At 36.6% G+C, this 54,739-nt stretch carries 73 protein-coding genes and 1 tRNA gene (1 of these 74 cut by a window edge); 65 read left to right on the top strand and 9 right to left on the bottom strand.

The window, feature by feature from the left end:
* Positions 1-197: the 3' portion of a hypothetical protein gene (locus tag QZV03_RS04180; protein ID WP_296874447.1), read on the top strand. 133 nt of this gene lie to the left of the window's left edge; the window shows 197 of its 330 coding nt (coding positions 134-330); the start codon falls outside the window, past its left edge; its stop codon occupies positions 195-197.
* Positions 194-1,342, top strand: a complete 1,149-nt coding sequence (locus QZV03_RS04175) for a TIGR03576 family pyridoxal phosphate-dependent enzyme (protein ID WP_296874446.1) — start codon at positions 194-196, stop codon at positions 1,340-1,342. Before QZV03_RS04180 ends, QZV03_RS04175 begins: the two co-directional genes overlap by 4 nt.
* Here QZV03_RS04175 and QZV03_RS04170 read toward each other — a convergent pair.
* On the bottom strand, positions 1,332-2,243 hold the full coding sequence (locus QZV03_RS04170; RefSeq protein WP_296874445.1) for a biotin--[acetyl-CoA-carboxylase] ligase: 912 nt from the start codon (positions 2,241-2,243) through the stop codon (positions 1,332-1,334). The genes QZV03_RS04175 and QZV03_RS04170 overlap by 11 nt on opposite strands.
* Before the next feature lie 4 nt (positions 2,244-2,247).
* The gene (locus tag QZV03_RS04165; RefSeq protein WP_296874444.1) at positions 2,248-3,741 is read right to left on the bottom strand and encodes an acetyl-CoA carboxylase biotin carboxylase subunit; all 1,494 of its coding nucleotides are present in this window, start codon (positions 3,739-3,741) and stop codon (positions 2,248-2,250) included.
* A 75-nt stretch (positions 3,742-3,816) separates the two neighbouring features.
* Between QZV03_RS04165 and QZV03_RS04160 the strand changes: the two genes are divergently transcribed.
* The 33 genes from QZV03_RS04160 (at position 3,817) to QZV03_RS04000 (ending at position 22,462) form a co-directional block, all read left to right on the top strand.
* Positions 3,817-4,449 (top strand): METTL5 family protein, encoded by a 633-nt coding sequence (locus tag QZV03_RS04160; RefSeq protein ID WP_296874443.1) that lies wholly within the window; start codon positions 3,817-3,819, stop codon positions 4,447-4,449.
* A 232-nt stretch (positions 4,450-4,681) separates the two neighbouring features.
* Positions 4,682-5,509, top strand: a complete 828-nt coding sequence (locus QZV03_RS04155) for a putative RNA uridine N3 methyltransferase (protein ID WP_296874442.1) — start codon at positions 4,682-4,684, stop codon at positions 5,507-5,509.
* A gap of 329 nt (positions 5,510-5,838) precedes the next feature.
* Positions 5,839-6,849, top strand: coding sequence for a 50S ribosomal protein L3 (gene rpl3p, locus QZV03_RS04150; protein ID WP_296874441.1), 1,011 nt, complete (start codon positions 5,839-5,841; stop codon positions 6,847-6,849).
* 2 nt (positions 6,850-6,851) lie between these two features.
* Positions 6,852-7,616, top strand: a complete 765-nt coding sequence (gene rpl4p / locus QZV03_RS04145) for a 50S ribosomal protein L4 (RefSeq protein ID WP_296874440.1) — start codon at positions 6,852-6,854, stop codon at positions 7,614-7,616.
* Positions 7,617-7,639: 23 nt separating this feature from the next.
* Entirely contained in the window at positions 7,640-7,900 is a 261-nt protein-coding gene (locus tag QZV03_RS04140; RefSeq protein WP_296874439.1) for a 50S ribosomal protein L23, read from the top strand.
* Between the two features lie 13 nt (positions 7,901-7,913).
* Positions 7,914-8,639 carry a 50S ribosomal protein L2 gene (locus tag QZV03_RS04135; RefSeq protein WP_296874438.1) on the top strand — a complete coding sequence of 242 codons (726 nt, stop codon included), beginning with the start codon at positions 7,914-7,916 and terminating at the stop codon, positions 8,637-8,639.
* A gap of 15 nt (positions 8,640-8,654) precedes the next feature.
* The gene (rpsS, locus tag QZV03_RS04130; protein ID WP_296874437.1) at positions 8,655-9,065 is read left to right on the top strand and encodes a 30S ribosomal protein S19; all 411 of its coding nucleotides are present in this window, start codon (positions 8,655-8,657) and stop codon (positions 9,063-9,065) included.
* A gap of 12 nt (positions 9,066-9,077) precedes the next feature.
* Positions 9,078-9,542, top strand: a complete 465-nt coding sequence (locus QZV03_RS04125) for a 50S ribosomal protein L22 (protein ID WP_296872747.1) — start codon at positions 9,078-9,080, stop codon at positions 9,540-9,542.
* Positions 9,542-10,297, top strand: coding sequence for a 30S ribosomal protein S3 (locus QZV03_RS04120; RefSeq protein ID WP_296874436.1), 756 nt, complete (start codon positions 9,542-9,544; stop codon positions 10,295-10,297). Before QZV03_RS04125 ends, QZV03_RS04120 begins: the two co-directional genes overlap by 1 nt.
* 35 nt (positions 10,298-10,332) lie before the next feature.
* Complete coding sequence (gene rpmC / locus QZV03_RS04115) at positions 10,333-10,539, top strand: 50S ribosomal protein L29 (protein WP_116591334.1); 207 nt, start codon at positions 10,333-10,335, stop codon at positions 10,537-10,539.
* Complete coding sequence (gene yciH / locus QZV03_RS04110) at positions 10,540-10,878, top strand: stress response translation initiation inhibitor YciH (RefSeq protein WP_296874435.1); 339 nt, start codon at positions 10,540-10,542, stop codon at positions 10,876-10,878.
* Positions 10,879-10,959: 81 nt separating this feature from the next.
* A complete protein-coding gene (locus QZV03_RS04105; RefSeq protein WP_296874434.1) occupies positions 10,960-11,238 on the top strand; it encodes a ribonuclease P protein subunit in 279 nt (92 codons plus the stop codon).
* An 11-nt stretch (positions 11,239-11,249) separates the two neighbouring features.
* Positions 11,250-11,567, top strand: coding sequence for a 30S ribosomal protein S17 (locus tag QZV03_RS04100; RefSeq protein WP_296874433.1), 318 nt, complete (start codon positions 11,250-11,252; stop codon positions 11,565-11,567).
* 5 nt (positions 11,568-11,572) lie between these two features.
* Positions 11,573-11,971, top strand: a complete 399-nt coding sequence (locus QZV03_RS04095; RefSeq protein ID WP_116591330.1) for a 50S ribosomal protein L14 — start codon at positions 11,573-11,575, stop codon at positions 11,969-11,971.
* Positions 11,972-11,979: 8 nt separating this feature from the next.
* Positions 11,980-12,330: a 50S ribosomal protein L24 gene (gene rplX, locus QZV03_RS04090; RefSeq protein ID WP_296874432.1), complete on the top strand. Its 351-nt coding sequence runs from the start codon at positions 11,980-11,982 to the stop codon at positions 12,328-12,330.
* 1 nt (position 12,331) lies between these two features.
* The gene (locus QZV03_RS04085; protein WP_296874431.1) at positions 12,332-13,060 is read left to right on the top strand and encodes a 30S ribosomal protein S4e; all 729 of its coding nucleotides are present in this window, start codon (positions 12,332-12,334) and stop codon (positions 13,058-13,060) included.
* Entirely contained in the window at positions 13,057-13,569 is a 513-nt protein-coding gene (locus QZV03_RS04080; RefSeq protein ID WP_296874430.1) for a 50S ribosomal protein L5, read from the top strand. The genes QZV03_RS04085 and QZV03_RS04080 overlap by 4 nt, the downstream gene beginning before the upstream one ends.
* Before the next feature lie 2 nt (positions 13,570-13,571).
* Entirely contained in the window at positions 13,572-13,724 is a 153-nt protein-coding gene (locus QZV03_RS04075; protein ID WP_296874429.1) for a 30S ribosomal protein S14, read from the top strand.
* Positions 13,725-13,735: 11 nt separating this feature from the next.
* Positions 13,736-14,128: a 30S ribosomal protein S8 gene (locus QZV03_RS04070; RefSeq protein ID WP_296874428.1), complete on the top strand. Its 393-nt coding sequence runs from the start codon at positions 13,736-13,738 to the stop codon at positions 14,126-14,128.
* A gap of 8 nt (positions 14,129-14,136) precedes the next feature.
* Positions 14,137-14,673 carry a 50S ribosomal protein L6 gene (locus QZV03_RS04065; protein ID WP_296874427.1) on the top strand — a complete coding sequence of 179 codons (537 nt, stop codon included), beginning with the start codon at positions 14,137-14,139 and terminating at the stop codon, positions 14,671-14,673.
* A gap of 13 nt (positions 14,674-14,686) precedes the next feature.
* Complete coding sequence (locus QZV03_RS04060) at positions 14,687-15,016, top strand: 50S ribosomal protein L32e (protein WP_296874426.1); 330 nt, start codon at positions 14,687-14,689, stop codon at positions 15,014-15,016.
* Positions 15,017-15,124: 108 nt separating this feature from the next.
* A complete protein-coding gene (locus QZV03_RS04055) occupies positions 15,125-15,580 on the top strand; it encodes a 50S ribosomal protein L19e (RefSeq protein WP_296874425.1) in 456 nt (151 codons plus the stop codon).
* Between the two features lie 2 nt (positions 15,581-15,582).
* Positions 15,583-16,161, top strand: a complete 579-nt coding sequence (locus QZV03_RS04050) for a 50S ribosomal protein L18 (protein WP_296874424.1) — start codon at positions 15,583-15,585, stop codon at positions 16,159-16,161.
* Positions 16,162-16,163: 2 nt separating this feature from the next.
* Entirely contained in the window at positions 16,164-16,805 is a 642-nt protein-coding gene (gene rpsE, locus QZV03_RS04045; RefSeq protein ID WP_296874423.1) for a 30S ribosomal protein S5, read from the top strand.
* Positions 16,806-16,817: 12 nt separating this feature from the next.
* On the top strand, positions 16,818-17,276 hold the full coding sequence (locus tag QZV03_RS04040) for a 50S ribosomal protein L30 (protein WP_296874422.1): 459 nt from the start codon (positions 16,818-16,820) through the stop codon (positions 17,274-17,276).
* Positions 17,277-17,291: 15 nt separating this feature from the next.
* Positions 17,292-17,729, top strand: coding sequence for an uL15m family ribosomal protein (locus QZV03_RS04035; protein ID WP_296874421.1), 438 nt, complete (start codon positions 17,292-17,294; stop codon positions 17,727-17,729).
* A gap of 28 nt (positions 17,730-17,757) precedes the next feature.
* Positions 17,758-19,119: a preprotein translocase subunit SecY gene (gene secY / locus QZV03_RS04030; protein WP_296874420.1), complete on the top strand. Its 1,362-nt coding sequence runs from the start codon at positions 17,758-17,760 to the stop codon at positions 19,117-19,119.
* Positions 19,120-19,155: 36 nt separating this feature from the next.
* The gene (locus QZV03_RS04025) at positions 19,156-19,716 is read left to right on the top strand and encodes an adenylate kinase (protein ID WP_296874419.1); all 561 of its coding nucleotides are present in this window, start codon (positions 19,156-19,158) and stop codon (positions 19,714-19,716) included.
* Positions 19,717-19,726: 10 nt separating this feature from the next.
* The gene (locus QZV03_RS04020) at positions 19,727-20,305 is read left to right on the top strand and encodes a DUF106 domain-containing protein (RefSeq protein WP_296874418.1); all 579 of its coding nucleotides are present in this window, start codon (positions 19,727-19,729) and stop codon (positions 20,303-20,305) included.
* A 112-nt stretch (positions 20,306-20,417) separates the two neighbouring features.
* Positions 20,418-20,684: a 50S ribosomal protein L34e gene (locus QZV03_RS04015; protein WP_296874417.1), complete on the top strand. Its 267-nt coding sequence runs from the start codon at positions 20,418-20,420 to the stop codon at positions 20,682-20,684.
* Positions 20,684-21,205 (top strand): (d)CMP kinase, encoded by a 522-nt coding sequence (gene cmk / locus QZV03_RS04010; protein ID WP_296874416.1) that lies wholly within the window; start codon positions 20,684-20,686, stop codon positions 21,203-21,205. The genes QZV03_RS04015 and cmk overlap by 1 nt, the downstream gene beginning before the upstream one ends.
* Positions 21,206-21,427 carry a 50S ribosomal protein L14e gene (locus QZV03_RS04005; protein WP_292608596.1) on the top strand — a complete coding sequence of 74 codons (222 nt, stop codon included), beginning with the start codon at positions 21,206-21,208 and terminating at the stop codon, positions 21,425-21,427.
* A gap of 69 nt (positions 21,428-21,496) precedes the next feature.
* Entirely contained in the window at positions 21,497-22,462 is a 966-nt protein-coding gene (locus tag QZV03_RS04000) for an RNA-guided pseudouridylation complex pseudouridine synthase subunit Cbf5 (RefSeq protein ID WP_296874415.1), read from the top strand.
* Between the two features lie 170 nt (positions 22,463-22,632).
* Here QZV03_RS04000 and QZV03_RS03995 read toward each other — a convergent pair whose 3' ends face one another.
* On the bottom strand, positions 22,633-24,405 hold the full coding sequence (locus QZV03_RS03995) for a DUF2207 domain-containing protein (RefSeq protein WP_296874414.1): 1,773 nt from the start codon (positions 24,403-24,405) through the stop codon (positions 22,633-22,635).
* Between the two features lie 9 nt (positions 24,406-24,414).
* On the bottom strand, positions 24,415-24,975 hold the full coding sequence (locus QZV03_RS03990) for a LemA family protein (protein WP_296874413.1): 561 nt from the start codon (positions 24,973-24,975) through the stop codon (positions 24,415-24,417).
* A gap of 314 nt (positions 24,976-25,289) precedes the next feature.
* Here QZV03_RS03990 and QZV03_RS03985 point away from each other — a divergent pair.
* From QZV03_RS03985 to QZV03_RS03885, 21 genes are all read left to right on the top strand, one after another.
* Positions 25,290-25,374: transfer RNA gene (locus tag QZV03_RS03985), tRNA-Ser, on the top strand.
* Positions 25,375-25,555: 181 nt separating this feature from the next.
* Positions 25,556-26,005, top strand: a complete 450-nt coding sequence (locus tag QZV03_RS03980; protein ID WP_296874412.1) for a 30S ribosomal protein S13 — start codon at positions 25,556-25,558, stop codon at positions 26,003-26,005.
* A gap of 59 nt (positions 26,006-26,064) precedes the next feature.
* Positions 26,065-26,604 (top strand): 30S ribosomal protein S4, encoded by a 540-nt coding sequence (locus QZV03_RS03975; RefSeq protein ID WP_296874411.1) that lies wholly within the window; start codon positions 26,065-26,067, stop codon positions 26,602-26,604.
* 11 nt (positions 26,605-26,615) lie between these two features.
* Positions 26,616-27,008, top strand: a complete 393-nt coding sequence (locus QZV03_RS03970) for a 30S ribosomal protein S11 (protein WP_069574667.1) — start codon at positions 26,616-26,618, stop codon at positions 27,006-27,008.
* Between the two features lie 15 nt (positions 27,009-27,023).
* Complete coding sequence (locus QZV03_RS03965) at positions 27,024-27,854, top strand: DNA-directed RNA polymerase subunit D (RefSeq protein ID WP_296874410.1); 831 nt, start codon at positions 27,024-27,026, stop codon at positions 27,852-27,854.
* Positions 27,854-28,219: a 50S ribosomal protein L18e gene (locus QZV03_RS03960; RefSeq protein WP_296874409.1), complete on the top strand. Its 366-nt coding sequence runs from the start codon at positions 27,854-27,856 to the stop codon at positions 28,217-28,219. Before QZV03_RS03965 ends, QZV03_RS03960 begins: the two co-directional genes overlap by 1 nt.
* A 15-nt stretch (positions 28,220-28,234) precedes the next feature.
* Positions 28,235-28,657 (top strand): 50S ribosomal protein L13, encoded by a 423-nt coding sequence (locus QZV03_RS03955; RefSeq protein ID WP_296874449.1) that lies wholly within the window; start codon positions 28,235-28,237, stop codon positions 28,655-28,657.
* Between the two features lie 17 nt (positions 28,658-28,674).
* The gene (locus QZV03_RS03950) at positions 28,675-29,076 is read left to right on the top strand and encodes a 30S ribosomal protein S9 (protein ID WP_296874408.1); all 402 of its coding nucleotides are present in this window, start codon (positions 28,675-28,677) and stop codon (positions 29,074-29,076) included.
* Positions 29,077-29,120: 44 nt separating this feature from the next.
* A complete protein-coding gene (locus QZV03_RS03945; protein WP_296874407.1) occupies positions 29,121-29,291 on the top strand; it encodes a DNA-directed RNA polymerase subunit N in 171 nt (56 codons plus the stop codon).
* Between the two features lie 55 nt (positions 29,292-29,346).
* Positions 29,347-29,544, top strand: a complete 198-nt coding sequence (locus tag QZV03_RS03940) for a DNA-directed RNA polymerase subunit K (protein ID WP_296874406.1) — start codon at positions 29,347-29,349, stop codon at positions 29,542-29,544.
* A gap of 129 nt (positions 29,545-29,673) precedes the next feature.
* A complete protein-coding gene (eno, locus tag QZV03_RS03935) occupies positions 29,674-30,918 on the top strand; it encodes a phosphopyruvate hydratase (RefSeq protein WP_296874405.1) in 1,245 nt (414 codons plus the stop codon).
* 17 nt (positions 30,919-30,935) lie between these two features.
* Entirely contained in the window at positions 30,936-31,130 is a 195-nt protein-coding gene (locus QZV03_RS03930; protein WP_295599626.1) for a 4Fe-4S dicluster domain-containing protein, read from the top strand.
* 15 nt (positions 31,131-31,145) lie between these two features.
* A complete protein-coding gene (gene rpsB, locus QZV03_RS03925) occupies positions 31,146-31,748 on the top strand; it encodes a 30S ribosomal protein S2 (RefSeq protein WP_296874404.1) in 603 nt (200 codons plus the stop codon).
* A gap of 9 nt (positions 31,749-31,757) precedes the next feature.
* Positions 31,758-32,606: an AmmeMemoRadiSam system protein B gene (gene amrB, locus QZV03_RS03920; protein WP_296874403.1), complete on the top strand. Its 849-nt coding sequence runs from the start codon at positions 31,758-31,760 to the stop codon at positions 32,604-32,606.
* A 9-nt stretch (positions 32,607-32,615) separates the two neighbouring features.
* A complete protein-coding gene (mvk, locus tag QZV03_RS03915; protein WP_296874402.1) occupies positions 32,616-33,578 on the top strand; it encodes a mevalonate kinase in 963 nt (320 codons plus the stop codon).
* 4 nt (positions 33,579-33,582) lie between these two features.
* A complete protein-coding gene (locus QZV03_RS03910; protein ID WP_296874401.1) occupies positions 33,583-34,383 on the top strand; it encodes an isopentenyl phosphate kinase in 801 nt (266 codons plus the stop codon).
* Positions 34,384-34,386: 3 nt separating this feature from the next.
* The gene (gene fni, locus QZV03_RS03905) at positions 34,387-35,433 is read left to right on the top strand and encodes a type 2 isopentenyl-diphosphate Delta-isomerase (protein ID WP_296874400.1); all 1,047 of its coding nucleotides are present in this window, start codon (positions 34,387-34,389) and stop codon (positions 35,431-35,433) included.
* A gap of 3 nt (positions 35,434-35,436) precedes the next feature.
* Positions 35,437-36,780, top strand: a complete 1,344-nt coding sequence (locus QZV03_RS03900) for an RNase J family beta-CASP ribonuclease (protein WP_296874399.1) — start codon at positions 35,437-35,439, stop codon at positions 36,778-36,780.
* A gap of 11 nt (positions 36,781-36,791) precedes the next feature.
* Positions 36,792-37,772, top strand: a complete 981-nt coding sequence (idsA, locus tag QZV03_RS03895; RefSeq protein ID WP_296874398.1) for a short chain isoprenyl diphosphate synthase IdsA — start codon at positions 36,792-36,794, stop codon at positions 37,770-37,772.
* Positions 37,773-38,129: 357 nt separating this feature from the next.
* On the top strand, positions 38,130-38,927 hold the full coding sequence (locus QZV03_RS03890) for an ADP-ribosylglycohydrolase family protein (RefSeq protein WP_296874397.1): 798 nt from the start codon (positions 38,130-38,132) through the stop codon (positions 38,925-38,927).
* A gap of 84 nt (positions 38,928-39,011) precedes the next feature.
* Positions 39,012-40,487: an Ig-like domain repeat protein gene (locus QZV03_RS03885; RefSeq protein WP_296874396.1), complete on the top strand. Its 1,476-nt coding sequence runs from the start codon at positions 39,012-39,014 to the stop codon at positions 40,485-40,487.
* Here the strand turns inward: QZV03_RS03885 and QZV03_RS03880 are convergent.
* A complete protein-coding gene (locus QZV03_RS03880; protein ID WP_296874395.1) occupies positions 40,484-41,260 on the bottom strand; it encodes a TrmB family transcriptional regulator in 777 nt (258 codons plus the stop codon). The genes QZV03_RS03885 and QZV03_RS03880 overlap by 4 nt on opposite strands.
* A gap of 118 nt (positions 41,261-41,378) precedes the next feature.
* Between QZV03_RS03880 and hcp the strand changes: the two genes are divergently transcribed.
* The gene (hcp, locus tag QZV03_RS03875; protein WP_296874394.1) at positions 41,379-42,686 is read left to right on the top strand and encodes a hydroxylamine reductase; all 1,308 of its coding nucleotides are present in this window, start codon (positions 41,379-41,381) and stop codon (positions 42,684-42,686) included.
* A 3-nt stretch (positions 42,687-42,689) separates the two neighbouring features.
* The gene (locus QZV03_RS03870) at positions 42,690-43,019 is read left to right on the top strand and encodes a cupin domain-containing protein (RefSeq protein WP_296874393.1); all 330 of its coding nucleotides are present in this window, start codon (positions 42,690-42,692) and stop codon (positions 43,017-43,019) included.
* A 31-nt stretch (positions 43,020-43,050) separates the two neighbouring features.
* Here the strand turns inward: QZV03_RS03870 and QZV03_RS03865 are convergent, their stop codons facing one another.
* Genes QZV03_RS03865 through QZV03_RS03855 form a run of 3 tightly spaced genes read right to left on the bottom strand, consistent with a single transcriptional unit; the run spans position 43,051 to position 45,321 of the window.
* Positions 43,051-43,863, bottom strand: coding sequence for a class I SAM-dependent methyltransferase (locus QZV03_RS03865; protein WP_296874392.1), 813 nt, complete (start codon positions 43,861-43,863; stop codon positions 43,051-43,053).
* 4 nt (positions 43,864-43,867) lie between these two features.
* Positions 43,868-44,317, bottom strand: a complete 450-nt coding sequence (locus QZV03_RS03860) for a GNAT family N-acetyltransferase (RefSeq protein ID WP_296874391.1) — start codon at positions 44,315-44,317, stop codon at positions 43,868-43,870.
* Positions 44,314-45,321: an aldo/keto reductase gene (locus QZV03_RS03855; RefSeq protein WP_296874390.1), complete on the bottom strand. Its 1,008-nt coding sequence runs from the start codon at positions 45,319-45,321 to the stop codon at positions 44,314-44,316. The genes QZV03_RS03860 and QZV03_RS03855 overlap by 4 nt, the downstream gene beginning before the upstream one ends.
* A gap of 96 nt (positions 45,322-45,417) precedes the next feature.
* Between QZV03_RS03855 and QZV03_RS03850 the strand changes: the two genes are divergently transcribed.
* Both QZV03_RS03850 and QZV03_RS03845 read left to right on the top strand, forming a co-directional pair.
* Complete coding sequence (locus tag QZV03_RS03850) at positions 45,418-47,088, top strand: glutamate--tRNA ligase (RefSeq protein ID WP_296874389.1); 1,671 nt, start codon at positions 45,418-45,420, stop codon at positions 47,086-47,088.
* 8 nt (positions 47,089-47,096) lie between these two features.
* The gene (locus QZV03_RS03845) at positions 47,097-47,561 is read left to right on the top strand and encodes a hypothetical protein (RefSeq protein WP_296874388.1); all 465 of its coding nucleotides are present in this window, start codon (positions 47,097-47,099) and stop codon (positions 47,559-47,561) included.
* An 8-nt stretch (positions 47,562-47,569) separates the two neighbouring features.
* On the opposite strand, the gene QZV03_RS03840 is transcribed toward QZV03_RS03845, so the two are convergent.
* The gene (locus QZV03_RS03840) at positions 47,570-49,036 is read right to left on the bottom strand and encodes a hypothetical protein (RefSeq protein WP_296874387.1); all 1,467 of its coding nucleotides are present in this window, start codon (positions 49,034-49,036) and stop codon (positions 47,570-47,572) included.
* A gap of 279 nt (positions 49,037-49,315) precedes the next feature.
* On the opposite strand from QZV03_RS03840, the gene QZV03_RS03835 reads away from it, so the two are divergent.
* The 5 genes from QZV03_RS03835 to QZV03_RS03815 all read left to right on the top strand — a co-directional run bounded on the left by QZV03_RS03835 (position 49,316) and on the right by QZV03_RS03815 (position 53,728).
* Positions 49,316-50,551, top strand: a complete 1,236-nt coding sequence (locus QZV03_RS03835; protein WP_296874386.1) for an LL-diaminopimelate aminotransferase — start codon at positions 49,316-49,318, stop codon at positions 50,549-50,551.
* A 9-nt stretch (positions 50,552-50,560) separates the two neighbouring features.
* Positions 50,561-51,253, top strand: coding sequence for a DUF6882 domain-containing protein (locus QZV03_RS03830; protein ID WP_296874385.1), 693 nt, complete (start codon positions 50,561-50,563; stop codon positions 51,251-51,253).
* Between the two features lie 4 nt (positions 51,254-51,257).
* Positions 51,258-51,854, top strand: a complete 597-nt coding sequence (locus QZV03_RS03825) for a DUF6891 domain-containing protein (RefSeq protein ID WP_296874384.1) — start codon at positions 51,258-51,260, stop codon at positions 51,852-51,854.
* Complete coding sequence (locus QZV03_RS03820; RefSeq protein WP_296874383.1) at positions 51,851-52,444, top strand: hypothetical protein; 594 nt, start codon at positions 51,851-51,853, stop codon at positions 52,442-52,444. The genes QZV03_RS03825 and QZV03_RS03820 overlap by 4 nt, the downstream gene beginning before the upstream one ends.
* A gap of 264 nt (positions 52,445-52,708) precedes the next feature.
* Complete coding sequence (locus QZV03_RS03815; RefSeq protein WP_296874382.1) at positions 52,709-53,728, top strand: adenylosuccinate synthetase; 1,020 nt, start codon at positions 52,709-52,711, stop codon at positions 53,726-53,728.
* Positions 53,729-54,739: the final 1,011 nt, after the last annotated feature.

Here is a 54,739-nt window from a genome sequence, read left to right as displayed (position 1 = left end):
AAAATAAGAATCCTGATAAACTTTCTGATGGGATCACTATTATTACTTCACCTGACGGTAAAGTATTATTTGCAGATTATTTCTATGGAATTCCTGAAGATGAGGAATATACCAATGTGGAAATTACTGAAAAACAGTTAAAATCCATTATTGAGTTCTTTGAAGATTATAAATTACAGTTAGATGACTCTGAATGATTATAAATAATTCCTTGGATGAAGTTAAAAAAAGGGAAAAGGCCTTGTCAATTATTAGGGATATAGTTGAGAATAAAGGCCGTGATTTCTTATTTGATTTAACTGGATTGTCTGGTGGTTTTATTGCATCTCCATCAGAATTGAATCTTTTGGAAACCTATGTTGGTCCAGCTATCTTTGAAGATGCGCTTCAGGAAGTGGGAATAGAACATATGGGTGGAGAAAAGGTTCTTCCATTAAACAGGACTTCATCAGGAATTTTAGCCACCATTTTAGCATTGGTCAAAAAAGACACCAATGTTGTCCATTACCTTGCAAAACTGCCCGCTCACCCGTCAATACCTCGCAGCTGCAATCTTGTAGGTGCAAACTATTTTGAAACTGATGTTTTTGATGAGTTTACAATACCTGAAAACACATCCCTTGTTGTAGTGACAGGATCTACCATGGATTTGCAGGTAATTGATGAGGATGAATTTATTAAAGTCATTGAAATGGCTCATGATAGGGGAATTCCTGTCATGGTTGATGACGCTTCCGGTGCAAGGCTTAGAACAGTTGTGTTCAATCAAAAAAGGGCCTGCGATTTGGGAGCGGATATTGCAATTACCAGCACAGACAAGTTGATGCCCGGTCCTAGGGGTGGACTGATGGCTGGTAAAGCTGATTTTATAGATAAGATTAAGGTTAAGGTCAACCAGTTCGGTCTTGAAGCACAGCCTCCATTGGTTCTTGCAATGATGAACGGAATCAAGAACTTCAATGGTGAAAACCTGATAAAGAGTTTTGACAGAAAGGAGAAGCTTTTCGATATATTGAATCAGAAATTCGACAGCTTTGAAAAGACTCCGAATGGGGTCATGATTTCTCCTGAGGGTTTGGCCTCTGAAATCACTGTTCCGCATGACCTGTCAGACAATGACCTGGCATTTGTATTTTCTTTTATATTGCTTAGGGACTATGGAATAATCACCATCCCTTCTGTTGGAATGCCTGGTGCCTCAGCAACAATAAGATTTGATCTCTCAACCAATGATACATTCAATTTGGATTTGGATGATCTTGCACAAAAGATATCTTCATCATTCGATAAGCTTGTAAGTGTCGTTCAAGATGAGGATGAATGCAGAAAAATTATCTTTTGATTATGCATTCCCCGGAAATTACCTTTTCGAATGTACCGTCATTTTTCTCAACAACCAGTTCACCGTCTTTTGTAATTCCTATGACATATGCATCGTATGACTTTTGATGTGGCTTTCTCACTTCCACAAGTTTTCCGACACTGTATGAACGTTTTCTCCATTCTCTCAGTATGTCTTCCACACAGTCATCATTTAGCAATTCATAAACCCTTTCGAATTCTTCCAAAAATAGTTTAATCAGTATATTTTCATTGACCTTTTTTCCAAGTTCAATTTCAAGGGTGGTGGTTATCTCCTGCAGTTCGCCAGGCAATTTCTCAATGGAGAGGTTTGCATCTATTCCCACTCCAACAATGATGTTTTCTATTGTGTTGAAGTTGCTTACCGCTTCGGTTAAAATTCCGCAGACCTTTTTGCCGTTTATTATTATGTCATTCGGCCATTTGATTTCAGGATTGTGAACCCCTATCTTTTCAAGGGCGATTGCAACGGCAACTCCTGTTGTGATGGTTATAAGAGGAATTTTGGAGATATCAACCTCGGGAGATAATATGATGGACATCCACACTCCTCCCAACGGTGATTCCCATGATTTTCCAGTTCTTCCTCTTCCGTTGTTCTGTTTTTCGGAAATTACTACACTTCCGTTTTCAATACCGTTTTTAGCCAAATACTTGGCAAGGGTATTTGTTGAACCTACTTCGTTATAGAGGTATAAGTTCTTTGCTATGAATTTTGTATTCAACCCGTTGGATATTTCACACCTGTCGAGATATTCGGTTTTCCTTTTGCCGATGTCCCTGACCAGCTGTGAAAATCCATTGATGTTTTCATCGTTTATTTCACCGGATAATTCACTCTCCTTTTCAAGCAAGTTTATTATCTCGGTTTTCATATTCATCTAATTATTGTCTTTTTTGTATCTCTTCGTTTGCAGCGTTCAGGTATGATCCAACTGCCGCTGAAATAGCAGCAATCTTTTTAGCCGGCATGAATGTGGATTTCAATTTGTTCATGTGGTCTAAATCCTCGGAGATTACATTTACCATCTCTTCTTCGATTCCCTGTTTGTAGGTATCGATGAAGTGGGTGTTCAGGTCTCCTGAAATGAAGTTAGGATTTCTTAAAACTGCTTTATGGAATGGAATTGTGGTTTTTACACCTAAAATGATATATTCGCTCAATGCCCTTTTCATCTTGTTTATGGCATCGGTTCTGTCTCTTCCATAGGTGATTAGCTTGGAAATCATTGAATCATAGAATGTTGGAATTGTATAATTCATGTAAACTCCACTGTCAAGACGTACACCTGGTCCACCAGGGGATCTGTAACCTGTGATTTTACCGGGGTTTGGTGAGAAGTCGTTTAATGGGTCTTCCGCATTGATACGACATTCGATAGCGTGACCTGTTACCTTGATGTCATCCTGTGAGTATGTCAGCTCGTCACCGTTGGCGATTTTGATTTGCTCCTTGATTAAATCTGTATTGGTTACCAGTTCGGTGATTGGGTGTTCCACTTGAATACGTGTGTTCATTTCAAGGAAGTAGTATTCGCCGTTGTCGTATAGGAATTCAACGGTTCCTGCACTTTTATATCCTATGTATTCTGCAGCCTTAACTGCACTTCCACCCATCTGTTCCCTTAGCTCTTCGGTCATGATTGGGGATGGAGCCTCTTCGAGAAGCTTTTGGTGTCTTCTTTGGATGGAACATTCCCTGTCCCCTACGTGGATTACGTTTCCATGCTCGTCAGCCAGGAGTTGGAATTCGATGTGTCTTGGTTTTTCAAGGTATTTTTCAATGAATACTGTTGAGTCACCGAAGTTTGTGGATGCTACGGATTGGGTTGCCTGGATTGCTTCTACGAGTTCCTCTTCCTTGTAGACTGCACGCATACCAATTCCTCCACCACCGGCGGAAGCCTTAACGATGACAGGGTATCCGATTTGAGCGGCGATTTCTTTAGCCTCTTCAATATCACTTACTCCTTCAGGGGTTCCTTCAATGACCGGAACTCCTGCCTTTTTCATAAGAGCTTTTGATGTGATCTTATCTCCCATTTTATTGATTACGTCTCCGCTTGGTCCGATAAGTTTTATTCCGTTTTTTTCACATGCTTCACCGAATTTAGGGTTTTCAGCTAAAAATCCGTAACCTGGGTGAATTGCATCAGCCCCGGATTCGAGTGCTATATCGATGATTTTTTCAATATTTAAATAGGATTGTGATGGTGAAGGATTTCCCAGTTCATAGCTTTCATCAGCATAATTTGTATATAGGGAAGTTTTGTCCGCATCAGAGTAAATAGCTACACTTTTAATGTCGAGTTCACGACATGCTCTCATTACTCTAATTGCTATTTCACCTCTATTTGCTATTAAGATTTTTTCAAACATTTTAAAACCTCTATAATTTTTTCATTAATATATAATTATATATTGCTTGATATATTAATATTTTATTAGATTAATATGAAAAAAATTACCCGCAAGAAACATTTGGAAATGAGGCTTCAGTCAATACCCTCACATCCCAATCCGAAGGTAGGCCTTGAACAGTACACCACACCTTCCGTCATAGCTTCTGATCTGGTTTGGAATGCATATTCTCTGGGTGACATTCTGGATAAAAATATTGTTGATTTGGGCTGTGGTACAGGTGTTTTTGCAATAGCGTCCCGTCTTATGGGTGCAAATTCTTCAGTTGGTGTAGATATCGATGCCGATTCAATCGGTCTTGCAAGGGATGTTTGCGATAAGTTAAATGTTGACGGCGTAGATTTCATCGTCTCTGACATCTGTGAATTTAGTGGACCGATAAATCCAGATACTGTATTTCAGAACCCTCCCTTCGGATCTCAAAGGAAAGCCGATTCAGGTCAGGACTTGAAATTTGTCAAAAAGGCAATTGAACTTAGTCCTGAAGTTTTTTATTCATTTCATATGGCATCAACACAGGACTTTCTAATAGATTATTACCATGACAATGGCTGTGAGATAACCCATATTTTCAGGTATGATTTTCCAATTCCGAAGATTTATGATTTTCACACTAAAGAAAAGCAAGATGTTGAAGTTATTGTGATTCGGGCGGAGTTAAAATAATTTCAATTTTTCAATTTTCCTATTTTTCATGCCAAAAAACCATACCTTTATATAGTGGATAGTACATATTCTATATTAATATATTCTCTGAGTATAAAAAAGTTGGTAGCATAAAAAGAAGCTACGGATATTATAACTGATATAATATTTTGTAAATGTGTAAGTCTATTTAGTGATAGCTATATAAATGTAGGGTAATCTTTATATAGTTTACATTCCAAATGTATTACTAATGTATAAAGATGAGCTATCTATATTTATTCCAAACTCATTTCTTTCTGAGTCTAAAGATCTTAAAATTCGTACTTATAAAGTAGGGATTATAGCAAGAGCTTTAGCGATTTTCAAAGCAGATAACGTGATTATTTACAATGATAATCATGACAAGAATGTTGATGGGAAAGAGGATGGAGATTTTATTGCTGAAGTTTTAAATTATATGAATACTCCTCAATACTTGAGGAAACAAGCTATTCCTATAAAATCCGAACTGAGGCATGTAGGTATCCTTCCGCCACTTAGGACTCCTCATCATCCTTTAAATGATCAGCCAGACGTGGGTGATTATAGACAAGGGTTCACTGTTAAGAGAAACAAGAAAGGAACTTATGTTGATATAGGTATGGATAAACTTGCATTCTGTAAAGAGCAGCTTACTGTCAAAAAGATTTTTGACTTTAAGATTACTAAGATTGCTAAGAAAGAAGTAATAGTCACACCTGATAAACCAGATGACGTTTACTGGGGATACAAGGTTATCTCCTCTAATAAGAGTCTTAAAAATAGCTTAAAATTAATTAAACCTGATCTTGTTGTGGAAACTACAAGATATGGAGATTATATTGATTCTATTTTTGATGAATTAAAAGATAAAGTAGATGAATGTAAAAGTATTGCTATTTTATTTGGTGGCCCTTATTCTTCAATTTCAGAAGATGTTTCCAATCCTAGCTGGGATTTGTATAAAGTGAATACCCTTCCTGGACAGGGAACTGAAACTGTTAGAACTGAAGAGGCAGTTGTCGCTACACTTTCTTTATTTAACTTTATTAGATTTTAATTCTCTTTAAATTATTAGTTTTACACGCTAATAGATAACTTGCTCAACTTTTTATACAGATTATATTTTTAGGACTTCCTAGATATGGTCTTAGCACAGAATGGTTTATACATTAAATATATTCTTGTTTGTGCTTCAATTAGCTTAAACTCAACTGAATATATTAAAATTTGATATTTATCTAGTTACAAACTTGTTTGTGGCTATTTATCATCTCGATGAATTTATTTCATCAAAACTCATAGATAGTTGTTCATTCGACTATTGGAGTATAAAAAATTAAAATAATTAAAAAATACGGAAAAATATAAATAAGGAGGTTAAATTAAATGGTTAGACATCATCAACCAAGAAAAGGGTCTGTTGCTTTTAGTCCAAGAAAAAGAGCAGCTAAAGAAACCCCTAGAATAAAATCTTGGCCAAAATCAGATGAACCAAAATTACTCGGCCTCGCAGGTTATAAAGTCGGCATGACTCACGCTTTAGTCACTGATACTGATAAAAACTCTCCAACTCAAGGAATGGATATTTTCACTCCTGTAACTGTATTGGAAGTACCTCCAGTCGTAGTAATGGGAATTAGAGCTTATGAAAAAACTTCTCGTGGTTTGAAAGTAATCACCGAAGTACTTGCAGACAATTTAGATCAAGAACTTTCAAGGAAAATTTCACTTCCGAAAGAATACAACAAATCTGAAGCTATTGCAAAAATACAAGGTGCATTAGAAAACACAGAAGAAATTAGAGTCTTAGTACACACAAATCCAAAAGTAACTAGCGTACCTAAGAAAAAACCAGATATATTTGAATGTGGTATCGGAGGAGCAAATCCTGAAGAAAAATTAAACACCGCATTAGAATTATTAGGTAACGAAGTAAAAGCTAGTGAAATCTTCAATGAAGGTGAATTTGTTGATGCAATTGCAACCACAAAAGGAAAAGGATTCCAAGGTGTAGTAAAAAGATGGGGAATTAGGATTCAATACGGTAAAGCTGTCAGAGCTGGTAAAGGTAGACACGTCGGTTCCATTGGTCCTTGGACACCAAGAAGAACCATGTGGACTGTAGCTCAAGCAGGTCAAATGGGTTACCACAAAAGAACTGAATTCAATAAAAGAATCCTAAAAATCGCATCAGCTGACGAAGTTGACCAAATCAACCCAGATGGTGGATTTGTTAAATACGGACTTGTCAAAAATGATTACGTATTAGTTAAAGGTTCCTTACCAGGTCCTTCCAAAAGATTAGTAATCTTAAGACAACCTATCAGACCTAATAATAAAGCTGAGGATATACCTCAAATTAACTATATAAGTACAAAATCTAAACAAGGGGTATAATCATGAAAGTTAACGTTTATTCTATTAATGGGGAAGTCAAAGAAGATATTGAACTTCCAGCTATTTTTGATGAAGTATACAGACCAGATTTAATCAAAAGAGCTGTACTTTCTGCACAATCTGCTAGAGTACAACCATGGGGTAATGACCCAATGGCAGGTAAAAGAACTTCCGCTAAAGGATGGGGTTCAGGTAGAGGTACCGCAAGAGTACCAAGGATTAAAAATGGTTCCAAAGCAGCTTTTGTACCAATGGCTATTGGTGGTAGACAAGCTCACCCAACAAGAGCAGAAAAAAATCATCATGAAAAAATCAACATAAAAGAAAGAAGATTTGCTATCAGATCTGCTGTTGCAGCAACTGTTAACAAAGAACTTGTTGAAAACAGAGGCCACAAAGTGGAAGACTTAGAACAAGTTCCTATTATTGTTGAAGATGATATTGAAGAAGTAAAAACTACCAAACAAACTCGTGAAATCTTTGAAAAATTAGGAGTTTACGACGATATCATTCGTGCAAAAGAAGGTAAAAGAATCAGAGCTGGTAGAGGTAAAACAAGAGGAAGAAAATACAAAAAAGTAAAAGGACCTCTCGTTGTAGTCGGTGAAGACAAAGGTATTTCCTTAGGTGCAAGAAACCACGCTGGTGTAGATGTTGTGGTTGCAGAAAACTTAAATGCTGAATTATTAGCACCTGGTACCCATGCTGGAAGACTCACTATTTACACCAAATCAGCTGTTGAAAAGTTAGGAGGTTTATTCCAATAATTTTGGAAAAATAAGGTGATATTATGGATTCATATTCAGTTATTATTAAACCTCATGTTACTGAAAAAACCATGAACTTAATCGATTTAAATAATGAGATTGCGTTCGTTGTAAATCGTAAAGCTAACAAAAATCAAATCAAATACGCTTTTGAAGATTTATATGAAGAAAAAGTAGCAAGAGTCAACACTCACATTACTACTAAAGGTGTAAAAGTAGCATATATCAAACTTGTTGAAGAAGAAATGGCGGAAGAAATCGCTGTCAGATTAGGAGTATTCTAAGGAGGAATGAAATATGGGAAAACGATTAATCCACCAAAGAAGAGGAAGAGGAACTCCTGCTCACCGTGTTGCTTCACATCGTTTTAAAGATAAAATCAGATACAGATCTTACGATGCATTAGAAAAAGAAGGAAGTATCAAAGGAAAAGTTATTGACATCGTTCACGATCCAGCAAGAACCGCTCCTATCGCAGAAGTAAAATTCGAAAATGGTGAAAAGAAATTTATATTAGCACCTGAAAGCATTCAAATCGATGATGAAATTGAATGTGGTATTTCTGCTCCTATCAAATTCGGTAACACATTACCACTTGCTGAAATTCCTGAAGGTACCCCAATTTACGATATCGAAAACACTCCTGGAGACGGAGGTCGTTTTGTAAGATCTTCTGGAACTTACGCTTCTGTAGTTACTCATGATGCAAACCAAGCTGTTGTAGAATTACCATCCGGTGAATTAAAATACTTAAACCCTAACTGCCGTGCAAGTATCGGTGTAGTTGCTGGTGGAGGTAGAAAAGATAAACCGTTCCTTAAAGCAGGTAAAAGATGGCATGCTTACAAAGCTAAAGGTAAGAAGTTCATGACTGTTAGAGGAGTAGCTATGAACGCTGTAGATCACCCTCACGGGGGAGGTAACAGACAACATCCTGGTCGTCCTACCACTGTTTCAAGACATGCACCACCAGGAAGAAAAGTTGGTTCAATTGCAGCTAAAAGAACAGGTTTAAAAAGATAGATAGAGGGTGTTTCATTGGCAAGAAAAATATTTAAATATAAAGGTTATACTCTTGAAGAACTTCAAGCTATGTCTTTAGAGGAAGTTATGGAATTACTCCCTGCAAGACAAAGAAGATCTTTAAAAAGAGGATTCTTACCAAGACAACAAATTGTTTTGGATAAAATGAGAAAATTAAATAAAGAAGGAACTAAAGATGGTCGTCCTGTTGTAGTTAGGACCCATTGTAGAGACATGATTGTAATACCTGAAATGGTCGGAACCACTTTCGGTATTTATGATGGTCAAAATTTTGTAGAAGTTACCATTGAACCTGAAATGATTGGTCATTACTTCGGTGAATACGCACCAACCAGAAAAAGAGTTCAACACGGAGACCCAGGTATGGGTGCTACTAGATCATCCATGTTTGTACCACTTAAATAAGGAGATTAGAACATGGCTAACAAATATGCTTATAATGAAGAAGTTGATGAAGCAAAAACTGCACGTGCTATGGCAAAATCTCTTAAGATTTCTCCTAAGCATAGTGTTGAAATTTGCAGTGCAATCAGAGGAATGGAAGTAGCAAAAGCTAAAGCTTATTTAGAAGATGTTATTGACATGAAAAAATCTGTTCCTTTCAAAAGACACAACAAAAAAGTTGGTCACAGAAAAGGACAAGAAGGATGGGCTGCTGGTAGGTATCCTGTAAAAGCTGCAGAACAAATCTTAAAAGTTTTAGAAAACGCTGAAGCTAACGCAGAATACAAAGGTATGGACACTGAAAAATTATTCATTGAACATATCTCATCTCACAAAGGTGTAGTTATCCCTGGTTACATCCCAAGAGCATTCGGTAGAATGACTCCATTCAATACACCTACTACTCATATTCAAATTGTATTACAGGAGGCTAACTAATGATAGAAAAAGATTTCGTTCAAGAAGGCCTTAGAAGAACTAGAATTGATGAATACTTAGAAAAAGAACTTGAAAGAGCTGGATACGGTGGTATGGAAGTTCAAATTACACCTTTAGGTACCATGGTTATTGTTTACGCAGAAAGACCTGGTATGGTTATTGGTAGAGGTGGTAAAAACGTAAGGAATATTACCAACGTTTTAAAAACCGAATTCGGTTTAGACAATCCACAAATTGAAGTTAAAGAAGTTGAAGTTCCTGAACTTAACCCTAAAATCATGGCATACAAAATCTCTAACATGTTACAAAGAGGTATGCACTTCAGAAGAGTGGCTTACTCTACTATCCGTAGAATCATGGGCGCAGGAGCTCAAGGTGTGGAAGTTACTATTTCTGGTAAAATCAGAGGTTCTAGATCTGCTGTAGCAAAATTCGTTGAAGGATACATCAAAAAATGTGGAGAACCTTCCATCAGATTAGTAGAAGAAGGTTTCGCTACCGCTGAATTAAAACCTGGTGTATTAGGTATTTATGTAAGAATTATGCCTCCGGAAACTGTATTGCCTGATTCCGTTGAAATCCTTCCTCCAAAAATGATCATCGAAGAAGACGGTGAAGTCATCGAAGAAGAAATCGATGTTGAAACCGAAGAAGTCATCGAAGAAGAAATCATTGAGGATGTTGAAGATCTCGACGAATTAGAAGAAGTTGTTGAAGAAGAAACTACTGAAGAAGTAGCAGAAGATGATAGTTAAATCTTAAATTTGATTATCCTAAAAGAGTTGGAACAATGGCGATTTTAAGAAGTAAAGAAATTTGGGACATGGAAGTTGATGAGATTCAAGACAAATTAGTTGAACTCAGAACTGAATTATCCAAAAACGTTTCTAAAAGTGCAGCTGCCGGGGTAGTTGAAAACCCTGGAAAAATTAGAGAATTAAAAAGAACAATTGCTCGTGTTCTTACAATCTTAAATGAAAAACAAAAGGAGAATTAAATGTCAAAAATCTGTGATGTATGTGGGCTTCCAGAAGAACTTTGTGTATGCGAAGAAATTGCACGTGAAGTTCAGACTCTAAAAGTTTTTACTGTTAGAAGAAGATTCGGAAAACTCATGACTATTATCGAAGGTATAGATGAACACGATATCGATATCAAAGAACTCACAAAAACCCTCAAAGCAAAATGTGCTTGTGGAGGAACCGCTAAAAATGGTCAAATTGAACTTCAAGGAGATCATAAGGTAAGAGTTAAAGAAGTTTTATCCGATATGGGATTCTCTTCAGATACTATCGAAATTCGTGAATCTAAGAAGAATAACAAAAAAAGGAGATAATTCATCTACTCGATATGTTTTTCAATAATTTTGTAATTTTACTGCATAATTTATTGTGAATGTTTCTAAGAGATTGGGATTATGATTACTTCAAAAAACTTAGTCCATCATGAATTCATTGGGCTGAACGTTCATGCGATAAGTAAAAATAACGAATCTCTTGACTTAAAGGGAACAATTATTGATGAGACAAAAAATACCATTAAGATAGAGGGAATTGACAATACAGAAAAGATTATTCCAAAAAACGGAACAATCTTTATCTTTGAAATTCCTGACGGGGAAAAGATAGAAGTTGATGGTAATATTTTGTCTATACGTCCTGAAGATAGAATAAAAAAAAGGTTTAAAAAAATTTAAATGGTGATAATATGGTTGGGCTTAACGTTCAAGAACCAGAAACTACATGTGATGATCCTAACTGCCCTTTCCACGGTACTTTACCTGTAAGAGGTCAAGTCCTTGAAGGTGTTGTAGTAAGTAACAAAGCAGAAAGGACTATTACTGTTGAACGTAGTTACTATAAATTCATTAAAAAATATGAAAGATACGAAAAAAGGAAATCTAAAATCAATGTTCACAAACCAGATTGTTTAGATGTGAATGTTGGTGATTCTGTTAAAGTAGCAGAATGTAGACCATTAAGTAAAACTAAACATTTTGTTTTAGTTGAAGTTAAAGGAGAGTAATTATTATGAAACCATTAACCTCAAGCATGACTAAAGCATTACCAATTGGAGCAAGACTCCAATGTGTCGACAATACTGGTGCTCGTGAAATCGAAATCATTTCCGTAAAAGGATTCAAAGGTGTAAGAAGAAGGATCGACGTTGCTGGTGTTGGAGATTTAGTTGTTGCATCTGTTAAAAAAGGAACTGCTGACATGAGAAGAGAAGTTGTTAATGCAGTTGTAGTCAGACAAAAAAAGGAATACAGACGTGCTGACGGTCTTCGTGTTAAATTTGAAGACAACGCTGCTGTTATTATTACTCCTGAAGGAATATTAAAAGGATCAGAAATCAGAGGTCCTGTTGCTAAAGAAGCAGCTGACAGATGGCCTAGTGTTGGTAGTGCAGCAAGTATTTTAGTATAGGTGATAAAATGTCAATTCAACCAAGAAAACAAAGAAAAGCTCGTTACAATGCTCCTGCTCACGCACGTGGTAAATACTTAAGTGCTTCTTTAAGTCCTGAATTAAGAGAAAAAATTGGAAAAAGAAGTTTACCAGTAAAATCAGGAGACAAAGTTATGGTTGTCCGTGGAGACTTTAAAGGACATGAAGGAGAAGTCCTCACTGTTGATTACAGTTCCTACAAAGTAACTATCGAAGACGTTACTTTAGCTAAACCTGACGGAACTACTACATTTCTCCCAGTCGACCCATCAAACTTAGTAATTATTGATGCAGATTTAAAAGACGACAGAAGAATTAAAAATAAAGGAGATAATTAATATGGCTAAAATGGGATCTAGAAAACATCTTAAAAGATATAAAGCACCAAAATCTTGGCCTATTCATCCTAAAGAAGACACATGGACTGTAAAACCTTCTGCAGGTTCTCACTCCATTGAAGACGCTATTCCATTAACATTAGTTATCAGAGATGTTTTAAAATTAGCAGACAACGCAAGAGAAGCTAAAAGAATCATCAACTCAGGTAACGTTTTAGTAGATGGAAGAGTCGTTAAAGATTATAAATTCCCAGTTGGATTTATGGATATCATTGAAATTCCAAAAACTGAAGAAGCTTATAGAGTTCTTTTAGATAGAAAAGGAAGATTACAATTAGATTTAATCGAAGATGCTAGTGCTAAATTATCAAAAATTGTTAACAAATCCACCATCAAAGGTGGTAAAACTCAATTAAATCTTCACGATGGTAAAAACGTTATCATTGAAGAAGACGCATACTCCGTTGGAGATGTTATTTGTTTAAAAGTACCTGAACAAGAAATCGTTGAAGCATATCCTTTACAAGAAGGATCTACCGTTCTTGTTACTGGTGGTAAACACACCGGTGAATTAGGTACAGTATCTGAAATTATTGAAAATCAATCTTCAAATCCTAACACTATCATTATCCAAAATAGTGCTAAAGATGAATTCTTAACTTTAAAAGACTATGCATTTGTAGTTGGTACTGATGCACCAGTAATATCATTATTGGAGGTTAATAAATGAACCCAATGAATGAAGTACGTATCGAAAAAGCTACCGTCAGTATTGGTGTTGGTGAAGCAGGTGAAAAATTATCTCGTGCAATCACTCTTTTAGAAGAAATGTTCGATCAAACTCCTGTTAAAACTTTTTCAACTGTTACAAACCCAGAATGGGGTATCAGAAAAAGACAACCAATTGCATGTAAATTAACTTTACGTGGAGAAAAAGCTGATAAAGCTATTGATATGGTATTAGAAGGTATTAGTAGAAATATTAAACCTACTCAATTTGATGCTCAAGGAAACCTTTCTTTCGGTATTAGGGAACACATTGACATCCCTGGTATGAGATATAATCCTGATATTGGTATATTCGGTATGAATGTTTCAATCACTTTTGAAAAACCAGGATACAGAATATCCAAAAGGAAAATCCAACAAAAGAAAGTTCCTCAAAAACATAGAATTTCTAAAGAAGAAACTATGAAATTTATGGAAGAAAACTTCAAAGTTAATTATGTAACAGAATAAAGGTGATTATTTTGCCAAGAAAATACGGTAAAGCTTCAAAAAAATGTAGTCGTTGCGGAGACCATTCTGCTATGGTAAGCAGATATGGATTAAACTTATGCAGACAATGTTTTAGGGAAATCGCCCCTAAAATCGGATTTAAAAAATATAATTAGAGGTTATAAATATGAGTCTTATGGATCCTCTCGCTGATGCTTTAACTAACATTAGAAATAACGAATTACAAGTAAATGATTCCTGTGTTATTTCTCCTGCTTCCAAATTAATTGGACAAGTTTTAAGCACTATGCAAAAAGAGAATTATATTGGTAATTTTGAGTATATTGATGACAACAGGGCAGGTAAATTCATAGTAGAATTAGAAGGTAACATTAACAAATGTGGTGTTATCAAACCTCGTCACGCTGTTAAGAAGAACGAATTTGAGAAATTTGAAAAAAGATATTTGCCAGCAAAAAACTTTGGTATTTTAATCGTCACAACTCCTGAAGGAATTATGACTCACAATGAGGCTAAGGAAAGAGGAATTGGTGGACGTTTGTTGGCTTACATGTACTAGGTGATAAAATGGTAATAGCTGCAGCTATAAGGGAAGAAATTGAAATCCCTGAAGGCGTTGAAGTTATAATTAATAACAATGAGGTCTCTGTAAAAGGACCTAATGGAGAAGACTCCAGAAAATTTACTTACCCAAATGTAAGTATTAAAGAAGAAGATGATGTTGTTGTTTTAGAAACAGCATTTCCTAAAAAGAAAGACAAAGCAATGATTGGAACCACAAGGGCACACATCAACAACATGATTATCGGTGTTACTGATGGTTTCGAATACCACATGAAAATCGTATTTGCTCACTTTCCAATGACTGTAAAAGTCCAGAACGATACTGTCGTAATTGACAACTTCCTCGGGGAAAGACACCCAAGAACTGCTAAAATCGTAGGTTCTGCTAAAGTAGCAGTTAAAGGTGATGAGGTAACAATTACCGGTATTAACAAGGAACATGTTGGTCAAACCATGGCTAACTTAGAACAAGCAACTAAAATTAAAGGAAGAGATCCTAGAGTATTCCAAGACGGAATATACTTAACTAGCAAAGAATAAATTGGTGATTTGAATGGCTAATAAAAGATTTAAAAGACAAGAATATGCTCGTTATAAAAAACTTGGAATCAAATGGAGACGCCCTAGAGGTAAAACCAGTAAAATGAGAAGATACGAAGCAGGCAAACCTGACATGCCAGCTATCGGTTACAGAACCCCTAGAGCAGTAAGGGACTTACACCCTTCAGGGTATAATGATGTTCTTGTTCACAATATGCAAGAATTAGAAGCATTAGATCCAGATAATGATGCTGCAAGAATCAGTGCTTCTATCGGTAAAAGGAAAAAAGCTTTGATGTTAGAAAAAGCATCCGAGCTCGGAATTAAAGTATTAAACAAATAAATCATAATTATAAGTTAAATCAATTCCGGGGCTTTATTTGAATTGATTTGACTATTTGAATTAAAATATAAGGGAATTTAGATTCTATCTAAATGGAGGATTATTTACATGAATCTTACAACTCAAAAAAGATTAGCTGCTAGTATTCTCAAAGTAGGGCTTAATCGTGTATGGATTGATCCAGAAAGATTAGAAGAAGTATCTATGGCGATTACTAGAGAAGGAGTTAAGCAGTTAATTAACGATGGAGCTATTAAAGCAAAACCTGAAAAAGGTATTAGTAGCTACAGATCTAAAAAAATCAAAGAACAAAAAGCAAAAGGTAAAAGAAAAGGTAGAGGTAGTATAAAAGGGGCTAAAAAAGCACGTACTCCTAAGAAAAAAGCTTGGATGACTACCATTAGAGCTTTAAGAAAAGATCTTAAAGAAATGCGTGAAGAAGAAGTTATTGATGCTACTACCTATCGTAAACTATACAAAATGGCTAAGGGTGGCGCATTTAGAAGTAAATCTTACATGAGAAACTACGCCCGTGACCATGATTTAATTAAAGGAGATGAATAAGCATGGCACAAGGAACTAACTATAAAGTAGCATTCAGAAGAAGAAGAGAAGGTAAAACCGACTATGCAGCTAGAATGAAATTAGTCGATTACGACAAATCTCGTTTAGTTGTCAGAGTTTCCAACTCTCACGCAACCGTTCAAGTAATTGATTACGCTCCTGAAGGAGACATCACTGTTGCATCCGCTGTAAGTAAACAATTATCCCAATATGGTTACTTAGGACACACCGGAAACCTTACATCCTTCTACTTAACCGCATATCTCTGTGCTAAAAGAGCTTTAGCTGCTGGTGTAGAAAATGCAATCTTAGACATCGGTTTAAAATCTCCTATCAAAGGTTCTAAAGTATTCGCAGCACTCAAAGGTGCTCTTGACGCAGGTTTAGAAATCCCTCACGGAGACTTCATTTTCCCTGAAGATGAACGTATCAGAGGAGAACACATTGCAGAATATGCTGAATCATTAGATGCTGAAGAAGTTGCTAAAAAATTCTCAAAGTATTTTGAAAGAGGTCTTAATCCTAAAGACTTACCTGAAAACTTTGATAAAACTGTTGAAAATATCGATGCAGAGGTATAACTATGAGTTTTAATATGGATGAATGGGAACCTAAAACTAAAATGGGTAGACAAGTTAAAGATGGTATCATTACTGATATCGATGAAATTTTTGAAAAAGGTCTTCCAATTATGGAATTAGAAATAGTTGATGCCTTAATTCCAGATTTAGAAGAAGAAGTAATGGATGTTAACTTAGTTCAAAGGATGCATAAATCTGGTAGAAAAGTTAATTTCAGAGTAATTGTTGCTGTAGGTAACAAAGATGGTTACGTTGGATTAGGCCAAGGTAAAGCTAAAGAGGTCGGTCCTGCTATTAGAAAAGCTGTAGACAACGCTAAATACAACATCATTAAAGTAAGAAGAGGTTGTGGAGACTGGGGTTGTGTATGTGGAAGAGAACACACTGTTCCTTTCAAAGTAACCGGTAAAACCAGTAGTGTAAGTGTTACTTTAATGCCAGCACCTGCAGGTGTAGGTTTAGTAGTTGGGGATGTTGGAAAAACCATCCTGAAACTTGCTGGTGTTCACGATGTATGGTCTCAAACCTTCGGACAAACTCAAACCACAGTTAACTTTGCTAATGCAGTATTTGCTGCTTTAAAAGAATTAAGTAACGTTAAAGCAAGTGAAGAAGATCTCAAGAAAATGGGAGTACACTACTAATTTGGTGATAGTATGTTTTTAGTTATTAGAGTTAGAGGAACTACCGGTGTCATTAAAAATATTGCAGACACCTTAGATATGTTAAGACTTAACAGAATCAGCCATGCAGTATTAGTAGAAGAAAATCCTAGTTACGAAGGTATGCTTCAAAAAGCTAAGGATTACATCACCTGGGGAGAAATCGACGCTGAATTTGTAGCAGCTATGATTGCTAAAAGAGGAAGACTCCCAGGTAATGTAAAAGTTACTGATGAGTATGTTGCTGAAAATACTGATTACGCTAATATTGAAGAATTAGCTAAAGCTGTAGTTGAATCTAAAGTTAAATTAGCTGATGTCGGTATTAAACCTGTATTCCGTTTACACCCTCCAAGAAAAGGTTACGAAGATATCCGTTTATCTGTTAAAGAAGGTGGATCTTTAGGTTACAGGGGAGAAGAAATTAAAGATCTTGGTAAAAGAATGCTTTAAACTCAGGTGTATATTATGATTAGAACAAAACGTAAAATCAATAAACAAAGAGGTTCTAGATCCAACGGTGGAGGATGTACCAAAAAACGTAGAGGTGCAGGTAACAAAGGTGGAAAAGGTAAAGCAGGTATGGGTAAACAACATTGGACCTGGACTGTAATCCACGATCCTAACCACTTCGGTAAACATGGTTTCAAAAGACCTCAAAAAATGATTAAAAAAATCAGCACTGTTAACTTAAACTACTTAGAAGAACAAGCTGATAAATTAATCGCTCAAGGTAAAGCATCCAAAGAAGGAGATGCAATCGTTATAGATGTAACTGAATTAGGTTATGACAAAGTTTTAGCTAAAGGTAAAATTACCAAAGCTTACAAAATTTCAGCACCTCAATTCTCTGCATCTGCTATTGAAAAAATTGAAGAATTAGGAGGAGAAGCTATAATCTTATAGCTTTATTCCTTTTTAATCAGGGGATAAAATGTCATCATTAGAAGTATTAGAGCCAATATTTAAATTCATTCCAGAGGTCAAATCTCCTGTTCACAGAGAAGACTTCAATGAAAAACTTAAATGGACTGCTCTTATTTTAGTGTTATATTACTTTTTAACTCAAATACCATTATATGGTTTAGCTCCAGGAGCTATTGATAGTTTCGCTCAATTAAGGGCTGTTATGGCTGGAAGTTTTGGTTCAATTCTTACCTTAGGAATTGGTCCAATCGTTACCGCTTCTATTGTTTTACAGTTATTAGTTGGATCAAATCTTTTAGATTTAGATCTTTCATCCCATAAGGACAAATCTCATTTCCAAGCTACTCAAAAAGTATTATCAATTGTCTTTACTGTTTTTGAGGCAAGTGTTTTGGTACTGACTGGAAACTTGGTTCCTATTGACGGTTCCTATACCGGAATTCTAATTTTCCAACTCGTTTTAGGTGCATTGGTAATCATTTACCTTGATGAAGTTGTATCAAAATGGGGATTCGGTAGTGGTATCGGACTGTTCATTGCAGCTGGTGTATGTCAAACTATTATGGTAGGTACATTCAGTATCCTACAAGGTACAGACGGTTTACTTGCAGGTATTATTCCTAAATTCATCCAACAGGCTACTATGGGAACTCCTGACTTTTATGCTTTAATCCCATTACTTGCAACTATTATTGTATTTGCAGTTGTATTGTATGGTGAAGCTATGAGAGTTGAAATTCCTATCTCACATGGTAGTGTAAAAGGTCACGGAAGAATCAGAGGGGCTGTCGGTAAATACCCATTAAAATTCGTTTACTCCAGTAACATGCCGGTAATTTTGACCAGTGCATTACTCGTAAACGTAACATTATTCGCTAATGTTTTCCAAAAGATCGGTTTCCCTATTTTAGGACACCTGGAAAAGGGTAAGGCTGTTGACGGTATTGCTTGGTTGTTAACAACACCTAACCTGACAATGTTTATTACAGAACCTATACACGTGTTGGTATATGCAGTATTCTTTATTGCATGTTGTATATTGTTCTCATATCTATGGGTTGAAATCAGTGGTTTAAATGCTAAAAAGATTTCAGAACAACTTCACAGTTCTGGTATTCAAATACCTGGATTTAGAAGTAGTAAACGCCAATTATATAAAATTTTGAAAAAATATATTCCTGCACTTACCATTATAAGTGGTATCTATGTAGGTCTCATTGCTTTCCTTGCAGATTTAACCGGTGCTCTAGGTGGAGGTACTGGTGTATTGCTTACTGTAGGTATTCTTCACAAGCTATACGAAGAGATGGCTGAAGAACAACTCATGTCTGCAAACCCACTTCTTAGGAAAGTTTTAGGAGGAGATTAACTCTTCTCCATCTCATTATTAAGGTGAGGGATTAAAATGAAATTAGTAGTATTAACAGGGATTCCAGGTTCTGGAAGTACAACTTTACTTGGTAAAGCTTTAGAAGAAGTAGATTATGTTCACCTGAACTACGGGGACATAATGACTGAAATTGCAATCAAAGAAAAAATTGTAAATGATAGGGACGCTTTAAGAAAATTGCCTGCTGAAACACAAAGAGACATTCAGGCTAAAGCAGCTAAAGAGATCAAGGCTAGATCTGAAAAGGACAATATTATTGTTGATACCCACTGTACTATCAACACTCCTGCAGGATTCTTGCCAGGATTACCGATTTGGGTATTGGAACAATTACAGCCAGATCAGTTCATCTTAGTTGAAGCACATCCTGATGAAATCATTTACAGAAGATTGAATGATGATACTCGTGAAAGAGACCTTCAAAAAGTCAAAGATATTGAATTACATCAACAAATGAACAGGGCTACTTCAATGGCTTATGCTACTTTAACTGGAGCTACTGTAAAAATCATTTCAAATCATGATAATCATTTAAATTCTTCAGTTAAAAAATTAGTGAATGTATTAAACTTATAGGGGTATAATCATGGCAGATCCAATGGGAATGGTTTATGGAGCATTGAATGCTATTTTTAATCCAATTTTGTCTATTGATCCGAATCCAACTAATCCGGCATTGACCGTATTAATCATTGCATTTATTGTTTCATTAATTACAACTATTGCAAATAAATATTTAGTTGACCAAGATGAAATGAATGAAATCCAAGAACGTAACAAGGCTTTCCAGAAAGAATTGCGTGATGCTCAAAAGAGAGGGGACGGTAAAAAGATTGCTGAACTTCAGGCAAGACAGACTGAAATGATGCAGGACCAAAGTAAAATGATGACCAATTCATTCAAACCTATGATCGTAACTTTTGTTCCGATTATTCTGATATTCTTTTGGATGAGGACATCTGTCATCAGTGGTTTGGTTGTTATATTACCTCCTTCCGTTTATTGGGTTACATTAACACCATTCTGGCATTTCATAGGTCATTTCTTATATGGTGGAAATGCAACTATCCCATATGGTATTGGATGGTTATTATGGTATATGATTTGTACCTTCGGTATGAGTCAGATACTAAGAAAATTCTTAGGATTTAAACAAGGGTTCTAAATCAACCCTTTTTCCATACATTTATTAATGATGAAAAAGATATATTATAGTATTCTATTTTGAATACGCTATTACACAATTATTTATTAAAAATTATTATAAAGGTGATTAAATGCCTGCAAATAGGTTTAGATCAAGATCATATAAAAGAGTTCACAAAAACACTCCCGGTGGGGACAATGTTTTAAGATATAAAAAGAAAAAACCATCTAAGCATGTTTGTGCTGAATGTGGTAAAGTATTACATGGAGTTCCTCGTGGACGTCCATACGAAATTGGAAAATTATCAAAAACAGCTAAAAGACCTAACCGTCCATACGGTGGTTACTTATGTTCAAGCTGTGCTCGTAAACATTTCAAAAACGAGGCTAGAAAATAATGATAATTACTATCGGCGGATTGGCTGGAACAGGAACAACAACCACTGCTGAGTTACTCTCAGAAAAGTTGGATATTCCTTATATTTCTGCAGGATTTGTCTTCAGAGAAATGGCTGCTGAAAGGGGTATGAGCGTTCTTGAATTTAGTGAATTTGCTGAAGGTAATGATGATATTGATAAAGAAATTGACAAAAGGCAAGCTCAAAAGGCTAGTGAAGCAGAAAACCTTATAGTTGAAGGTAGATTATCAGCATTCTTTGTTGATAATGCCGATTTAAGAGTATGGTTAGTAACTCCATTTGATGTTAGATCTAAACGGATAGCTGAAAGGGAAGACAAGACTGTGGAAGTGGCCAAAGAGGAAATCATTACTCGTGAAGAGAGTGAAGCCTTAAGATACATGGAAATCCATAACATTGACATTTCCAATATGGATATCTATGACATAATTATAAACACTGATACTTTCAATCCTGAAAACGTATCAGAAATCATTATTCAAACATTAAAGGTGATATAAATGGCATCAATCGAAGTAGGTAGAGTATGTGTAAAAATCGCTGGTAGAGAAGCTGGCGAAAAATGTGCAATCGTTGAAATTATCGATGAAAACTTTGTAGAAGTTGTTGGTGAAGCAGTTAAAAACAGAAGATGTAACATTGCTCACTTAGAACCAACCGAAGATTCCATCGACGTTTCCGGTGACATCGACTCTATTAAAGCAGCTTTAGCTGACTTATAAAATTCAATGAATAATTACTAATTATTCATAAACTTTTTTTATTTACTATTTTTTTAAAGGGTATTTTTCATGAAATTCAATATGGTTAGAAAATCTGAAAGCTTTACAAATCCCGAATTCGGATGCAAACCCGAAGAACGTGAAATGACTGATTATATCTCAAAAGGAGTAATTAATCTGGATAAGCCTTCAGGACCTACATCTCATGAAATAGACTCTTGGGTTAAACGTATTTTAAATCTGGAAAAATCAGGTCACGGTGGAACACTTGATCCAAAGGTAACCGGTATCCTGCCGGTGGGATTGAATGACGCTACCCGTGCAATTCAGTTACTGTTGACTGCTCCAAAGGAATATGTCTGTCTTTTGACATTCCACCAGGATGTGGATGAGGATAGAATCCGTGAAGTTTTTGCCGAATTTACAGGCAAGATTTTCCAATTGCCTCCTATTAAAAGTGCAGTAAAACGTGAACTGAGAACTCGTAACATCTACTATTCCACAATCTATGAAATAGAAGGTCGTGACGTATTATTCAGAATCGGTTGTGAGGCTGGAACTTATGTGAGAACCTACTGTCACAATATCGGTGAGGCATTAGGTGTAGGGGCACATATGGCAGAACTTAGAAGAACCCAGGTCGGTTCTTTTAATGAGAAAAATAATCTGGTTACATTGCAGGATGTGACTGATGCATATCACTTCTGGAAGGAAGACGGTGATGAATCATTCCTTAGAGATGCAATCATGCCAATGGAAAGGGCCGCCGATTACTTGCCTAAAATAATAGTTAAGGATTCTGCAGTGGATGCGGTTTGCCATGGAGCGGATCTTGCAAACGGTGGAATTGTTGAGTTGGCAGATAACATCCAGAAAAATGATATTGTGGCAATTGAGACCATGAAAGGTGAACTGGTTGGAGCTGGAAACTCATTGCTGACTTCAAATGAGATTCTGGAAGCTGACAGTGGATTTGCTGTCAATGTTAGTAAGGTATTCATGAAACCTGACACATATCCAAGGTTCTGGAAATAATTAATCTGTCCAGTTTTTGATTTTTTTTAAATTGCTTATTTTCATTATTTTTCTTTTAATTTTATTAATTATCATTTCTTCATAAATAATATTTTAATAATGAGACAGGCTAATCAATGAATTTCACGATTAAAAAGAGGATATATATAAAAAATAAATGAAGTGGGAAGCTAGAACGCTCCTCCACCTCCACCACCTGATCCTCCGCCAAGGCCACCGAAGCCTCCGGAGCTTGATGATGAGTTTACAGTACTTTGGCCGGACATAAATGCTGCATGCATCATGTAGTATCCTCCGTAGCTGTGGTATAGGAAGATGTCATCATCATAGTATCCTGTTGGAATCTCCTGCAGTTTCATGTTTTCATAAACCTTGTCTGCTACTCCAAGGGCCGCACCATAAATCAGGTACTTTCTCCAAACAACTATTGATTCTGGAGGGTGTTCGTTAATTAAACTGTTGTCTTTTAAAAACTTCTTGAAGTTTTTCCATTTGAGATATCTCACACGCCCTTCAGCTTTCCATTGTCCGAATTTGTCGTCGTCCAATCTTGTGAGTAAAATTGAAAATATTATCAGGAATACTCCTCCGGCAACAGTATAACCGCTGCTGTTGAGTTCACTCCACATTCCCAAAATTGCCATGATGACCCCTGCAGCCAGTCCTAAAATGCCTAAGGCTGAAATGATTGTGGTACCTGTGTCATTGAATTCCTCTTCAACCTTGCCTTTCACTTCGTTTGATACCTGATCCCTCCATGTATTGTACTGGTCCATGAACCATTTTGCATTGCTTTCATTGGATAATCTTGTATTCAGACTTGACATGTTCAGTGTGTCTCCATTGGCAAAGTTATGCAGTATGTCATAAACCTGCTTTTCGTTGGCTTTTAGCTCTGATGTATCTCCGCTGAATTTAAGGTACAAATCGTTTGTATCGGTATCAGGATTGGTTACGGTTTGGATGTTTAAAACTTTCTTGTCAATCAGATTCAAGATACATGCTTCAAACCCGTCCATGTTTGGTGTTCCAATTTCTCCCTGCGCATAAATTGCATTTACAACTTCCGGTGGATCGTCGGTCGGAAGTTCCCTTTCATATATTCCATCATAGTCGACTTTCGGTTCCCTTCCGTATTTGATGTAGGTAAATACAGCAACTAGAGGACTTAAAAGTGAAAGCAATCCCAAAACAACGTATGTTGTGTTCCAGAAATTACGTCCGTTGACACTGTCGTTGAGGTTTTTCATTATCATGTCCCGTCCGTTGTAGTCGACATGCTTTGCATATGTTGCATTGCCGAAATCATCCAGCGGCATAAGGACAAGAAGTTCATAAAAGTCACCTTTCGGAATGCTGTTACTTTCTGCAGTTATTGTATTTCCCTTCAAATCACTTGTTGCGTTGAATTCCTGTGGATTAAGGAAGTATTCGTTGCCGGTTTTACCGGGCAGTGTCACTGTAATGTATACTCCTCCAACTCCAACGTCCCACTCATCGCCCCAGAGTTTGTATTGGAGTCCTCCAACATCATTAAAAAGAGTAACGACATTTTTCATGTCATACTGGATATGGATTTTAACGTCACAGTCTTTGATTCCTTTTGTATGTGCTGCATCGGAGTATAAATAGATTTTCAGATGCTTGTATCCGTTGTCATCGCTTTCTTGAAGAACTGGATATGCTCCCTCGGCATAAACTTTGATGTTTTCAATGCTTTCTCCAGCCTTCAGTGGAATGTCACGATAAACTCCGTTAAATTGACCGTCAAAAGAGTAATCATACTCCTCTTCCACATGCAAAAGACCATTACTTTCAACTGTCAGATCAATCAATGCCTGATCTATAGTGTAACTTCTGTCGTCATCTGCGGATACTGCGCTTAGGGTTGAAAATAATAATAAAAAAAGTAGAATTATAATAAATGTGTTTTTAACATTCATATAATTCACCTACTCAAATTTCACTTCCGGCACGGCTGTTTCACTTGCAGGAGCTTCGAAATAGCTTTCTTCCTTAAATCTGAATAGTTTTGCCATGAGGCTGCTTGGGAATTGTTGGCAAGCGTTGTTGTATTTCAAGACAACATCATTGTAGAATTGTCTTGCATAGGCGATCTTGTCTTCAGTTTCGCTTAATTCAGTTTGCAATTGTTGGAAATTGCTGTTTGCTTTTAAGTCAGGGTAGTTTTCAGCAACGGCAAACAGTGTTTTCAATGCTCCGGTCAACTGATTGTCCGCAGCGCTTGTTTCCTCAATGCTTGTTGCGTTCATGACTCCAGTTCTTGCTTTTGTAACTTCTTCCAAAACACCTTTCTCATGGCCTGCATAACCTTTTACGGTTTCGACGAGATTAGGTATCAGATCGTTTCTTCTTTTAAGTTGGACGTCTATTTGTGCGTAGCTGTTTTTCACACGGTTTCTAAGTCCAACCAGGTTATTGTACATGTGCACAAATGTCACTATGACAAAAATAACCAGTATTATCATTATTATTGTAAATAGGATATCCATTATATCACCTAATTAATAATATAGTATTGTATAAAATAAAATTTGTTATTTTTTGATAAGTTTTAAATGGATTTAAATTAAACTATTAATAGTACGTTGAAATCGATTTTTTCTCTAATTATTTAATTAAGGTGAAGCGAACTTATTTCTCCTTTAGATTTCTGCGTATTTTTCAAATAAAAATTTTTTCAAATGGGATAATTTTTCTGAAAATCCCATGTTTAACCAAACCTTTATATAGGTTAACATGAATATATTATTATATCATATTATTCTAGACAATATGATGTGCAAGTATTGCTAACTATTTTAATGCCGAGATAGTCTAGCCTGGTAAGGCGCGAGACTGGAAATCTCGTGGGCGTTCAGCCCTCCTGGGTTCAAATCCCAGTCTCGGCGTTTATTAGTTTTTAACTATATTTTTTTGATATTTTAAAAATACTTGTTAAACTGATATTTATTGCACTCTTAGCCAGTAGGCTAAGTTTATAACTGTTGAAAAAACTGTGTTTTGAAATTCAAAACATTCGAATCTATATTTTACGTCTCGTAGGTTCGCTCTATAAATGGAGGTTATTTAATGGAAGACGAATTCAAACATTTAGTACGTATTTCAAGAAAGGACGTCAGTGGTAACAAAACCATTGAACAAGCTTTAACTGAAATCAAAGGTGTTGGAATCTCTTTATCTAAAACTATGTGTCGTGTTTTAGACTTAGATTTAGATGCTAAAATTGGATACATTGCTGACGAAGATGTTTTAAAAATTGAAGAAATTTTAGAAAATCCTCTCGACCACGGCATCCCAGCTTGGATGTTAAACAGAAGAGAAGATTATGTAACCGGTGAAAACATTCACTTGATTGAATCAGATCTTGACATGACTTTAAGAGATGATTTAAACAGAATGAAAAAGACCAGAAGTTACAAAGGTAGAAGACATGAAGTTGGTTTACCTGTTAGAGGTCAAAGAACCAAATCTACTTTCAGAAAAAGTTCTTCAGTTGGTGTAAAACGTTCAAGAGGATAGGCAAGAACTTTTTTTATAACTTAAATTATTGAAATTCAATTTTATAAGGAGATGTTTTAATGGGACAACCTAGAAAATCAAGGAAAAAGTATAATACACCACCACATCCTTGGAATGCGGAAAGAATTAAAAATGAAAATAAATTAATGACTAAATACGGTTTAAAAAACAAAAAAGAAATTTGGAAAGCTGATACTTTAGTCAGAAGATACAGTAGGGAAGCAAGATACTTACTTGGTTTCGATACTGATCAAATGAAAGAAGAAAAATTACAATTATTAGGACACTTAGCTAGAACCGGTGTTTTGCCTGAAGGTGCAGCTCTTGAAGATATCCTGGACTTAAACGTTGAAGATATCTTAAGAAGAAGATTACAAACTATCGTATACCAAAAAGGTTTAGCTCGTACTCCTAAAGAAGCAAGAATGTTTGTTGTACACGGCCACATCGCATTAAACGGTAAAAAAATCAATTCACCAAGTTATGTGGTATTAAACGGTCAAGAAGATGATATTGGATTCTATCGTTCTTCACCTGTAGCAAAACAGATTGAAGAGTACAACAATGCAAAGGATAATAAAGCTAATACAGAAGAATAAAAGGTGTAACTATGGCAAAAGATGAAAAATGGGGTATAGCTAATATTTACTCATCATTTAATAACACTATTATTACTGTAACAGATATTACTGGTGCTGAAACTATTTCACAATGGTCTGGTGGAAAAGTTGTACGTGCAGACAGACAACAAGCTTCACCATTCGCAGCAATGGCTGCAGCAACTAGAATAGCTGATGATGCTAAAGAAAAAGGATTTGTTGGATTACATATTAAAGTAAGAGCTCCTGGTGGAAATGGACCTAGAAGTCCGGGACCTGGTGCACAAGCAACTATTCGTGCTTTAGCAAGAGCTGGAATTAAAATAGGAAAAATCGAAGATATTACTCCTATTCCTCACGACGGTACTGGAAGACCTGGTGGTAAAAGAGGAAGAAGAGTTTAAGCGGAAGGGTTTAATATGGAGATAGAAGTTAGAAGTCAAAGCGATGATGAAATTGTTTTCATTGTTCGTGATGCAGAAGTGCCTTTTATTAATGCTATCAGAAGGACTGCAATGGTCAATGTTCCTAAAATAGCTATTGAAGATGTAAATATCATAAGAAATGATTCTGCAATGTTTAACGAGGTACTTGCTCATAGACTTGGTTTAACTCCTTTAGTTTCTGATTTGGATGCAATCGAAGGATTGTCTTTACCTGAAGATGACGATTGGGACATCTTTGAGAACGGAATCATGTTCTCCTTAAACGAAGTCGGACCTAAAGTTGTTTATTCTAAAGATTTAATATCTTCAGACTCAAAAATTAAACCAGTATACGACACTATTCCTTTAGTAAAACTAAAAGAAGGCGAAGAACTCAACATTGAAGCAGTAGCTAAAGTTGGTTACGGAAAAGAGCATGCTAAATGGATGCCAACAACTGTATGTGCATACAAACAGTATCCTGAAATCACTTTCAATGACGATATTGAAATCGATTACGACTGTGCACAGGCATGTCCAAGAGGCATTTTAAAATCAGACAGAAGATCCAAAAAGATTAAAATCGTGGAAGAACATGAAGGTAGTCCTTTATTAGGTGTTGAAAACTGTACCATGTGTAAAAGTTGTGTAAGGGCATCTGACAACGGATACATCAATGTGGGATTCCGTCCAAACGATTTCATATTCAGGATCGAAACTGACGGTGCAATGCCCCCTAAAGAAGTTTTATTAAAAGCATGTGACGTATTAGGTGAAAAAGCGGATAAGTTTATCAGATTTAGTGAAGAAGGAGGAAGTAAATAATGGTTAAGAAAGTAGTAAAAACAAATCCTAACCTTATTGAACTTATTAATAAACTTTATGAACAATCAAGAAGCGAAGATGCAGCTATTTGGAAAGATGTTGCACAAAGACTTGAAAGGTCTAATAGAAGAACCGCTGAAGTGAATCTGTCTGATATTTCAAGACATGCTGAAGCGGACGAAACAGTCTTAGTACCTGGTAAAGTTTTATCAAATGGTGATTTAGAAAACAAAGTAGATGTTGTAGCATTAAAATTCTCAGCTAAAGCACAGGAAAAAATCGAAGCTGCAGGCGGAGAATGCATCTCAATTGAAGAAATTATGGAAAGTAATCCTAAAGGATCAAACATCAGGATTATGGAATAGGGGATGTGTGTTATGATTATTATTGATGGTGAAAAATGCGTTTTAGGAAGATTAGCTAGTGTAACTAGTAAAAATCTCTTAGAAGGCGAAGAAGTAGTAGTTCTCAATGCTGAAAAAATCATGTTAACCGGTAACAAGGATTGGGCTTATGCTAAATACAAACAAAGAGTGGACAGAGCAAGTATCTCTAACCCTCGTGACTTAGGTCCTAAATATCCTAGAAGACCTGACGACATATTTAGAAGAACTGTAAGAGGAATGTTACCTTTCAAAAAATCCAAAGGTAAAACAGCATACAAAGGCTTAAAAGCTTTCGTTGGCGTACCTGCTGAATATGCTGATGCTGAATTCACTGCAGTTCCTGAAGCAGAATACAAGAATATTAAAAAAGGTATCGAATTAGGAGAAATCTCCAAACTTTTAGGAGCTACCTTTTAGATGAGTAAGGTGTTATTATGGTTAAAGTTATTCATACTAGTGGAAAACGTAAAACAGCTATCGCAAGAGGTACTGTTCGTGAAGGAACTGGTAAAGTCAGAATCAACAAAGTTCCTTTAGAACTTTATTCCCCTGAGCTTGCTAACTTAAAATTACAAGAACCATTAACCTTAGCTGGAGACTTAGCTAATGAAGTTGATATTAACATCAACGTTGTTGGTGGAGGAGTAATGGGTCAAGCTGAAGCTGCACGTATGGTAATTGCTAAAGGACTCGTACAATGGTCTCAAGATATGGATTTAAAAGACAAACTAATCCATTACGACAGAACCATGTTAGTAGGTGACCCAAGACGTTCAGAACCTAAGAAATACGGTGGTCCTGGAGCAAGAGCTCGTAAACAAAAAAGTTACAGATAAATTCTGTACCTTTAAATTTTATTTAAATTAAAAAGATGATATAAATGATTCCTATAAGATGCTTAAGTTGCGGAAAACCTGTATCAGCGTACTTTGATGAATACAACAAAAGAGTTGCAGCTGGTGAAAATTCTAAAGATGTTTTAGATGATTTAGGTTTAACAAGATACTGTTGTAGAAGAATGTTGATTTCCCACGTTGAAACCTGGGAATAGACTATTGTAGGGATATTTTAATACAAACTAATCTTGGTAAAATAAATGCCTAAAAATGGAAGTAATATTTATGGATGTTAATAAAAAATTAACAAGGTTTGAAAGAGCTAGACTTCTCGGAGCTAGAGCAATTCAAATATCCATGGGAGCAAAACCTTTGGTTGAAATTAAAGATTCCATCGATCCAATTGACATAGCTTACGAAGAACTCAAAGCTGGAGTTTTACCATTAGATGTTATTAGAGATGAATAGATTTTATCTATTCTCTTTAATTATTTAAAAAAAATAGTAAATACCAATATAAACCTGTAAAGAAACTTACTAATTTTTTCAAGATATGGGTTTGATTGGTAATAAATAGAATGACACTGAGGTGTTTTTTTGGATAGTATAATAGAAGACGTCCAAGTCAGAAAGATTTTGGACAGCAGAGGCAATCCTACCATAGAAGTAGATGTGATTACTTGGAATGGTTTTGGAAAGGCAGCTGCACCAAGTGGAGCAAGTACCGGATCAAGAGAAGTGGTATCATTTCCGGAAGGTGGAGTTGACGTTGTAGTAAGTGAAATGGAAGATCTGATTGCTTCCGAACTTATTGGAATGGACGCTTGTGATGTTGCTACAATTGATGAGGTATTGAAAGAAATTGACGGTACAGACAATTATGCCGCTATTGGAGGTAACACTACCGTTGCTATTTCAATGGCATGTGCCAAGGCTGCTGCATCATCCTACAATATGCCGTTATATCAGTATATTGGAGGTAATTTCGCTAATGAATTGCCATATCCTTTAGGCAATATGATGAATGGTGGTGCTCATGCAGGTGTAAATGCTCCAGATATTCAAGAATTTCTCGTTGTTCCGATCGGAGCCACCAATATGGTTGATGGAATTTTTGCAAATGCTTCTATTCACAAAAAATTGAAAGAGTTAATCCAGTCCAAGGACTCTTCCTTTACCGGAGGTAAGGGGGATGAAGGCGGATGGGTGCCTAACATTACCAACATCGATGCTTTGGAGATTCAAGCTCAGGCATGTGAAGAGGTCGGTGATGAGATAGGTATTGAAATCAGGCCTGCTTTGGATATGGCTGCATCCGAATTATGGGATGCCGATGAGCAGAAATATGTTTATGCTCAGGACAGTATCAAGAGGGATACTGGTGATCAAATCGATTTCGTTTCAGAAATCATTGATACTTATAATATGTTTTATGTAGAAGACCCATTTGATGAATCTGACTTTGAAGGATTCGCACAATTAACTTCCAAGGTTGGAGACAGATGTCTCATCTGTGGAGATGACTTGTTTGTAACCAACAAGGAACTTTTGGCTAAGGGAATTGAAATGAATGCCGCAAATGCAATCATTATCAAGCCGAACCAGATAGGTTCACTCACCGAGACCTATGCCACTGTAAAATTGGCTAAGGAAAACGGTATTGTTCCTGTCGTTTCCCATCGTTCAGGTGAAACCACCGACGATACAATTGCACATCTGGCAGTAGGTTTTTCATCTCCAATGATAAAGACCGGTGCCATAGGTGGGGAAAGGATAGCTAAACTGAATGAGTTAATTCGCATAGAAGAAAAACTTCCAAATTCAAAAATGGGCAAATTTTAAAATTAGGAGATAGTATTATGTCAAAAGTAATTCTTGATTACGATAAATGTGATGGTGCAGACTGTGCAGAATGTGCTGACGTTTGCCCAATGGAAGTATTAGTTCTTGAAGGAGATAAGATTACAATCAACAATCCTGAAGAATGTAGTTATTGTGAAGTATGTATGGACGTTTGTCCTAATGAATGTATTAAAATTGAAGATGACTTTTAAATTGTAGGTGAAAATATGGTAAATGAAGAACTTTTAATAGACTTAGATAATTATTTAGCAGCTGGTTTACACATTGGTACTCAACAAAAAACCAGTGACATGGAAAAATACATATTCAGAGTAAGATCTGACGGTTTATACGTATTAGATATTCAAAAAACTGATGAAAGAATCAGACAAATCGCAAAATTACTCGCAAAATACGACCCTGAAGACATTTTAGTAGTAGCTACCCGTCAATACGGTCAAGCTCCTGTTAAAAAATTCGGTGAATTAACCGGCGCTAAAACCATTCCTGGAAGATTCATCCCAGGTACATTAACAAACCCTAATTACGCTAAATTCATTGAACCAAAAATTATTGTAGTAACTGACCCAAGATCAGATTCACAAGCTATCTTAGAATCCAAACAAAATGGTATTCCAGTTATTGCATTATGTGATACTGAAAACTTACTCAGTTTTGTTGATATTGCTGTACCTGTAAACAACAAAGGTAGAAAAGCTATCGCTTTAGTTTACTGGTTACTTGCAAGACAAATCTTAAGAGAAAGAGGAGAAATCCCAGAAGACGGTGACCTCGATATTGATGCAACTGAATTCGAACTTAAATTTTAAGTGAGTTAAATGTTAAGACAACCTGCTGTTGCTGGAGCTTTCTATCCAGACAATCCTGAAAGATTGGCAAATCTTATTGAAAGTTGCTTTTTAGATGATGCCGGCGTTGGACACGTTCCAAAGCTTGAATCATTTGAAGGAAGCGATTATCCTATCAATATTATGGTTCCGCATGCAGGTTATCAATATTCCGGTCCAATAGCCTCTCATGGCTATTGCGAAATCGTTAAGAATGGTTTTCCTGAAGTTTTTATTATTATAAGTCCTAACCATACCGGATTCGGTAGTGAAATTTCAGTGTTCAACGAAGGGGAGTGGATCACTCCATTCGGAAACGTTGCTGTTGACGGGGAGTTTGCAGATGCCATCATTGAATCTTCAGACATTGCATCAGCAGATTTCTCAGCACACATTCGCGAACACAGCATTGAAGTTCAGCTGCCGTTCCTACAATATTTTTCAACTGATTTTAAAATTGTTCCGATTACAATGGGAACACAGAACTTTGTAACCTCAAATGATCTGTCCAATGCTATTCTTGAGGCGGCAGACAAATTGAACAAATCATATTGTGTTATTGCAAGTACTGATTTATCTCACTACAACAACCAGGAAAAGGCCAACAAGGTTGATGGCTTTGTTCTGGAGGATATAAGTGAAATGAACGAGTTCAAGCTTTTTGAAGAGGTTGTGCAGTACAATATCACAATGTGCGGTTACGCTCCGGTTATGACAGCAATTTCCGTTTCCAAAAGGACCAGTAAAAATACAAGTGAAATATTGGCCTATGGAACCAGCGGAGATGTCAGTGGGGATTTCACGTCAGTTGTTGGTTATGCTTCAGGTGTTTTTAAATAAGGTGAATTTATGATTGCTAAAGCCTCTGCTCCCGCAAAGACAATATTGTTTGGTGAACATTCCGTAGTATATGATGAACCTGCCATAGCAGGAGCAGTCAACAAAAGAGCTTACGTAACAGTTAAACCGTCTGAAAACGGTAGGACTATTTTCAGGGCTCCTGATATAGGTTTTGAAGCAGAACTGTTCACTGCAGAAAAGAAATATGTATTGCTTAAGGGAAAACCAGGAATTATCAGATATATTTTAGAGTCTCTTTATCGAGTTCACGACCATACTCCAATTGACATTACTTTAAATTCAAACGTGCCGATTGGTTCAGGTCTAGGATCATCAGCGGCAGTTACCGTAGCAACTCTTGCTGCATTATACCGTTATCATAATATTCGTTTCAACAAACAGTCCCTTGCTCATGATGCCCATATGGTCGAGCAGGCCGTTCAGGGAGTGGCAAGTCCTTTGGACACTCTGGTATCAACATATGGAGGACTTGTATATCTGTCAAGAAACAAGAACGTTGAGCACTTCAAGGTAAATTTCAATGTTCCTTTTGTTGTCGGATACACCACAAAGCATGGAAACACAGGAAAGATGGTTAAGGATGTAAGGGCGCTTAAGCTTAGAAATCCTAAGATTATCAATCCTGTCATAACATCAATGGGCAATTTAACCAATTATGCAAAACAGGCTATTTTGAAAAGGGATTTCAATAAAATCGGAGAACTGATGAATATAAATCACGGGTTTTTGGACGTATTGGGAGTCAATACCCTGGAACTGTCCCGTATGGTATATAATGCTAGGGAAGCAGGAGCTATCGGTGCAAAGACAACCGGTGCCGGTGGTGGTGGAAGTATTATCGCACTCTGTCCTGGAAAAGTGGATGAAGTTGCTGAAGCCATTGACAGGTTTGATAATGTTTTAAAAATCCGATTCACTCGAAAAGGAGTTTCTTCAAGGGTTTACAAGTGATTTAATGATTATTTTAAAAATTGGCGGAAGTATTCTAACCAATAAGGATTCCAAAACAAGTGAAGTTGACTCTTCAAGCCTTAAAAGAATCGCATCTGAAATAAAGGATTCAATGGACAACTCTCAAAAGCAGTTGATTATTGTCCACGGGGCAGGATCATTTGGTCATCCTCCGGCAAAAAAACACAGAATCGGTGAGGAATTTGACAGAAAACTGTATCCTCAAAAAAGACTGGGCTTTTGTGAAATACAAAATGAAGTGAAAAAATTAAACATGTTCGTCTGTGAGGCTTTCATTAATGAGGGACTTCCAGTTATTGCCCTTTCGGCATCTAGTTTTATAACCGCAACAGACAAAAGAATCACCAGCGGAAATTTGGATTTATTCAAAAACTATTTATCAAAAGGTTTCATACCTGTAATCTATGGTGATGTCGTATTGGATGATGATTTGGAATTCTGTGTAATTTCAGGCGATCAGCTAATTCAGTATTTGGCTAAAAACCTCAACCCTGACCGTGTGGTCATGGGAACTGATGTTGACGGGGTCTACAACAAAAACCCTAAAACACATGATGATGCAATATTCTTTGACAAGTTCACATCACTTGAGGATTTGGACACTCTTGAGGGAACCACTAATGTCGACGTGACAGGAGGAATGGTCGGAAAGATAAAAGAACTTTTAGATTTAGCAGATTTAGGAATTGAATCTAAAATAATAAATGCTGAAGTTGAAGGTAATATTTTCAAAGTACTAGAAGATAAGGAAGTTAAAGGAACAATAATTTCAAGGGGAAATTAACACATGATTTCAGATAGAAAATTAGAGCATTTATTAATTTGTGAAAATTATGATGTTGAGTTTAAGGACAAGACAACAGGATTTGAAGATATAGAACTTATCCACAATGTCCTGCCGGAAGTGGACAAGAATGAGATAGACTTGTCAACTGAGGCTTTCGGAAAAAAATTAGACTCACCTTTATTCATTACAGCTATTACAGGAGGACATCCTGCAGCTCATGAAGTCAACAGACAGTTGGCAATAGCAGCTGAAAATCACAGAATCGCTTTGGGTGTAGGTTCCCAACGTGCAGCATGTGAACATCCGGAACTTGCAGATACATATACTGTTGTACGTGAAAATGCACCTGATTGCTTACTTGTGGGTAATATTGGAGCACCACAATTGAATCTGGCTGAAAAAGCCATTGAAATTTTGGATGCCGACATATTGGCCATTCATCTCAATCCTCTTCAGGAATCAATTCAGCCTGAAGGTGACCTGGATGCCAGGGGATACACAGACTTGATAGCACAGATTACTGACAGCGTGGATATTCCTGTCCTTGCAAAGGAAACAGGTTGTGGAATCTCAGCCGAATCAGCAAAATCACTGGTTGATGCCGGCGTTGATTTCATTGACATAGAAGGTGCAGGAGGAACAAGCTGGGCGGCTGTTGAAACATATCGTGCTGAAGACAGGTATCTTGGTGAAATATTCTGGGATTGGGGAATTCCAACTGCAATCAGTACAGCTGAAGTTACCAATACCGTCAATGTTCCGGTCATATCCTCTGGAGGTATAAGAACAGGTCTTGAAGCTGCAAAGGCTATCGCACTTGGTGCAGATGCCGTAGGTATGGCATTGCCGTTTTTAAAAAATTCTGCTTCTCAGGAAGCTTTAAACACATTTATTAATAGATTTAATGACTCACTAAGACTTGCTATGTTTTTAGTTGGAGCAAATAACATTGAAGAATTGAAACACTCTAATTTGGTCATTCGCGGAAAAACAAGGGAATGGCTAAATGAGCGAGGTATAAACACAAAGGTATATTCAAGGAGATAAAACATGAGCGTTGAAGTAATCGCTATAGGGGGATATCAGGAAGTCGGGAAAAACATGACTGCTGTCCGCATAGGTGAAGATGTTGTTATTTTTGATATGGGAATTCACCTCGACAGGATCAGCATGCACGAGGACACTGATATCGACAGAATGCACAGTTTAGACTTAATTGAAAGAGGGGTCATTCCTGACGACACATTGATGAAGGATGTCGATGGAAAGGTAAAAGGAATTGTATTCTCTCACGGTCACCTTGACCACATCGGTGCTGTCGCTAAACTTGCACACAGGTATGACGCACCGTTAATAGGAACACCATATACTGCTGCTTTAATAGAAAAACAAATTAAAGGGGAACGTAAATTTAAGGTAACAAATCCAATCAAGGTCCTGAACCCTGGAAGCAAGGTAAAGCTATCAAATGACATAACATTGGAATTTGTACAGTCAACACACAGTATTCCACAGGCAGTATTTCCGGTATTGCATACTCCTGAAGGGGTCATAGTATATGCACTGGATTTCAAATTTGACAACCATCAAAAAGTGTCTCCGCCACCTGACTACAAAAGACTCAAGGAATTAGGAAGGAAAGGAGTACTTGCATTGATTGTGGAAACCACCAATGCCAAAAACTTTGCGGAAGTAAAAACCCATTCAGAAAGAATCGCAAAGAACATTCTCGAAGATGTGATGAGAGGGCCTCTTCATGAAAAGACAGGTATGATTGTTACAACATTTTCATCCCACGTTGAACGTGTTCAGGCAATCGCAGACATTGCCAAAAAAAGTCATAGGGAAATATTTTTCCTCGGTCGTTCAATGGAAAGGTTCTGTGGTATAGCACAGAAACTCGGTATATTGAAACTGCCTAAAAACGCCAGTATCTACGGTTCACCGAAGGCAGTCAACAAGGCTTTGATGAAAGCTGATGAAGACCGTGCAAATTACTTGCTTGTAACCACAGGTCACCAAGGGGAGCCGGACGCATTGCTTCCAAGAATTGCAAACGGTAGAACTCCATTCAACATCAAAAAAGGAGACAACGTTATTATATCAGCACCTATTATTCCAAACCCGACCAATGCTGCTAACAGGCACATTATGGAAAGGAGACTTAAATTGAATGGTGCAAGAATTTATCCTAATGCTCACGTTTCCGGACACGCAGGTAGGGAAGATCACAGGGAATTTTTAAGAATGCTAAAACCTCAACATATTATACCTGCACACGGAGACTTATCAATGCTTGCGGCTTATGCTGAGCTTGCCGAAGAGGAAGGATACAGAATCGGATACGATATTCATATATTGAGAAATGCTCAGGCACAAGTTTTTAAAAGTTAAGGAGGATTTTTATGAGTGATGTAAAAGAAGTAATTGGAAACTATTCAACTGATATTACAAAAACAATCGAAGAAGAACTGGCTACTATTACTCCAGACAATTTAAGTGAAGCATCTGTTTATCTTACCCGAGCTGGAGGTAAAATGTTAAGGCCTGCTTTAACATTAATCACTGCTGAAGCTGTCGGCGGAAAACGTGAAGCTGCTTTAAAGACTGGTGCCGCTATAGAATTGATCCATACATTTTCCTTAATACACGACGATATCATGGATCAGGATGACATGCGCAGAGGAATGCCGTCAGTCCATAAGGTCTGGGGTGATGATGTTGCTATTCTTGCAGGAGACACATTATTCTCCAAGGCATTTGAAATCATCATCGGTTCAGAGGACACCACTTCAGAACAGAACAACAAATCCCTTGCCACTGTGGCTGATGCATGTGTAAAAATCTGTGAAGGTCAAGCATTGGATATGGGCTTTGAAGAAAGATTTGATGTAACTGAAGATGAGTACATGGAAATGATTTTCAAAAAAACCGGAGCATTGATTGCTGCTGCAACAAAGGCAGGAGCTATCATGGGTGGTGCTTCAGATGAAATCATCGATTCAATGTATGAATATGGCCGTCTTATCGGACTTGCATTCCAGATTCAGGATGACTATCTTGACCTTGCAGCTGATGAGGAAACCCTTGGAAAACCAATCGGTTCAGACATCGGCAAAGGTAAGATGACAATCATTGCAATCAAAGGTTTGGCCAGTGATGATTCAGGCAGATTACTTGAAATCTTAAAAGCTGAAAATAATTCTCAAGATGAGATAGATGAAGCAATTGAAATTTTAACAAATTGTGGTGCTATTGAATATGCTCGCAATTTAGCACAAGAATCTGTTGTGAAAGCAAAAGAAGTACTTGAAATATTAGACGACTCTTCATCTAAACAGGTACTTGTTGACATAGCAGATTTTGTACTTGAGAGAAGTGCTTAAATTCTCTCGACTTTTTTTTCTTTTTTTGTGATTCCAGAATTTGTCCGGAATCACGTAAGGTATAAATACAGTTTTTTGTAGTCGAAATTTCCATATCAAAGTAACGGGTTTGTTTATTTTCTGAAGGTATATCTGGATGATTTAAAAATTGCAATATAGAAATTCCGGCATTCATGATAATGACAATCATTATCATTATTGATTATATTTGGAGTCCTATATATCTTTTTTCTTTCAAATGGGGACAATTTTTCACATTTAAAGCAATTTTACAAATTAAGAACAATTTTGCAATGTTGGAGCAATTTTTCAAAGTGACACAATACTTTTATTAACTATTTGCTCACATTTAATATCATGAAAGGAATATTGGGAGCTATCAGCGGAGATGTAATAGGTTCTGTATATGAAAATAGGCCAATCAAAACCAAGGAATTTGAATTGTTTTCACCTTATTCCATTTTTACAGATGACACTGTAATGACATTGGCCATTGCAGAATGGTTGTTGGAAGATAAAACATCAAAGGATGTCTTGATTAAAAACTTGAAATATTTCGGAAACCTATATCCTAATGCGGGTTATGGCGGAAGGTTCATTCACTGGTTAATGGAGGATTCACCTGAGCCTTATCAAAGCTGGGGAAACGGTTCTGCAATGAGGGTTTCACCATGCGCATGGGTTGCATGTTCACTTGAGGAGGCACAGCATCTTGCAAGACTCTCTGCCATCGTCACCCATGACCATCCTGAGGGCATCAAGGGGGCGCTTGCAACATGTGATGCGATATATCTTGCAAGGTCCGGTTATAGCAAAGATGAAATCAAAAGTCATGTCGAAAGCAATTACGGTTATGGTCTTTCGTTTTCACTTGATGAAATCAGACCTTACTATGATTTTGATGTGTCATGCCAGGGAAGTGTTCCTGAGTCAATAGTGTCTTTTTTAGAAGCCGACAGCTTTGAGGATACCATCAGAAATGCCATTTCACTTGGTGGTGATGCCGATACATTGGCTGCAATTGCGGGAAGCATTGCATCTGCATACTGGGAAATCCCTCAAAATATTGTGGATAATACAATTTGCAGATTGGATGATAATCTTCTAGATGTTTTAATGGATTTTGAAGAGAAATTCATATTGACAAACATTTAAGTACTTTGATTATATAAGTTTTAAATGGTTGTTAATATGAAAAATAAAATATTTTTTTGTTTTATTATTCTTTTAACATTGTTTTTGTCCGTTTCAGCAATTTCTGCAAGTGAAAATGTCACTTGTGAAAATCCGACTTTGGTGGATGAAACTCCACTATTGGAAAGTGAAATGGAAAGTGAAGATATCGGTGCTGATGGGAACAAATCAACAACAAATATCTCGGCTGAAGACAAGACATCCCATGTTGACTATACCGATAAGTTTACGGTAAAGCTGACATCTAACGGGACTCCTTTGGCCAACAAGAATATTATAATAACTTTAAATGGTGTTACATATAATAAAGCAACCAATTCAAACGGTGAAGCAACAATAAATTTCAAACTTGGTACTGGAATTTATTATGCTTATTATTCCTTTGCAGGGGATGAAAATTACACGGCCTCCAATGGAACATCAAAAATTACCGTAGATTCTGTTCTGGTAACCTCTTTAAATGTATATGATAAGGATATAACTTATCGTGAAGGTTTGAAATCGATGTTTCAACTGCAGCTTGTTGACATTCATGGAAAACCTGTTGCAAATCAGAATGTAATCATCAAAATCGGTAAGAAAACTTACACTGCCAAAACCAATTCAAAAGGTATTGCAACAGTATACTTGAAGCTCAAAAAGGGAACCTATACCATAACATATTCATTTGCAGGCAATTCCAATTATTTGGCTTCATCAAGTTCATATGATCTTAAAGTTAAGGCCAAACTTGCTGTCGGAAATGGATATTGGGTCAATAAGTGGGATATGAAGAAGGTCAAACTCAAGAAATTGTCCAAACTCGGAACAAAACACATATTCCTTTTGCACACTGTATTTGACAAATACGGTAAAAAGACCGTGGTTAAATGGATCAACAAGGCCCACAAGTATGGTATGAAGGTCCACATTTGGATTTCAGTGTTCTATAAGGGAAAATTCATTCCTGCCTGCAGCAAGAAAGGTGTGTATAACTATAAGCACATTAACAAGATTATCAAGCAGATAAAATACTATGCTTCAATTAAGCAGGTCGACGGGATCCATCTGGATTACTTGAGGTTTGCCGGAAATGCGCACAAGTACAAGAACGCTGCGGCTGCAGTAAATTACTTTGCAAAAAAGGCATGTGTTGAAGCTCGTAAGATAAATCCGGATATCATCATGTCTGCGGCAGTGATGCCCGAACTGAATGACATGAAGTATTATTACGGTCAGGATGTTCCTACATTGTCTAAATACCTAGATGTAATTGTCCCAATGATTTACAAGGGCAATTATCATGCATCTTCCAAGTGGATTAAAAAGACCACCAAGGCATTTATAAAAAAGAGTAAGGGATCATTAATATGGTCTGGTCTTCAGACATATAAGTCCGACTCAAACATTAAAAAGCTATCCTACAAATCTTTATTCAAGGATGCCAAATACGCCAAGGCAGGCGGAGCGAAAGGTGTAGTGTTATTTAGATGGGGATTAACCAAATATATAAATTTCAAGAAATTAAAAATTAATGTTTAATTTTTATTTCTCTTTTTTAATTTTTTCAGCTGATTTTTAAACCTATCATCATAGTTTTTGGCAATGTCCTCGTATTTGTTCCAGATGCCTATTGCCGTTTCAGGAATTACCTCACGTTTATCCTCACTGAATTTTGTATAGGTGTGCATCATTTCCTTTGAATCGGATATTATGAGTTTTACAAATGGAATGTCTGCTTTTTGAATGTTTATGTCATTTTCCTCAAACATTTTTATGATGTCGACTTCCTCATTGTTTATGTAGCATACCGGTGAGGCAAGTATGTTTACCATCAAATCTGTTCTGTTTTTCAACGCCTTTATGAGTGCGTCACCCTCACCTTCAAACAGGAATCCTATTCTCATGTTGATTGATTTTTTTGCCCTTTTGATGATTTCAATTTCCTGTGCGATAATCTTTTCAACACCATATATTCTCCAGATTGGTGCCTGGACCTGGCTCATACCGTTTTCATAAACGTATGTCAGTCTTGTTATGGTATCGTCAATTTCAGAATTTAAACGTTCCTTTTCACGTGTCAAAACCTCAACCGGGGACTTGACGTTGTAGGTCAGCGGCCTTCCGTCTTCAATTTCAAGGAATTGCTTTTCATTTAGTTTTTTAAGCACGTCATATATTTTGCTTCGTGGAATGCCTGAGTTCTGTGACACTTCATCTGCGGTTGCTGAGATTAATGAAGTTAGTGTCACATATGCCTGTGCCTCATACATTGTCATTCCTATTCCCTTTAGTGTAGCTATATTGTCATCCATGATAATCAGTTTATATTTGCTGATATATAATTATTACTTTTAACCCTTACAAAGTGACAAAATCTTTAAATACTCTTCAATGAAAACTATTATTAACAAATTAAATGAGGTAATTATTATGGCAGACGGATTAGATATGTTTTGTTATCAATGTTCACAAACCGCTAAAGGTACAGGATGTACTGTAAGTGGAGTTTGTGGTAAAAAACCAACAGTAGCAAGATTACAGGATAACTTAATCTTTACTATGAAAGGAATCAGTGCATACAATTATAATGCAAATGTTTTAGGAAAATACGACCCTGAAATCGATGCATTCTTGACCAAAGGTCTATACACCACCCTGACAAATGTCAACTTTGATGTAAATGATCTTGTGGCACTTGCTCTGGAAGCTGGTGAAAAAAGCGTAGCAGTAATGAGATTACTCAAAGATGCTCACATCGAAGCATACGGTGAACCAAGACCTGTTGAAGTAAAAGTCGGTGCACAGGAAGGACCAGCTATCATCGTAACAGGTCACGACCTTAAAGCATTGGAAGAACTCTTAAAACAGGTTGAAGGAACCGACATCAAAGTCTACACCCACTCAGAAATGTTACCTGCACACGGATACCCTGGACTCAACAAATACGAAAATCTTGCAGGACAATTAGGTGGAGCATGGCACGACCAAAGGACAGTCTTTAAAAAATACAATGCGGCAATCGTCGGAACCAGTAACTGTGTATTGCCAGCACTTGACGCATACAAAGAAAGAATGTTCACTATGGATGTAGCAAAACTTGAAGGAGTAAAAACCGTAGAAGACTATGACTTCTCAGAAGTAATTGAATGCGCAAAATCATTAGGCGGTCTTGAAGCAGAAGAACTGACCACAATCACTACCGGTTGGAGTGCAGGAGCTATTGTAGAACATGCTGATGCCATCAAAAAATTAGTCGAAGAAGGAAAAATCAGAAGATTCTTCGTAGTCGGAGGATGTGACAAAGCAGCTAAACACAATGACTACTACAGGGAATTCGTACAAAACCTCCCACAGGATACTGTAATATTGACATTAGCATGCGGTAAATATAAATTCAATGACCTCGACTTAGGTGACATCGAAGGAATCCCAAGACTTCTTGATGTAGGTCAATGTAACGATACAATCGTTGCGGTTGATGTGGCATTAGCATTATGTGACTTATTTGACATGGAATTAAACGAATTACCTTTAACTATCGTTCTTTCCTGGATGGAACAGAAAGCGGCAGCAGTTCTCTGGGCATTGTTGTACTTAGGAAAAACCGACATGTGGCTTGGACCTGTGCTTCCTGCATGGTGTAACGATGACATCATAAATGTTTTAGTCGAAAACTACAACTTGACTCCTACAACTGGAGACGCTATAGCTGACATTAAAACAATTATGGGAGAATAGATTATGAGCGGAGATATTAAAGCGAAAGCTTTAGATATCCAAACTTTAGTTGAATATCAGGATGATACTGTTGTAAGTCGTGAAGTAATCAAAAAGGAGCTTGGAACAGTAACATTCTTCGCATTTGATCAGGGTCAGGGACTCTCAGAACATTCCGCTCCCTTCGATGCGATGGTTCAAATAATTGATGGTGAAGCTGAAATTACAATTTCAGGTGTAAAAAACACTGTAAAGGCAGGTGAAATTATCATCATGCCGGCCAATGAACCTCATGCGCTTCAGGCGGTCAACAGTCCATACAAAATGATACTGACCATGATCAAGTCTGATTAAGATTATTGGGTGAATTTCACTCAATAATTTACTATTTTTTCCACCAGACCATGACCCAATCCGCCTTATCTTTAACGTTGTAAAGTTTTCCTGTTTTTGAATCCTTGGTAAGAATCCTTTCAAGGTAATCTTTCAATTTAATTTTTTCCTCATCTGAATATAGGTCAAGGCGGAACTTTCCGTTGTCCATTGCATCCTCTATGCTGTCATATTCACGGTAGTTGTTGAGGTCGAATCTCTCGACATTTGCATATATTCCTATATTGAAGAGTATATTGAAAAAGTAGTTGTAGTCGGGAAAATCCTCTGTTTTAATGCCAAGTTCCCTGTCAAAGTCCTTTTCTATTTTTTTGTTCTCTGGTCCGAATATGGTTATGAATACGTATTTGTTTGCAATTCTATTAAGCTCAGACAGGACATTTCCAATCGGCAGTATTCCATTGAGTGATCTTGAACAGACAACCACATCAACATCACCTATCTCATCGTAGCTAATTTCCTCAATTGGTTTTAGAATCGTTTCAATATTGTCGATATTATTGTCTGCAGCTCTTTTTTCTAAGTATTCAAGCATTTTAGGTGATGAATCAAGTCCAATTACCTTTTTTACTCTTTTGGCTATTGGTATGGTGACGCTACCTTCACCGCAGCCCACATCCAGTACAACATCATCCTCATCCAAAATCAACATGTCAAACAGTGCATCCTGATAGTCATCCTTACGGGTTCTTCTATAAAATCCCGGCGCTGCCTTATTCCAATCCTTATTCACTTTGCCTTCAAGCCTTTCGGCCCAAAAGCCTTCCCAGTCAACATCATTCGGGTTTTCAATTGTCTGTTTCATATTATCACCTAAACTCTTTTTTCATGCAGACCACAGTTTCATCGTCTCTAAACTGTCCGAATTTCTCTGTTCTAATGTAGTCCAGCTTTTCATATAATCTGATGGCGGGCAAATTGTTTTTTCCGGTCACGATATATGAATATTTGAATTTTTCGCCGATAACCTTTTTTTCTAACTCTCTGATAAGGTTATAGGCTATTCCTTTTTTCCTGTATTCCGGTTTTACATAAACCCTTTTGAATTCCACGCTACGCTCATCAAATCTTCTATAGCTTGCACATCCGACGGCATCGTTTGAATCAAGAATCAAAATTACCGTATGGGGTTTGTTGAACTCATTGTAGGCATCATATTTTCTAAGTTCATCTCCAATGCGCTCATAATAACCCTTGTCAAGCTCTTCAACAAGCCTGAGGAACCTTTCATCCTTTTCATCAGTTAGTAGTGTGTTCATATTACTGTTTTTCCGTACAGCACGTTTTTGTAGTCTTCGTAGTTTTCCTTTAAAAGCCTTGGAATCTCCAATTCGTATGGGCAGTTGTCCACACAGGCATAGCATTCAATGCAGTCCTCGGTTTTTTTCATAATCTGTTGGGTTTTCTCATCCAGATATGGCTCTGTTGGAAATCTTCTAATCCAGAGTGACATTCTTGCACACATGCTGATGTTTATGTCTTCCGGGCAAGGCATGCAGTATCCGCATCCACGGCAGAAGTCATCGCCAAGTTCACTTTTGTCCTTTTCAATAATGGCTTTTAAATCTCCGTCCAATTTTAAATCACCTGGATATGACATGAACTCTTCAAGCTCGCTCATGTGCTGGATTCCCCATATCGGCAACACATTATCAAACTGATTCATGAATGCATAGGCTGCCTTGGAGTTTTTAAGCAGTCCTCCTCCCATCGCTTTCATTGCAATAAATCCAACATCAAGGGATTTGCATTTTTCAACCAGTTTGAGTTCCTCTTCACCGCTCAGGTATGAGAACGGATATTGGAGTGTCTCATATAAACCGCTTTCAATCGCCTCGTGTGCAAAGGTGATTTTATGGGTGGTAATTCCTATATGCCTGATTAATCCTTCCTCTTTGGCTTCAGCCATTGCCTTGGCCAATTCATCACCCTCCTTTGGACAGAATGAAATGTTGTGATGCTGGTAAAGGTCAAGATAATCTGTTCTTAACTCTTTAAGTGCGGTTTCCAAATCATTCCAAAAGTCTTCAGGAGTTTCAGCCGCAGTTTTTGATGCCAGATAAATGTTTTCCCTCACGTCTTCAAATGCACGACCCAGTTTTTCCTCGCTGTCTGTGTAAAATCGTGCTGTGTCATAAAAATCAATTCCGGATTCATATGCCCTGTGCAATATTTCAATTGAATCTTCCATATTTCTTCTCTGGATTGGCAGAGCACCAAATCCGATTTTATTCACTTCAAGATTAGTTTTTCCAAGTCTCATTTTGACAGTCCCTATAATTCTTAATCTTTATATATATTTAACAAGATAAATAATATTGCTTATTTTTATAATGAATTTTTTAATTGTGATGATTGAATGAATGATTTAGAACAAATTATCTATAAACATGCTCTGCTCAATGCGGCTAAACATAAGGGATCTGCAAATCCCGGAGCCGTTATGGGTTCAATCATGTCAAATGAACCTGAACTCAGAAGCAAAGCCAAGGAAATAGGACCTATGTCCGGTAAGATTGTAGCTCAAGTCAATGCTTTAAGTCCTGAGGAACAGGCCAGTGAAATGGAAAAGCTAGGAATTGAAGTTCAACAAAAAAAGGCTAAGGTAAAGGAAACAGGTCTTCAGGAACTTCCTGGAACACATGAAAACATTGTATTGAGATTCGCTCCAAATCCAAGCGGACCGTTGCATATCGGACATTCCCGTGCCGCAGTGCCAAATGCGGAATACGTCAAAAGGCATGGCGGTAAGTTGATTTTAAGAATTGAAGATACTGACCCTAAAAGGGTATTTGAACCTGCCTACGAAATGATTCCGGAAGATCTGGAATGGCTGGGGGTAAAACCTGACGAAATTATTTACCAGTCAGACAGGTTTGAAATATATTATGATTATGCTCGCCAATTGATTGAAAAGGGTGCGGCTTACATGTGTACCTGTGACGGTGCGACATTCAAGGAACTTAAGGACAACTGCAAACCTTGTCCTTGCCGTGACAACAGTGTTGAGGAAAACCTTGCATTATGGGAAAAGTTCGACACCATGGAAGCTGGAGAAGCGGTTTTAAGAGTAAAAACCGACATCAATCACAAAAACCCTGCAATACGTGACTGGGTTGCAATGAGACTGGTTGATGAAACACATCCACGTCTGGGAAACAAATATAGAATCTATCCTATGATGAACTTCTCTGTTGCAGTCGATGACCATCTGATGGGAATGACTCATGTGCTCAGGGGAAAGGACCATCTTGCAAACTCCGAAAAGCAGAAATACCTTTATGACCATATGGGATGGAATCTTCCTGAATTCATCCACTACGGAAGACTTAAAATGGAAGATATCGCATTAAGTACCTCCAAGGCAAAAGAGGGTATTGAAAACGGAACATACTCTGGATGGGACGACCCTAGACTTGGAACATTAAGGGCAATTGCAAGAAGAGGAATCCAGGCCAAAACCATCTATGATTTAATCATCGAGATAGGTGTTAAGATGGCCGATTCCGCAATCAGCTGGAAAAAGATTTACGGTCAAAACCGTAATTTCCTCGAACCTATAGCAAACAGATACTTCTTCTGTGAAAACCCTAAGCTTATAACAGTCGAGGGTTACGCTGACGGTAAGGTTGATATTGAAAGGCCACTGCACGCAGACCATGAGGACAGGGGAAACCGTGTACTGCCGTTTGACGGTGAGGTCTATCTTGCCGAAAAGGACATCAATGACGGAATGTTCAGGCTTATGGATGCCGTCAATGTCGACATCAAAGGAGATGAGATAACATATCATTCCACTTCCTTTGAAGATGCAAGAGCGGTCAAGGCAAGAATCATCCAATGGGTGCCGGTTGAGGACAATGTCAATGTCAAGATCGTCATGGATGACGCTTCAGTTAAGACAGGTCTTGGAGAAGGTGCGCTCAAAGATCTTGAAGTCGGAGACATCGTTCAGTTCGAAAGGGTAGGATTTGCCCGTTTGGATGAAAAGACAGATGATGGGTTAATCTTCTACTATGCACACAAATAGGTGATAGGATGACAATGTTTACAAACGGTTATTCAACACTTATGATGCCTGAAGGCTTTGAGCCTGTTAACGTAAAAGAACAGTTCAATGAACTGCATCTGGTAAACACCAAAATACCGATGTCCATCAAATTCTCAACAGTTCCTACACCTGTGGGAATTGTTGACCTCATTGAGGGTTTAGAAGAGAACATAAAAAATAATGATAACCTCAATTTGATCTTTTCAGATTTTGTTCCTGTGGATGATGACATCTACTATTTGATTGAATCATCTTCCTCAAACGGTGAAAATGAGGTTAAACGTTATGAATTCTATCGTGAAAAGGATAACAATCTCTATATTTTTGAATTCGTATTTCCTTATGCGGATAGGGAACTGGATAATTTTTATTTAAACATCATCCGCTCTTTAAAAATCAGTGTACCGAAATATATTGTTGAAAATGGTGAATATAGGTTGAATAGTGAATGAAAAGATATTTAATATATCTTTTTCACATCACTTGCTTTAATTTTAATGTTTTTACCCCTATACCTTACAGCGATATCATCACCTCTAATTGCATATACTTGGCTTGAATAGGTTTCTCCATCGTGGGTATAGATGATTTCGTCTCCTTTTTTAAGAACAACTTCATTGTTGTTGAGATTAATTTTGATATTGGCTCTTGAAGGTTTTTCTTTGATTTCACCAACGTTAGGTTTTTCAACTTCTGGAGCGACTTTTGCCTGTCTGAATACGCGTCTGGTGTTTTCCTGCCTTAGTTTTTGGTTATGATAATCTTCATAGGAACCGTCATCAATGTCAATGTGGGTTTCGTTTATAATCGGTTCATATTCATCGTATTCGTTGACATTCCTGATGAATTCGTCCTGGACATTGTCTGCAGGAGGCACCTCTTCTGAAATGAATTTTTCTTTTACATCCTGGAATATTTTGGATTCTTTAATCTTGTTTTTAACTTTATCAAGGTCTTTTCTGTAATCCAAATCCATTGTGTCTTCTTCTTTATCGTTGTTGAATAGGTCAGCATCATCAATTGAAGCACCCATTTTGTAATCCTTGTTTTCACCTACTTTGCTTGGTGTTTTAAGGGCAGGTTCAGATATTTCTTCTGTTTTTTCCTGGCTTAATAGGGTGTCTGTGATATTTGATTCTTCTGAAATGCTTTCAACTTTTTCTTCTTCGCTTTCTTTGGAAGCGCTGCTGATAGCTTCATCAATATCTTTTTGTGAAGCGACTGAATCGGTTTCACTTTTAGGGGATTCCTCTTCTGATTTGATTACATCACTAATCTTTTCTTCACTGTCTTCTGCTATGACCTCTTCGATTAATGGTTCTGGAGTTTTATTTTTGATGCTTTCCTTGAGTTCATTCAATTCTTCATCGTCTTCAGGTTTGCTGATTTTTTGAGATTCTTTTTCCCTTTCACTATCTTTTCTTTTTGATTCTTTGATTAGTTCATCAATGGTAAATAAATCTTTTAATTCACTTGTATCTTTGTTATTTTGGCTCATAATATTCATCTGGCTTTGTTTAATTGGTTCTTGAAACTTTTTAACATTATTTTCATAATTAATAAGTACTTGATTTTGAGATTGGTATTCGTAATTTTTTGAGTTGTTGTCTTCAACTTCCGGAGAGATATAATCGTCATTACGGGTATCTGATCCGAGATGTTTTCTAAATAGGTTGTTGCTTGATTCCTGTTTTGGAACATTTGGGGATAAACTACGTGGGGTGTTTGTTGAAGATTGGTTTTCACTTCGAGTGGTAATAAGGTCTTTTCCCTTATTCAATGCCTCATTAATTCCTTCAGTACTTGGAAGTATTGATCCTTCTTCTGATTCTAGTTCTTTTCCTCTATAGTGTAGTTTAACGCCTATTATAGCTATTGCACCAATTATTACAATAGTTATCCAAATTAAAATTGTTACAAAATTCATATTTCCCAACCCTTATTTAGTATAATATTATTTATGGAATATTCATTAATTTAAATATTTTCATGAAGATTGAATTTTTGATTTATGCTCTGTTTTTTTAAAAAATTGTTTTGAAAATGCTTCAATCATTCATATTAAAGTGTTGGTTGATTTTTTACATCAGTTTTTAAATTTGATTGATGTTAAATTTTTAGATTTTTGGGGTTTTTTGTCCAATCATTCATTTTATATATTTCAAAAATCTAATATAAATTAGATTAATATTTATGAGGATTAATCATGGCTGTAAAAATTAATGAGAATTATCTGAAATTAAAAAGCAGTTACCTTTTTGTTGAGGTGGCTAGAAGAGAACAAGAATTCGTAAAAAATAATCCTGATGCTAATATAATTAAAATGGGTATTGGAGACGTTACCAAACCGTTAGTCCCTGCAGTAATTGAAGCTTTTAGAAATGCCGTTGATGAAATGGCTGATGGCGAAACATTCATGGGATATGGCCCTGAACAAGGTTACGGATTTTTGGCTGAAGCTATTATCAAAAACGATTACAACAAGTATGGAATTGACCTGGACACCTCTGAAGTTTTCATAAGCGACGGTGCAAAATGTGACACAGGTAACATCCAGGAAATTTTCGGAATAGACAACAAGATTGCAGTAACTGATCCTGTATACACAGTATATGTTGATACCAATGTAATGGCGGGCAGAACCGGCGAGATGGGTGATGACGGAATGTATGAAGGTTTAACCTACCTCAAATGCAATGCTGAAAACGGATTCATTCCTGAATTGCCTGACGAACCTGTGGACATAATCTACCTGTGTTATCCTAACAACCCTACAGGTACAACATTAACCAAAGATCAATTGAAAGTATTTGTTGATTATGCAAAAGAAAACAAGGCAATAATCTTGTTTGATGCTGCTTACGAAGTATTCATAAATGAGGAAAACGTACCTCACAGTATCTATGAAATTGAAGGTGCAAAAGAAGTTGCTATTGAATTCAAGAGTTTCTCAAAAACCGCAGGATTTACCGGAACCCGTTGCGCATACACAGTTGTTCCTAAAGAACTGATGGGATATGACAGTGAAGGCAATGAAGTGGAAATCAACCCATTGTGGAACAGAAGACAAACCACAAAGTTCAATGGTGCATCCTATCCTGTTCAAAGGGCTGCTGAAGCTACCTACTCTCCTGAAGGTCAAAAGCAAATCAGGGAAGTTGTTGACTATTACATGGAAAACGCCAAAATCATCCGTGAAAGCTTAACCGACCTCGGTCTTGAGGTATATGGTGGTGTAAGTTCCCCGTACATTTGGGTTAAAACTCCAAACGATATGGATTCCTGGGACTTCTTCGATATCTTATTGAATGAAGCAAACGTTGTCGGTACTCCAGGTTCAGGATTCGGTCCTAGCGGTGAAGGTTACTTAAGACTCACTGCATTCAATACTCTGGAAAATACCAAAGAGGCAATGGATAGAATTTCAAAATTAGAATTTTAGGTGTTATAATTGAAAACAATAGAGAAGCCAATAACTATTGAACCAGAAGATACATTTAAAGTAGTTTTATCAAAATATGGTGCTTTAGCTTTAGATAAACAAGAAAATTTATCCGAAATGATAGGTGAAACTGTTGGGGATTTGGATATTGAAAAAGGTGAAATCACCTTTGGAGATATCACTTTTCCTGTACAGATTTTAGGTTTTTTCATGGAAGATTCCAACCAATGGTCATGGGCATGGGATAATGAGGACATATTTGGAAAGGACTTGATAACCTCCGCATGTCAGCTAAAGGAAATCGGTGAAGAATTCGACATATCTGAATTTAAAACACCTCTGCTCAATGCAATCTATGACGACTGTCATGCTCTTGCAATGACTGCAGTTGGTATTTTGAATATGGATGCATATTATGCGGTTTCCGAAGAAGGTTTGGAAATTTTCGTGTTGATTAAATCCGATTCAATCAAAGAGAACAACTCCGTCATAAAATTTAGAAATACATTTTATACATTCCAGAAGAATTTCAGCATTTATCCAAGAATTGCATTTGAAGCCTACACCAAACTTAAAGGTTACGGTTACAAACCTCATGATGAGTTTGCCCTTGCAAAGATTGGTGAGGCACGTGTGATGGCCGGATTTACCGAAAGGGGAAATGTCACACGTATATTGATGTTCGGTGAAGATGAAGAGTGATAATATGGATTCTGATTTGGTCGAAGAAATCGAGTATATGATTGATTTGCTTTCCAAATCAGGTTTTTTCGATGTTGAGGAAATTGTGGAAATATTGGAGGATCAGTTTATCGAAGAGGAAATTGATTTTTCCAAATTCAATATTCCCTTGGCAGATTCATCCAATGATAACTTTTCCAAATTGGACAATGCATTTAAAAAACTTTCCTCAGAAGGTATCGTTTCCATCCACAATTGCGGCTATGATATCTCGGAAGGCGTGACCGATGCATTTGAATTGCGCGTTCATCTCCTGAACAATAAGTTCGACCCCAAGGGCTTTTGTTTTTATACCTTTGAGGATGTCGAGGATTCAATTTTCGACGAAAACCTGAAGATAACCTTTGGGGACTTTGAAAATGATGAGGGTGATGCATTGGAAATCGGTAAAATCGTTTCCAGATGTCTGAAGGATGAGAACTTTAATGTTGTCTGGGACGAGACAGTTAACAATCAAATTGAAATCAATCCCTTTAAATGGGATAAATCATACGATGATGAAAAAGAATATGAAATTGAAGGAGCATATGATGCTTTTGTAGCTAGTCAGGTGTCAGAATGAATATACGATCTTTAAAATTAATTCGTGATGTTTTAATCAATTCAGGTAAATGGACTGCCATAGAAATAGCTCATGATTCTATTTATATTGAATTTAAGGATGTTGAGATTGGAAACCCCAAATCAAATGAGGACATGTCACTGACAGTTCGTTTCGCTGAGGATTCCTTCTTTACTGTATTTTACAATAACATTTGGGATATTGAATTTTTGTCCAAATATAATTTTAAAAATCAGCTGCTTAGTGAGGATGTTTATTTTAAGGTTGAGGAAATCAGATTCATTGATTTTGAATATTTAAATACTTTTTTCCATGATTACAAAAGTGAAAAAACCGTTTCAAGCGTTGAAGATTTCAGTATTCACAATATTCGCAATGACTTTTTCATGATGGTTAAAACAAAAGAGCTTGCGTTTGTGGTGGGCGGAAATCGTATGGATTTCTTCACTCCTTTTGAAAGGCTCGATGATGCTTCATTAAGGGAACTTTCCAATGATTGGATGCTTTACTTTTTAAATTATCACTTGAAAAGAAATCTCATTAAGGACCCTATGTGCGAAAATCATCCGCTGATGTATACTAAAAAATAATTTAATCTACATTTATTGATATCTATTAAAAATATCGATTTAATAGATATTTCATTTAACTTTTTCTAATTAACTATTGGGATTGTCAGCTGTTTTTTTAATTTAATGCATGTCTGATAATTTTGCATATATTTCATTTTAGGTATTATACATTTTTTAGTATTATATAATTATCCAAAAGTTTTTTAAACATTTAATTATATAATATAACTGTTTGAAAATTTTACAAAATTTTCGATTATTGATATTTAAAGGAGTTATAAGATGACTTGTAGTATTTTAGTTGGAGGAGCATGGGGAGATGAAGGTAAAGGAAAATGTATCACTTACCTATGTGACAATGACAAACCGGACATTATTGCCCGTGCAGGTGTTGGACCGAATGCAGGACACTCTGTTGAGTTCAATGGGGAAAAGTACGGTTTAAGATTAACCCCATCAGGTTTTGTACATACCGGCGCTAAGCTCATGATCGGTGCAGGAGTGCTAGTAAATCCGGATGTATTATTTAATGAATTTGAAAAATTAAAGAAATATAACATTAAAGAAAGGATGTCTGTAGACCCTAGGTGTGCCATAATCTCACAGGATCACATGAACAGGGATAAGGCTTCAGAACATTTGGCCAAAAAGATAGGAAGTACCGGTTCAGGATGTGGACCAGCAAACTCTGACCGTGTATTGAGAACCATTGACCTTGCTAAGGATATTCCGGAACTTGAGGAATATATCACTGATGTATCCCTTGCATGTAATGAAGCGATTGATAACGGTGAAGAGGTATTTATTGAAGGATCACAAGGTTTTGCCCTTTCACTTTACTATGGAACATATCCGTTCGTTACAAGCAAAGACACCACAGCATCAACTTTTGCAGCGGATGTGGGTGTAGGACCAACTAAAGTAGATGAAGTCATCAATGTATTTAAATCTTATATTTCTCGTGTTGGAGAAGGACCTTTCCCAACCGAAATGAGTCAAGAGGAAGCTGAAAGCAAAGGCCTTGAGGAATACGGTGTCGTTACCGGAAGACGTAGAAGAATAGGCTACTTTGATATGGAACTTGCAAAGGAATCATGTAGAATCAACGGTGCAACCCAGATTGCATTGACATGTGTTGACAGACTGTTCGACTGTGCACGTGTACAGGATTACAGTGAGTTGTCTGCTGAAACCAAGGCTTTCATTGAAGATATACAAACAGAAACTGGAGTGCCAGTTACCATCATCTCAACAGGTCCTGATTTAAAGGACACTATTGACTTAAGAAAAGAATTATTATAGTTTCAAATTGTAAGCTCATTTCATTTATGAGCTTTATTTTTCTTATTTTTCTAGAAACAGTTTTTATCATTATTTATTTTAAAATTTAATGGTAATGGATGTTAATTTCATAATTTAAAATGCAAGTAGGTACTTGCATGCGAAAAACTTTATATGTGTCTAGTTTAATATATTTACTTGTACTTTGAAAGATGTGGATGTCTTTCAGGGAATAAATTTTTAAATCTTCATACGATACCCTTTTATTAATTCGGGGAGTTTGAAACTCCCTATTTTCACACCATTTTTTTAAATAATTATTTTTAAAAGTTATTTTTATATATTATGACTGTAAGTGAGTGTTTACACTCGATAACCTTTATATATCATGTAATTTATAGATTAATTTGTACTTTGAGAGTATTTATCTCTTTAAGTATGTATTATGCAAGTATAATATTTTTTTAAATTTCCATTTGAAAACACACGAGGGAGTTTTTTAACTCCCTTTTTTTTTAAATAGTGAGTGCTTGCTTTCGATAAGGTTTATATAGTCTTTGTTTCATATATTGTATTGTACTTTGAGAGATTTGATATCTTTTAAAGTGGTAAATTATTTTCTTAATATTTCTCCCTTTTTGAAAAAATGTTCGGGAGTTGTCTTAACTCCCCCTACTTTTCAGTATTTCTCTTTATGAGTATTTTTTTAATATAATAAATATGATTGAATTCTTGCTTTCGATTAGCTTTATATGGTGTTTGTTTCATATATTGTATTGTACTTTGTTTAGATTTAGATGTCTTGCAGGGTATTATGAATTATTATTTATCATAAATATGCAAGAATACAACTTCTGTAAAGTAGTGGATGAATTGCAAATTGGGTATTCTATTATTTTTTTAACTTTAAATAGTTATTTTTTTATAATAATCAGGCTCTTTCAAAAACTTGTGTGATTTTTTTCTTTTTCATTTTTTATGTTCCAATGATTTAGTTTTAGCATGAATCTTGTTAAAAGTCCTTGTTCTATT

The organism is uncultured Methanobrevibacter sp., assembly GCF_902788255.1.
Taxonomy (GTDB): Archaea; Methanobacteriota; Methanobacteria; order Methanobacteriales; family Methanobacteriaceae; genus Methanocatella.
This window is presented reverse-complemented; position numbering and strand designations above follow the sequence as displayed.

Bases quoted from the DNA above. Each gene is read 5' to 3' on its own strand.
- cmk (WP_296874416.1), top strand. From the start codon at position 20,684: ATGATAATTACTATCGGCGGATTGGCTGGAACAGGAACAACAACCACT.
- QZV03_RS03845 (WP_296874388.1), top strand. From the start codon at position 47,097: ATGACAATGTTTACAAACGGTTATTCAACACTTATGATGCCTGAAGGC.
- idsA (WP_296874398.1), top strand. From the start codon at position 36,792: ATGAGTGATGTAAAAGAAGTAATTGGAAACTATTCAACTGATATTACA.
- QZV03_RS04105 (WP_296874434.1), top strand. From the start codon at position 10,960: ATGATTACTTCAAAAAACTTAGTCCATCATGAATTCATTGGGCTGAAC.
- QZV03_RS04170 (WP_296874445.1), bottom strand. From the start codon at position 2,243: ATGAATATGAAAACCGAGATAATAAACTTGCTTGAAAAGGAGAGTGAA.
- rpsB (WP_296874404.1), top strand. From the start codon at position 31,146: ATGGTAAATGAAGAACTTTTAATAGACTTAGATAATTATTTAGCAGCT.
- QZV03_RS03965 (WP_296874410.1), top strand. From the start codon at position 27,024: ATGGAGATAGAAGTTAGAAGTCAAAGCGATGATGAAATTGTTTTCATT.
- QZV03_RS04085 (WP_296874431.1), top strand. From the start codon at position 12,332: ATGGCTAAAATGGGATCTAGAAAACATCTTAAAAGATATAAAGCACCA.
- QZV03_RS04100 (WP_296874433.1), top strand. From the start codon at position 11,250: ATGGTTGGGCTTAACGTTCAAGAACCAGAAACTACATGTGATGATCCT.
- QZV03_RS04135 (WP_296874438.1), top strand. From the start codon at position 7,914: ATGGGAAAACGATTAATCCACCAAAGAAGAGGAAGAGGAACTCCTGCT.
- QZV03_RS03815 (WP_296874382.1), top strand. From the start codon at position 52,709: ATGACTTGTAGTATTTTAGTTGGAGGAGCATGGGGAGATGAAGGTAAA.
- QZV03_RS03975 (WP_296874411.1), top strand. From the start codon at position 26,065: ATGGGACAACCTAGAAAATCAAGGAAAAAGTATAATACACCACCACAT.
- QZV03_RS03940 (WP_296874406.1), top strand. From the start codon at position 29,347: ATGGAAGTAATATTTATGGATGTTAATAAAAAATTAACAAGGTTTGAA.
- QZV03_RS04050 (WP_296874424.1), top strand. From the start codon at position 15,583: ATGGCACAAGGAACTAACTATAAAGTAGCATTCAGAAGAAGAAGAGAA.
- QZV03_RS04015 (WP_296874417.1), top strand. From the start codon at position 20,418: ATGCCTGCAAATAGGTTTAGATCAAGATCATATAAAAGAGTTCACAAA.
- QZV03_RS03980 (WP_296874412.1), top strand. From the start codon at position 25,556: ATGGAAGACGAATTCAAACATTTAGTACGTATTTCAAGAAAGGACGTC.
- QZV03_RS03825 (WP_296874384.1), top strand. From the start codon at position 51,258: ATGGATTCTGATTTGGTCGAAGAAATCGAGTATATGATTGATTTGCTT.
- QZV03_RS03960 (WP_296874409.1), top strand. From the start codon at position 27,854: ATGGTTAAGAAAGTAGTAAAAACAAATCCTAACCTTATTGAACTTATT.
- QZV03_RS04125 (WP_296872747.1), top strand. From the start codon at position 9,078: ATGGCTAACAAATATGCTTATAATGAAGAAGTTGATGAAGCAAAAACT.
- QZV03_RS04065 (WP_296874427.1), top strand. From the start codon at position 14,137: ATGGTAATAGCTGCAGCTATAAGGGAAGAAATTGAAATCCCTGAAGGC.
- QZV03_RS03890 (WP_296874397.1), top strand. From the start codon at position 38,130: ATGAAAGGAATATTGGGAGCTATCAGCGGAGATGTAATAGGTTCTGTA.
- QZV03_RS03855 (WP_296874390.1), bottom strand. From the start codon at position 45,321: ATGAGACTTGGAAAAACTAATCTTGAAGTGAATAAAATCGGATTTGGT.
- QZV03_RS04035 (WP_296874421.1), top strand. From the start codon at position 17,292: ATGATTAGAACAAAACGTAAAATCAATAAACAAAGAGGTTCTAGATCC.
- QZV03_RS04175 (WP_296874446.1), top strand. From the start codon at position 194: ATGATTATAAATAATTCCTTGGATGAAGTTAAAAAAAGGGAAAAGGCC.
- QZV03_RS04060 (WP_296874426.1), top strand. From the start codon at position 14,687: ATGGCTAATAAAAGATTTAAAAGACAAGAATATGCTCGTTATAAAAAA.
- QZV03_RS03910 (WP_296874401.1), top strand. From the start codon at position 33,583: ATGATTATTTTAAAAATTGGCGGAAGTATTCTAACCAATAAGGATTCC.
- fni (WP_296874400.1), top strand. From the start codon at position 34,387: ATGATTTCAGATAGAAAATTAGAGCATTTATTAATTTGTGAAAATTAT.
- QZV03_RS03850 (WP_296874389.1), top strand. From the start codon at position 45,418: ATGAATGATTTAGAACAAATTATCTATAAACATGCTCTGCTCAATGCG.
- QZV03_RS04040 (WP_296874422.1), top strand. From the start codon at position 16,818: ATGTTTTTAGTTATTAGAGTTAGAGGAACTACCGGTGTCATTAAAAAT.
- QZV03_RS03995 (WP_296874414.1), bottom strand. From the start codon at position 24,405: ATGAATGTTAAAAACACATTTATTATAATTCTACTTTTTTTATTATTA.
- QZV03_RS04140 (WP_296874439.1), top strand. From the start codon at position 7,640: ATGGATTCATATTCAGTTATTATTAAACCTCATGTTACTGAAAAAACC.
- mvk (WP_296874402.1), top strand. From the start codon at position 32,616: ATGATTGCTAAAGCCTCTGCTCCCGCAAAGACAATATTGTTTGGTGAA.
- QZV03_RS04160 (WP_296874443.1), top strand. From the start codon at position 3,817: ATGAAAAAAATTACCCGCAAGAAACATTTGGAAATGAGGCTTCAGTCA.
- QZV03_RS03865 (WP_296874392.1), bottom strand. From the start codon at position 43,863: ATGAAACAGACAATTGAAAACCCGAATGATGTTGACTGGGAAGGCTTT.
- QZV03_RS03870 (WP_296874393.1), top strand. From the start codon at position 42,690: ATGAGCGGAGATATTAAAGCGAAAGCTTTAGATATCCAAACTTTAGTT.
- QZV03_RS03950 (WP_296874408.1), top strand. From the start codon at position 28,675: ATGGTTAAAGTTATTCATACTAGTGGAAAACGTAAAACAGCTATCGCA.
- QZV03_RS03900 (WP_296874399.1), top strand. From the start codon at position 35,437: ATGAGCGTTGAAGTAATCGCTATAGGGGGATATCAGGAAGTCGGGAAA.
- QZV03_RS03835 (WP_296874386.1), top strand. From the start codon at position 49,316: ATGGCTGTAAAAATTAATGAGAATTATCTGAAATTAAAAAGCAGTTAC.
- yciH (WP_296874435.1), top strand. From the start codon at position 10,540: ATGTCAAAAATCTGTGATGTATGTGGGCTTCCAGAAGAACTTTGTGTA.
- rpsE (WP_296874423.1), top strand. From the start codon at position 16,164: ATGAGTTTTAATATGGATGAATGGGAACCTAAAACTAAAATGGGTAGA.
- amrB (WP_296874403.1), top strand. From the start codon at position 31,758: ATGTTAAGACAACCTGCTGTTGCTGGAGCTTTCTATCCAGACAATCCT.
- rpl4p (WP_296874440.1), top strand. From the start codon at position 6,852: ATGAAAGTTAACGTTTATTCTATTAATGGGGAAGTCAAAGAAGATATT.
- QZV03_RS03880 (WP_296874395.1), bottom strand. From the start codon at position 41,260: ATGGATGACAATATAGCTACACTAAAGGGAATAGGAATGACAATGTAT.
- rplX (WP_296874432.1), top strand. From the start codon at position 11,980: ATGTCAATTCAACCAAGAAAACAAAGAAAAGCTCGTTACAATGCTCCT.
- QZV03_RS04095 (WP_116591330.1), top strand. From the start codon at position 11,573: ATGAAACCATTAACCTCAAGCATGACTAAAGCATTACCAATTGGAGCA.
- QZV03_RS04080 (WP_296874430.1), top strand. From the start codon at position 13,057: ATGAACCCAATGAATGAAGTACGTATCGAAAAAGCTACCGTCAGTATT.
- QZV03_RS04070 (WP_296874428.1), top strand. From the start codon at position 13,736: ATGAGTCTTATGGATCCTCTCGCTGATGCTTTAACTAACATTAGAAAT.
- secY (WP_296874420.1), top strand. From the start codon at position 17,758: ATGTCATCATTAGAAGTATTAGAGCCAATATTTAAATTCATTCCAGAG.
- rpmC (WP_116591334.1), top strand. From the start codon at position 10,333: ATGGCGATTTTAAGAAGTAAAGAAATTTGGGACATGGAAGTTGATGAG.
- QZV03_RS04155 (WP_296874442.1), top strand. From the start codon at position 4,682: ATGTATAAAGATGAGCTATCTATATTTATTCCAAACTCATTTCTTTCT.
- QZV03_RS03990 (WP_296874413.1), bottom strand. From the start codon at position 24,975: ATGGATATCCTATTTACAATAATAATGATAATACTGGTTATTTTTGTC.
- QZV03_RS04025 (WP_296874419.1), top strand. From the start codon at position 19,156: ATGAAATTAGTAGTATTAACAGGGATTCCAGGTTCTGGAAGTACAACT.
- QZV03_RS03860 (WP_296874391.1), bottom strand. From the start codon at position 44,317: ATGAACACACTACTAACTGATGAAAAGGATGAAAGGTTCCTCAGGCTT.
- QZV03_RS04005 (WP_292608596.1), top strand. From the start codon at position 21,206: ATGGCATCAATCGAAGTAGGTAGAGTATGTGTAAAAATCGCTGGTAGA.
- QZV03_RS03820 (WP_296874383.1), top strand. From the start codon at position 51,851: ATGAATATACGATCTTTAAAATTAATTCGTGATGTTTTAATCAATTCA.
- QZV03_RS04020 (WP_296874418.1), top strand. From the start codon at position 19,727: ATGGCAGATCCAATGGGAATGGTTTATGGAGCATTGAATGCTATTTTT.
- hcp (WP_296874394.1), top strand. From the start codon at position 41,379: ATGGCAGACGGATTAGATATGTTTTGTTATCAATGTTCACAAACCGCT.
- QZV03_RS03945 (WP_296874407.1), top strand. From the start codon at position 29,121: ATGATTCCTATAAGATGCTTAAGTTGCGGAAAACCTGTATCAGCGTAC.
- QZV03_RS03930 (WP_295599626.1), top strand. From the start codon at position 30,936: ATGTCAAAAGTAATTCTTGATTACGATAAATGTGATGGTGCAGACTGT.
- QZV03_RS04165 (WP_296874444.1), bottom strand. From the start codon at position 3,741: ATGTTTGAAAAAATCTTAATAGCAAATAGAGGTGAAATAGCAATTAGA.
- QZV03_RS04120 (WP_296874436.1), top strand. From the start codon at position 9,542: ATGATAGAAAAAGATTTCGTTCAAGAAGGCCTTAGAAGAACTAGAATT.
- QZV03_RS04000 (WP_296874415.1), top strand. From the start codon at position 21,497: ATGAAATTCAATATGGTTAGAAAATCTGAAAGCTTTACAAATCCCGAA.
- QZV03_RS04055 (WP_296874425.1), top strand. From the start codon at position 15,125: ATGAATCTTACAACTCAAAAAAGATTAGCTGCTAGTATTCTCAAAGTA.
- QZV03_RS03970 (WP_069574667.1), top strand. From the start codon at position 26,616: ATGGCAAAAGATGAAAAATGGGGTATAGCTAATATTTACTCATCATTT.
- QZV03_RS03840 (WP_296874387.1), bottom strand. From the start codon at position 49,036: ATGAATTTTGTAACAATTTTAATTTGGATAACTATTGTAATAATTGGT.
- rpl3p (WP_296874441.1), top strand. From the start codon at position 5,839: ATGGTTAGACATCATCAACCAAGAAAAGGGTCTGTTGCTTTTAGTCCA.